The sequence below is a fragment of the Fervidicoccus sp. SLHALR4 genome (genome assembly GCF_058692745.1).
The window spans coordinates 517879-573648 of record NZ_CP182483.1 but is presented as its reverse complement, the minus strand read 5'-3'; the positions used below and the strand labels follow the sequence as shown (position 1 = coordinate 573648).

59 protein-coding genes and 3 tRNA genes are annotated in these 55770 nt (G+C 50.8%); 26 read left to right on the top strand and 36 right to left on the bottom strand.

All coding sequences use genetic code 11. The features are described 5' to 3' along the window. Positions 1 to 161 precede the first annotated feature (161 nt). A complete protein-coding gene (locus tag ACLGLO_RS03025; protein ID WP_492128920.1) occupies positions 162 to 617 on the top strand; it encodes an archaellin/type IV pilin N-terminal domain-containing protein in 456 nt (151 codons plus the stop codon). Between the two features lie 114 nt (positions 618 to 731). Here ACLGLO_RS03025 and ACLGLO_RS03020 read toward each other — a convergent pair whose 3' ends face one another. Together ACLGLO_RS03020 and ACLGLO_RS03015 are read right to left on the bottom strand one after the other, a co-directional pair. Then, positions 732 to 1919, bottom strand: coding sequence for an RNA-guided endonuclease TnpB family protein (locus tag ACLGLO_RS03020; RefSeq protein WP_492128919.1), 1188 nt, complete (start codon positions 1917 to 1919; stop codon positions 732 to 734). A gap of 165 nt (positions 1920 to 2084) precedes the next feature. Then, positions 2085 to 2378 carry a hypothetical protein gene (locus tag ACLGLO_RS03015; RefSeq protein ID WP_492128918.1) on the bottom strand — a complete coding sequence of 98 codons (294 nt, stop codon included), beginning with the start codon at positions 2376 to 2378 and terminating at the stop codon, positions 2085 to 2087. A gap of 224 nt (positions 2379 to 2602) precedes the next feature. Between ACLGLO_RS03015 and ACLGLO_RS03010 the strand changes: the two genes are divergently transcribed. From ACLGLO_RS03010 to ACLGLO_RS03000, 3 genes are read left to right on the top strand one after another with little or no spacing between them, the layout of a single operon-like run. Next, positions 2603 to 4033, top strand: a complete 1431-nt coding sequence (locus ACLGLO_RS03010) for an ABC transporter ATP-binding protein (RefSeq protein WP_492128917.1) — start codon at positions 2603 to 2605, stop codon at positions 4031 to 4033. Continuing rightward, positions 4033 to 4743, top strand: a complete 711-nt coding sequence (locus ACLGLO_RS03005) for an energy-coupling factor transporter transmembrane component T (protein WP_492128916.1) — start codon at positions 4033 to 4035, stop codon at positions 4741 to 4743. The genes ACLGLO_RS03010 and ACLGLO_RS03005 overlap by 1 nt, the downstream gene beginning before the upstream one ends. A 59-nt stretch (positions 4744 to 4802) precedes the next feature. Beyond that, entirely contained in the window at positions 4803 to 5345 is a 543-nt protein-coding gene (locus tag ACLGLO_RS03000; RefSeq protein ID WP_492128915.1) for an ECF transporter S component, read from the top strand. 28 nt (positions 5346 to 5373) lie between these two features. On the opposite strand, the gene ACLGLO_RS02995 is transcribed toward ACLGLO_RS03000, so the two are convergent. Together ACLGLO_RS02995 and ACLGLO_RS02990 are read right to left on the bottom strand one after the other, a co-directional pair. Then, entirely contained in the window at positions 5374 to 6108 is a 735-nt protein-coding gene (locus tag ACLGLO_RS02995; RefSeq protein ID WP_492128914.1) for a hypothetical protein, read from the bottom strand. 78 nt (positions 6109 to 6186) lie between these two features. After that, positions 6187 to 6261: transfer RNA gene (locus tag ACLGLO_RS02990), tRNA-Val, on the bottom strand. A 101-nt stretch (positions 6262 to 6362) separates the two neighbouring features. On the opposite strand from ACLGLO_RS02990, the gene ACLGLO_RS02985 reads away from it, so the two are divergent. The 3 genes from ACLGLO_RS02985 (at position 6363) to ACLGLO_RS02975 (ending at position 8280) form a co-directional block, all read left to right on the top strand. Continuing rightward, the gene (locus tag ACLGLO_RS02985; RefSeq protein WP_492128913.1) at positions 6363 to 7124 is read left to right on the top strand and encodes an RAD55 family ATPase; all 762 of its coding nucleotides are present in this window, start codon (positions 6363 to 6365) and stop codon (positions 7122 to 7124) included. A 76-nt stretch (positions 7125 to 7200) separates the two neighbouring features. Further along, positions 7201 to 7770, top strand: coding sequence for a stage II sporulation protein M (locus ACLGLO_RS02980; protein WP_492128912.1), 570 nt, complete (start codon positions 7201 to 7203; stop codon positions 7768 to 7770). A 249-nt stretch (positions 7771 to 8019) separates the two neighbouring features. Then, complete coding sequence (locus tag ACLGLO_RS02975; protein ID WP_492128911.1) at positions 8020 to 8280, top strand: hypothetical protein; 261 nt, start codon at positions 8020 to 8022, stop codon at positions 8278 to 8280. A 48-nt stretch (positions 8281 to 8328) separates the two neighbouring features. Here the strand turns inward: ACLGLO_RS02975 and ACLGLO_RS02970 are convergent, their stop codons facing one another. The 5 genes from ACLGLO_RS02970 to rpiA form a co-directional block, all read right to left on the bottom strand. Continuing rightward, entirely contained in the window at positions 8329 to 8700 is a 372-nt protein-coding gene (locus ACLGLO_RS02970; RefSeq protein ID WP_492128910.1) for a hypothetical protein, read from the bottom strand. A gap of 662 nt (positions 8701 to 9362) precedes the next feature. Further along, positions 9363 to 10097, bottom strand: coding sequence for a phosphoglycerol geranylgeranyltransferase (locus ACLGLO_RS02965; protein WP_492128909.1), 735 nt, complete (start codon positions 10095 to 10097; stop codon positions 9363 to 9365). After that, positions 10084 to 10422 (bottom strand): hypothetical protein, encoded by a 339-nt coding sequence (locus tag ACLGLO_RS02960; protein ID WP_492128908.1) that lies wholly within the window; start codon positions 10420 to 10422, stop codon positions 10084 to 10086. Before ACLGLO_RS02960 ends, ACLGLO_RS02965 begins: the two co-directional genes overlap by 14 nt. Beyond that, the gene (locus tag ACLGLO_RS02955) at positions 10388 to 10846 is read right to left on the bottom strand and encodes a hypothetical protein (protein WP_492128907.1); all 459 of its coding nucleotides are present in this window, start codon (positions 10844 to 10846) and stop codon (positions 10388 to 10390) included. The genes ACLGLO_RS02960 and ACLGLO_RS02955 overlap by 35 nt, the downstream gene beginning before the upstream one ends. After that, positions 10812 to 11513 carry a ribose-5-phosphate isomerase RpiA gene (gene rpiA, locus ACLGLO_RS02950; RefSeq protein WP_492128906.1) on the bottom strand — a complete coding sequence of 234 codons (702 nt, stop codon included), beginning with the start codon at positions 11511 to 11513 and terminating at the stop codon, positions 10812 to 10814. Before rpiA ends, ACLGLO_RS02955 begins: the two co-directional genes overlap by 35 nt. A 98-nt stretch (positions 11514 to 11611) precedes the next feature. On the opposite strand from rpiA, the gene ACLGLO_RS02945 reads away from it, so the two are divergent. Further along, complete coding sequence (locus tag ACLGLO_RS02945) at positions 11612 to 11863, top strand: hypothetical protein (protein ID WP_492128905.1); 252 nt, start codon at positions 11612 to 11614, stop codon at positions 11861 to 11863. Here ACLGLO_RS02945 and ACLGLO_RS02940 read toward each other — a convergent pair. Then, a complete protein-coding gene (locus ACLGLO_RS02940) occupies positions 11850 to 13112 on the bottom strand; it encodes an MBL fold metallo-hydrolase (RefSeq protein WP_492128904.1) in 1263 nt (420 codons plus the stop codon). The genes ACLGLO_RS02945 and ACLGLO_RS02940 overlap by 14 nt on opposite strands. 123 nt (positions 13113 to 13235) lie before the next feature. On the opposite strand from ACLGLO_RS02940, the gene ACLGLO_RS02935 reads away from it, so the two are divergent. Beyond that, positions 13236 to 13601, top strand: a complete 366-nt coding sequence (locus ACLGLO_RS02935; protein ID WP_492129124.1) for a nascent polypeptide-associated complex protein — start codon at positions 13236 to 13238, stop codon at positions 13599 to 13601. Positions 13602 to 13627: 26 nt separating this feature from the next. On the opposite strand, the gene ACLGLO_RS02930 is transcribed toward ACLGLO_RS02935, so the two are convergent. Next, entirely contained in the window at positions 13628 to 14338 is a 711-nt protein-coding gene (locus tag ACLGLO_RS02930) for a helix-turn-helix domain-containing protein (RefSeq protein ID WP_492128903.1), read from the bottom strand. Positions 14339 to 14462: 124 nt separating this feature from the next. Here ACLGLO_RS02930 and ACLGLO_RS02925 point away from each other — a divergent pair. From ACLGLO_RS02925 to ACLGLO_RS02915, 3 genes are all read left to right on the top strand, one after another. Next, positions 14463 to 14583: transfer RNA gene (locus tag ACLGLO_RS02925), tRNA-Pro, on the top strand. A gap of 165 nt (positions 14584 to 14748) precedes the next feature. Then, positions 14749 to 15294, top strand: a complete 546-nt coding sequence (locus tag ACLGLO_RS02920) for a PUA domain-containing protein (RefSeq protein ID WP_492128902.1) — start codon at positions 14749 to 14751, stop codon at positions 15292 to 15294. After that, positions 15260 to 15985 carry a proteasome assembly chaperone family protein gene (locus ACLGLO_RS02915; protein WP_492128901.1) on the top strand — a complete coding sequence of 242 codons (726 nt, stop codon included), beginning with the start codon at positions 15260 to 15262 and terminating at the stop codon, positions 15983 to 15985. The genes ACLGLO_RS02920 and ACLGLO_RS02915 overlap by 35 nt, the downstream gene beginning before the upstream one ends. A gap of 216 nt (positions 15986 to 16201) precedes the next feature. Here ACLGLO_RS02915 and ACLGLO_RS02910 read toward each other — a convergent pair whose 3' ends face one another. After that, the gene (locus ACLGLO_RS02910; RefSeq protein ID WP_492128900.1) at positions 16202 to 17092 is read right to left on the bottom strand and encodes a CBS domain-containing protein; all 891 of its coding nucleotides are present in this window, start codon (positions 17090 to 17092) and stop codon (positions 16202 to 16204) included. A 243-nt stretch (positions 17093 to 17335) separates the two neighbouring features. On the opposite strand from ACLGLO_RS02910, the gene thsB reads away from it, so the two are divergent. Continuing rightward, entirely contained in the window at positions 17336 to 18991 is a 1656-nt protein-coding gene (gene thsB / locus ACLGLO_RS02905; protein ID WP_492128899.1) for a thermosome subunit beta, read from the top strand. 44 nt (positions 18992 to 19035) lie between these two features. Here the strand turns inward: thsB and ACLGLO_RS02900 are convergent, their stop codons facing one another. Continuing rightward, the gene (locus ACLGLO_RS02900; RefSeq protein ID WP_492128898.1) at positions 19036 to 19542 is read right to left on the bottom strand and encodes an AAA family ATPase; all 507 of its coding nucleotides are present in this window, start codon (positions 19540 to 19542) and stop codon (positions 19036 to 19038) included. 89 nt (positions 19543 to 19631) lie between these two features. Here ACLGLO_RS02900 and ACLGLO_RS02895 point away from each other — a divergent pair, with 89 nt between their 5' ends. The 3 genes from ACLGLO_RS02895 (at position 19632) to ACLGLO_RS02885 (ending at position 24470) form a co-directional block, all read left to right on the top strand. Further along, on the top strand, positions 19632 to 21458 hold the full coding sequence (locus ACLGLO_RS02895; protein WP_492128897.1) for an aldehyde ferredoxin oxidoreductase family protein: 1827 nt from the start codon (positions 19632 to 19634) through the stop codon (positions 21456 to 21458). A gap of 161 nt (positions 21459 to 21619) precedes the next feature. Then, the gene (locus ACLGLO_RS02890) at positions 21620 to 23323 is read left to right on the top strand and encodes a B12-binding domain-containing radical SAM protein (protein ID WP_492128896.1); all 1704 of its coding nucleotides are present in this window, start codon (positions 21620 to 21622) and stop codon (positions 23321 to 23323) included. Between the two features lie 52 nt (positions 23324 to 23375). Next, positions 23376 to 24470 carry a mannosyltransferase family protein gene (locus ACLGLO_RS02885; protein WP_492128895.1) on the top strand — a complete coding sequence of 365 codons (1095 nt, stop codon included), beginning with the start codon at positions 23376 to 23378 and terminating at the stop codon, positions 24468 to 24470. Positions 24471 to 24582: 112 nt separating this feature from the next. On the opposite strand, the gene ACLGLO_RS02880 is transcribed toward ACLGLO_RS02885, so the two are convergent. The 5 genes from ACLGLO_RS02880 to ahcY all read right to left on the bottom strand — a co-directional run bounded on the left by ACLGLO_RS02880 (position 24583) and on the right by ahcY (position 28213). Next, positions 24583 to 25395: a flavin reductase family protein gene (locus ACLGLO_RS02880; RefSeq protein WP_492128894.1), complete on the bottom strand. Its 813-nt coding sequence runs from the start codon at positions 25393 to 25395 to the stop codon at positions 24583 to 24585. A 112-nt stretch (positions 25396 to 25507) separates the two neighbouring features. Next, positions 25508 to 25582 (bottom strand) — tRNA-Ile (locus ACLGLO_RS02875). Positions 25583 to 25608: 26 nt separating this feature from the next. Beyond that, positions 25609 to 26346 carry a DNA/RNA nuclease SfsA gene (gene sfsA / locus ACLGLO_RS02870; RefSeq protein WP_492128893.1) on the bottom strand — a complete coding sequence of 246 codons (738 nt, stop codon included), beginning with the start codon at positions 26344 to 26346 and terminating at the stop codon, positions 25609 to 25611. Next, positions 26343 to 26978 carry a haloacid dehalogenase gene (locus ACLGLO_RS02865; protein WP_492128892.1) on the bottom strand — a complete coding sequence of 212 codons (636 nt, stop codon included), beginning with the start codon at positions 26976 to 26978 and terminating at the stop codon, positions 26343 to 26345. Before ACLGLO_RS02865 ends, sfsA begins: the two co-directional genes overlap by 4 nt. Then, positions 26966 to 28213 carry an adenosylhomocysteinase gene (gene ahcY / locus ACLGLO_RS02860; RefSeq protein WP_492128891.1) on the bottom strand — a complete coding sequence of 416 codons (1248 nt, stop codon included), beginning with the start codon at positions 28211 to 28213 and terminating at the stop codon, positions 26966 to 26968. Before ahcY ends, ACLGLO_RS02865 begins: the two co-directional genes overlap by 13 nt. A gap of 68 nt (positions 28214 to 28281) precedes the next feature. Here ahcY and ACLGLO_RS02855 point away from each other — a divergent pair, with 68 nt between their 5' ends. After that, positions 28282 to 28932, top strand: a complete 651-nt coding sequence (locus ACLGLO_RS02855; protein WP_492129123.1) for a RibD family protein — start codon at positions 28282 to 28284, stop codon at positions 28930 to 28932. On the opposite strand, the gene ACLGLO_RS02850 is transcribed toward ACLGLO_RS02855, so the two are convergent. Both ACLGLO_RS02850 and ACLGLO_RS02845 read right to left on the bottom strand, forming a co-directional pair. Then, entirely contained in the window at positions 28919 to 29107 is a 189-nt protein-coding gene (locus tag ACLGLO_RS02850) for a 50S ribosomal protein L37e (RefSeq protein WP_492128890.1), read from the bottom strand. The two genes, ACLGLO_RS02855 and ACLGLO_RS02850, sit on opposite strands and share 14 nt — an antisense overlap. A gap of 14 nt (positions 29108 to 29121) precedes the next feature. Then, entirely contained in the window at positions 29122 to 29352 is a 231-nt protein-coding gene (locus tag ACLGLO_RS02845; RefSeq protein ID WP_492128889.1) for an LSM domain-containing protein, read from the bottom strand. 100 nt (positions 29353 to 29452) lie between these two features. Between ACLGLO_RS02845 and ACLGLO_RS02840 the strand changes: the two genes are divergently transcribed. Continuing rightward, entirely contained in the window at positions 29453 to 29929 is a 477-nt protein-coding gene (locus ACLGLO_RS02840; protein WP_492128888.1) for a DUF1947 domain-containing protein, read from the top strand. Between the two features lie 43 nt (positions 29930 to 29972). Here ACLGLO_RS02840 and ACLGLO_RS02835 read toward each other — a convergent pair whose 3' ends face one another. Next, positions 29973 to 31913, bottom strand: coding sequence for a beta-CASP ribonuclease aCPSF1 (locus ACLGLO_RS02835; protein ID WP_492128887.1), 1941 nt, complete (start codon positions 31911 to 31913; stop codon positions 29973 to 29975). Between the two features lie 486 nt (positions 31914 to 32399). Between ACLGLO_RS02835 and ACLGLO_RS02830 the strand changes: the two genes are divergently transcribed. From ACLGLO_RS02830 to ACLGLO_RS02815, 4 genes are all read left to right on the top strand, one after another. Next, on the top strand, positions 32400 to 32546 hold the full coding sequence (locus ACLGLO_RS02830; RefSeq protein WP_492128886.1) for a hypothetical protein: 147 nt from the start codon (positions 32400 to 32402) through the stop codon (positions 32544 to 32546). Between the two features lie 125 nt (positions 32547 to 32671). Next, on the top strand, positions 32672 to 34174 hold the full coding sequence (locus ACLGLO_RS02825) for a gamma-glutamyltransferase family protein (protein ID WP_492128885.1): 1503 nt from the start codon (positions 32672 to 32674) through the stop codon (positions 34172 to 34174). A 66-nt stretch (positions 34175 to 34240) separates the two neighbouring features. Next, positions 34241 to 36094, top strand: a complete 1854-nt coding sequence (gene asnB / locus ACLGLO_RS02820) for an asparagine synthase (glutamine-hydrolyzing) (RefSeq protein WP_492128884.1) — start codon at positions 34241 to 34243, stop codon at positions 36092 to 36094. A gap of 46 nt (positions 36095 to 36140) precedes the next feature. Continuing rightward, complete coding sequence (locus tag ACLGLO_RS02815; protein WP_492128883.1) at positions 36141 to 36836, top strand: sulfite exporter TauE/SafE family protein; 696 nt, start codon at positions 36141 to 36143, stop codon at positions 36834 to 36836. Between the two features lie 130 nt (positions 36837 to 36966). Here ACLGLO_RS02815 and ACLGLO_RS02810 read toward each other — a convergent pair whose 3' ends face one another. Further along, the gene (locus ACLGLO_RS02810) at positions 36967 to 37440 is read right to left on the bottom strand and encodes a DNA-directed RNA polymerase subunit G (protein ID WP_492128882.1); all 474 of its coding nucleotides are present in this window, start codon (positions 37438 to 37440) and stop codon (positions 36967 to 36969) included. Positions 37441 to 37597: 157 nt separating this feature from the next. Between ACLGLO_RS02810 and ACLGLO_RS02805 the strand changes: the two genes are divergently transcribed. Together ACLGLO_RS02805 and tgtA are read left to right on the top strand one after the other, a co-directional pair. After that, the gene (locus ACLGLO_RS02805; protein ID WP_492128881.1) at positions 37598 to 38053 is read left to right on the top strand and encodes an Lsm family RNA-binding protein; all 456 of its coding nucleotides are present in this window, start codon (positions 37598 to 37600) and stop codon (positions 38051 to 38053) included. 19 nt (positions 38054 to 38072) lie between these two features. After that, on the top strand, positions 38073 to 39635 hold the full coding sequence (tgtA, locus tag ACLGLO_RS02800; protein WP_492128880.1) for a tRNA guanosine(15) transglycosylase TgtA: 1563 nt from the start codon (positions 38073 to 38075) through the stop codon (positions 39633 to 39635). Here the strand turns inward: tgtA and ACLGLO_RS02795 are convergent. The 3 genes from ACLGLO_RS02795 to ACLGLO_RS02785 all read right to left on the bottom strand — a co-directional run bounded on the left by ACLGLO_RS02795 (position 39568) and on the right by ACLGLO_RS02785 (position 42365). Beyond that, on the bottom strand, positions 39568 to 40152 hold the full coding sequence (locus tag ACLGLO_RS02795; protein ID WP_492128879.1) for a TFIIB-type zinc ribbon-containing protein: 585 nt from the start codon (positions 40150 to 40152) through the stop codon (positions 39568 to 39570). The two genes, tgtA and ACLGLO_RS02795, sit on opposite strands and share 68 nt — an antisense overlap. A 157-nt stretch (positions 40153 to 40309) precedes the next feature. After that, on the bottom strand, positions 40310 to 41719 hold the full coding sequence (locus tag ACLGLO_RS02790; RefSeq protein WP_492129122.1) for an RNA-guided endonuclease InsQ/TnpB family protein: 1410 nt from the start codon (positions 41717 to 41719) through the stop codon (positions 40310 to 40312). A gap of 1 nt (position 41720) precedes the next feature. After that, positions 41721 to 42365: an IS607 family transposase gene (locus tag ACLGLO_RS02785; RefSeq protein ID WP_492128878.1), complete on the bottom strand. Its 645-nt coding sequence runs from the start codon at positions 42363 to 42365 to the stop codon at positions 41721 to 41723. Between the two features lie 59 nt (positions 42366 to 42424). Here ACLGLO_RS02785 and ACLGLO_RS02780 point away from each other — a divergent pair, with 59 nt between their 5' ends. Further along, complete coding sequence (locus tag ACLGLO_RS02780; protein ID WP_492129121.1) at positions 42425 to 42661, top strand: GNAT family N-acetyltransferase; 237 nt, start codon at positions 42425 to 42427, stop codon at positions 42659 to 42661. 113 nt (positions 42662 to 42774) lie between these two features. After that, positions 42775 to 43737 carry a carbamate kinase gene (arcC, locus tag ACLGLO_RS02775; RefSeq protein WP_492128877.1) on the top strand — a complete coding sequence of 321 codons (963 nt, stop codon included), beginning with the start codon at positions 42775 to 42777 and terminating at the stop codon, positions 43735 to 43737. Between the two features lie 39 nt (positions 43738 to 43776). Here the strand turns inward: arcC and ACLGLO_RS02770 are convergent, their stop codons facing one another. The 11 genes from ACLGLO_RS02770 to ACLGLO_RS02720 all read right to left on the bottom strand — a co-directional run bounded on the left by ACLGLO_RS02770 (position 43777) and on the right by ACLGLO_RS02720 (position 55726). Further along, positions 43777 to 44493 (bottom strand): ABC transporter ATP-binding protein, encoded by a 717-nt coding sequence (locus ACLGLO_RS02770; protein ID WP_492128876.1) that lies wholly within the window; start codon positions 44491 to 44493, stop codon positions 43777 to 43779. A gap of 10 nt (positions 44494 to 44503) precedes the next feature. Beyond that, a complete protein-coding gene (locus ACLGLO_RS02765) occupies positions 44504 to 45238 on the bottom strand; it encodes an ABC transporter ATP-binding protein (RefSeq protein WP_492128875.1) in 735 nt (244 codons plus the stop codon). 7 nt (positions 45239 to 45245) lie between these two features. Further along, positions 45246 to 46205, bottom strand: coding sequence for a branched-chain amino acid ABC transporter permease (locus ACLGLO_RS02760; protein WP_492128874.1), 960 nt, complete (start codon positions 46203 to 46205; stop codon positions 45246 to 45248). A gap of 5 nt (positions 46206 to 46210) precedes the next feature. Continuing rightward, the gene (locus ACLGLO_RS02755; protein WP_492128873.1) at positions 46211 to 47080 is read right to left on the bottom strand and encodes a branched-chain amino acid ABC transporter permease; all 870 of its coding nucleotides are present in this window, start codon (positions 47078 to 47080) and stop codon (positions 46211 to 46213) included. A gap of 32 nt (positions 47081 to 47112) precedes the next feature. After that, a complete protein-coding gene (locus tag ACLGLO_RS02750) occupies positions 47113 to 48465 on the bottom strand; it encodes an ABC transporter substrate-binding protein (RefSeq protein WP_492128872.1) in 1353 nt (450 codons plus the stop codon). Positions 48466 to 48967: 502 nt separating this feature from the next. Further along, complete coding sequence (locus tag ACLGLO_RS02745) at positions 48968 to 50239, bottom strand: metal-dependent hydrolase family protein (RefSeq protein ID WP_492128871.1); 1272 nt, start codon at positions 50237 to 50239, stop codon at positions 48968 to 48970. A gap of 15 nt (positions 50240 to 50254) precedes the next feature. Then, a complete protein-coding gene (locus ACLGLO_RS02740) occupies positions 50255 to 51211 on the bottom strand; it encodes an oligopeptide/dipeptide ABC transporter ATP-binding protein (protein ID WP_492128870.1) in 957 nt (318 codons plus the stop codon). Beyond that, a complete protein-coding gene (locus ACLGLO_RS02735; protein WP_492128869.1) occupies positions 51201 to 52181 on the bottom strand; it encodes an ABC transporter ATP-binding protein in 981 nt (326 codons plus the stop codon). The genes ACLGLO_RS02740 and ACLGLO_RS02735 overlap by 11 nt, the downstream gene beginning before the upstream one ends. Then, the gene (locus tag ACLGLO_RS02730) at positions 52178 to 53056 is read right to left on the bottom strand and encodes an ABC transporter permease (RefSeq protein ID WP_492128868.1); all 879 of its coding nucleotides are present in this window, start codon (positions 53054 to 53056) and stop codon (positions 52178 to 52180) included. The genes ACLGLO_RS02735 and ACLGLO_RS02730 overlap by 4 nt, the downstream gene beginning before the upstream one ends. After that, positions 53056 to 53991: an ABC transporter permease gene (locus ACLGLO_RS02725; RefSeq protein ID WP_492128867.1), complete on the bottom strand. Its 936-nt coding sequence runs from the start codon at positions 53989 to 53991 to the stop codon at positions 53056 to 53058. Before ACLGLO_RS02725 ends, ACLGLO_RS02730 begins: the two co-directional genes overlap by 1 nt. A 10-nt stretch (positions 53992 to 54001) precedes the next feature. Beyond that, positions 54002 to 55726, bottom strand: a complete 1725-nt coding sequence (locus tag ACLGLO_RS02720; protein WP_492128866.1) for an ABC transporter substrate-binding protein — start codon at positions 55724 to 55726, stop codon at positions 54002 to 54004. Positions 55727 to 55770 lie beyond the last annotated feature (44 nt).

The window sequence follows — 55770 nt, the reverse complement described above, 5'->3', positions numbered from 1 at the left end:
AAATTGGGAAAGGCCTCTCCTCTTTAGGGTGGGAAGAAGGCCGGTGAGAATAAAACGAGTGGGATCGTATTATTTTCTCCTCCTAAAACTTGCTGTTTTTTAAGGATCACATTTATTTTGTAATCAGTAGTAAAACTCTAATTGTCAGTATGGTGGTTTAGTTGGGAGCTAAGAGGAAGCTGTTCAAGAGGGGGGTTTCCCCGATAGTTGCGACTCTCTTACTCATACTGATAGCAATAGCGGCGGCGGCAGTCCTGTACGTGTGGGTCAACAGCCTCTCTTCTTCAGCGACTCAATACAACAGCGGGAACGTGGCATCAGCAATATCAATTGACGCTGCTGATCTCAGCACCACGACAGTTACTGCATACGTGAGGAATGTCGGCGGGAGCGCAATTAATGGAAACTTCAACGTGTATGTCTACAACCAGACCGGTGCGCTGGTTGCCTCTGGAACGACAGGGTCTGTCTCCCTACAGCCGGGACAGGTGCGGGAGGTTTCTGCTTTACTCACTTCCAATAATGGACAATCTGTACAAGCAGGACAGGTTTATAACATAAAAATAGTGGCGCCGAGCGGAGCCAGCGCAGTCATCTCTGTTACAGCTCATTCTTGAGCCTCTTCAATCCTAATCAATTTTTATTCCTATCTCTCTAGCTATTTCTTTATAGCTTTCTTTCAGCGGATGCCTTGCTGACCTCCTCTTCGCCCTGAAGAGCAAAGGTTCCCTTCAGGGGCTCGCAGGTTCCCCGCATCTGTTCGGGTCTACATCTGTCACCTGCGGGGCAGTCGGGGTGGCCAGAGATCCCCCCATCTCTATTAGGGCTTTCTTTTCAATATTCAAAACTGCTACTACATCTCTATCAGCTTCAAATCCACATGCTGAGCACTTCATTTTTCTGTAGCCAGATTCAACCATTCTTGAACCGCAAATTGGACATTCAGAAGATGTGTATGCTGGGTCTACAATGATTGCTCCAACTCCATGCTTCTGCGCCTGCCAGTCTATCCAATAATCCAATCTTCTGTAGGACAGCATCATCATCCTAATCTTGTGGTCTTTAGGCAGCTTCCTCAAGGATTCTATCAGTCCGTTCAAGTCTTCTCTGGCAACAGCATAGCTGTTCTGCTCAGCTCTTCTAACAATCTCTAGAGAAGCCTTCTTTGCCCAGTCCTCGATGATGCTCCATGACTCCCTTTGGAAATACCTTATCCTGCCCAGAATGCCTTTCCTCCTTAGCCAAGCTTTATTCTTTGCTGAGGAGTATTTCCTCTGGAGATTTTCAGCTAACTTCCTGTAGTGGACTGCTCTATCGATAGGCGTTGCAACTCTATCGACATTCAATCTATTTCCATAGTAGATGTGCTTCTCGTTGATATCTACAGCTATGATTCCTTTAGGCTTGGCTGTCTCGGGCATGGGAATTCTCTTACTTATCATTAAGAACATTTTATCATTTCTGTAAACAAGCCTCGCTTCTCTGCTCTCAAATGCATCATACCTCCTATCCCAGCCTATAACCTTCAATTCATAGCCTCCGAGGACCTCTACGTAACATTTCCTTATCCTGTAGCTTAGGTTTGGAGTCAGCCACATCCTCAATGTCTTAACCTTGGGGATCCTTCCGTTAGCACCGTTGCCTAGATAGGACTTTGCTATTGAATGTGCTTCTCTATAACAATCTAAAGCTATTCTCGATGGGAGCCCATAAGCTTTCAGCTTATCATAAAGAGCTTCATGTGTCTTCGATATTGAGGGAACTCTATACCCTTTCTCAGTCTTAACAGCATTCTCAACAACCCATTTTATGGCATAATTGAGAGCATCCCTGTACCTTTTTAGCAACTCAATTGCTTCGGGCTCGGGGCTAACCCTCATCCTCACCGAGAGGGTTAGGAATCCCTCACTGCCCGACATGCTCGCTCGACTCGGTACTTCGATATACTCATAGAAATTCATAAACTTTCCATCCCAGCCATAAAAGGCGAGGCTTTCTGTTGTAATAATGATCCTCTGACACATTGATATATATAATGCTTGAGATCTCTCAGAGGTTTGGGAACCGCTTCCTGAGGTTCTTCTTCATGATTGAGATGCTTTCCTGGGAATATCCAACCTCAATTTAGCAATAGCCGCTTCTCTCTCCAAATCTATCCTATAGCTTTCAATTTGAGCTTTCACGTTTAGGTCCTCGAGAACGAACCTGAAGTCGTCTATCCAATCATCGACTCCGCAGGTCCAGCAGAAGCTCCCTTCTATCTTTATTAGCGCCTCCTTTTTCTCTTCGTTGATTTCCAGTATTTCCAGCTTTGCTTCTGGCGCGCGGAATCTGTTGTACTGCTCTTTTGCTTTATTGAGAACTTCACCGAGATTCATATTCTCACCGGATTTTTCAAAGAAGCATATATCGATGCATTATAAAGCTTTCTAAGCCTTTAATTGCTTTCTCCATATTCGACGCTTTCATGAAGCTGTTTTGGAGGTGCGCCTAGACCTTTGAGCAGCAATGCTGATCTGCATCCTCCTCTGACAGCTAATGTTACTTCGGTTATTGATAATTTATTAACGCATTTATAAAGTGATTATAACTCGGATCCGGAATGCTTTCAGTGCTCATCGAATCTGCTGGATACGGCGAAGGCAGAGATATCTTGAGGAATTTGAATTTCACAGCTAAAGAGGGAGAGCTCGTTCTGATTGGAGGGCGGTCTGGTTCGGGAAAGACGACGGTCCTTTTCGCAATGACGGGGATCCTCTCAACCCTGCTAAAAGGATATGTGAAGGGAAAAGTTACCTTCAATGATAGGAATATTCTGGAGGCGGAAGATCCCGTTTCGAGTGCTGGGAGGCTGTACGGCTTCGTCCTGCAGGACCCGGACAGGCAGCTCCTCATGCCGACCCCATTCGACGAAGTGATGTTCACGCTGGAAAACTTCGGCTACGAAGAGAGCGAAGCCGCAGCCAGGACAGAATCTCTCCTCGAGCGCTTTGGCCTGAAGGAAAAGAAGCTGGAGCACGTTGAGAACCTCTCAGGAGGGGAAAAGAGGCGCCTCTCTCTGGCTTCAGCTGTGGCTCACGATCCCCCAGTCCTCCTCTTCGATGAGCCTACTGCTTCACTTGATCCATGGGGGATAAGGGAGCTGAAGTCATTCATCAGAGAACAGCTCGAGAGCGGAAAGGCGGTGATAGTTGTGGAGCACAAAGCGAAGTACTTCCTCGATCTCTCGAGCGAAGTTCTTGTTCTTCGAGGCGACGGTGGCTCCGAAAGCTTCGGGAGCGTTCGATTATCTAATTCGCTGATAGAAAAGCTGGAGGCCTTCGGAGTGGATTCCTCCCCGGCTGCCGGGAGGAAGAGGGCTCCCGCTGCATCGACGGAGAAGGTGCTTGAAGCGAATGGGCTGAGGTGCTGGTATGATGAAAGAAGCCCTGTGATAGAAAGCGCCGACCTTGAAGTGAGGAAGGGGGAGGCAGTTGCCCTAGTGGGGCCCAATGGTTCAGGAAAAACCACGCTCCTGAAGTCGATTGCCGGCTTTCATAAAAAGTGCGAGGGAGAGTTGAAGTTTTACGGTGGGAAGAGGAGGCCTTTCTACGTCCCCCAGGTTCCCGAATACCTGTTCATCAAGAACACGCTTTCAGAAGAGGTAAAACTGCTCTCAAAGTCCACTGGCAAAAGGGAGGAGGAAATAGCAGAGCTGCTGGGCTTCTATAGCGGCATGAAGGATCTGTCTCCATACGCCCTAAGCCTAGGACAGAGGAGGTGGCTCTCCACTGTAATAGCTTGGAGCTACGACCCTCCAGTCATCCTTTTCGATGAGCCAACAGTTGGGCTAGACAAGTTCCTCCTTCGAGGGCTCTTCAGGAGAATAGCTTCCATGAAGGAGAGGGGGGTCTCCTTCCTCATATCCACGCATGACCCCAGGGTCTTGGCTGAGATAGCCGACAGAGCATATGCCCTGAAGGACAGGAAGCTGGAAGAAGTGGATCCCTCGGAGAAAGCTCGAGAGCTGGAAGAAGTGGCAGGTGCTGCATAATGAAGGGAAAGCCGAAGCCCTCCTTCCTCTTCATCTATGCAGTCATCGTCTCAGCGATGGCATTCGTATTCGACTCTTCGAGATCGCTTCTCCTTCCAGCTTCTCTCAACGCTCTCTTAGGATTCTCCTTGGGAAGGAAATCTCTTCCAATGAAGCTCGTCCTCGCGATACTTCTGCTGAACGGGTGGGGTGCTGCTCTGAACGGGATCTACTTCCACAACACAGGCTATGTTATACTGAGCTTCGGAGCCCTCACAATAAAGAGCGGCGCTTTTCAGTCCTTCGCCGTCCTGAACCTCAGGTTCCTCCTCATTATAGGCTCAACTCTCTTCATGCTGGGCATGAGCGGCGGATCCAGAGAGCTGGTGAAGTCACTGGAGAGAGATCTCAGGATGCCCTCATGGATGGCCTTTTCCATTTCCCACTCGTTCCGGCTCTTTCCGCTGATCTCGAGAGACTACGGAGAGCTCATAATAGCAAGAAAGGAGAGGGGTGTCGGTTCAAATGTACTGAACCCTGCAGTCCTGAAGGAAGTCCTCTTCTCCATCATGAATGTAGGCTACGAGCGCGCCATCTGGAGCGGCATCTCAGCTGAGCTGAGGGGAGTGAGGCTGAGGAAGGCTGGGAGAAGAGAGCCCCTCAGCACATATGATGTTGCGCTGCTTGTGCTGGCGGCTGCAGAGTGGTTTTCGGCTGCCTATTTATTATAAATTGGTTATCATAAAATTTATATCCATGTTATAGAATCACTAGAAGTAGTGGTGGGAAGATGGCTGAAGAAAAGAGGAAAGCAACGAGGAGATACAACGGGATAGATCTGGCTGTCCTGGCACTGGTAGGCGTAGTCACGGGGATAGTGTTTTCATCGGCATGGTCCCTCTACTATGCGGTTGAAGCGGTAGGAGGTCCAGTTGGGGCCAGGCTGGCCTCCTACGGCTTGTGGTTCATTGCTGCCCCACTAGCTGCTACCATGATAAGGAAGCCTCTCTCAGCCTTCCTGGGAGAGACTTTGGGAGCGTTCGTTGAAACCCTCATAGCTCCAGCTGGAGGCATAACGAACGTAATATATGGAGTCCTGCAGGGGGCAGCCTCTGAGCTCGTCTACTTCGCCTTCAGATACAGGAAGTGGGATCTCTTGACGGGCTCAATCTCGGGCCTCGCGGCTGGGCCTGTCGCAGTAGCACTGGATGCACTCCTCTTCGGTACAATAGGAAGCATGTTCGAGATGACGCTTTGGGCTTTAGCTGCGATGCTCAGCGGGGCGGTTTATGGGTTCGTTGCCGCATACGTAGCTAAAAGCATAAGGAGATGAAAGTAGTTTCGATTTTTAAAAATTTTGTTCAAGAGGAACTGACCCAGAAGGACCTCGAGTCCAAGTATCTGCCATCGCCTAGGCTTACTGTTCTGGCTTTGTAGCCTGGGTACCAGGAACCTGCTTTTATGGCCAGAGTGCCTTGAGGGGAAGGAGGCAATGTGACTCCCAGCGAGATGTTTGCTCTGGGGAGTGCTACATATACACTGAAGACATACGTGCTGCCTCCCTTAATCGGATATATACTTCCATGATTTTGCAGTGTGTCGCTATATACTACTCCGCTCACCGGCTGGCCGTCCCAGCTGTAACTCAAATATCTATCATCACCGGGGTCTGTGGAGGTGTCAACTGCGTATACCGCCTCTATAACTCCAGGGCCGCTTCCAACGATATACGAGTGCTGGTATTTGAATTGGAACTGCACTTCTGTAATCCGCGGGCCGCTGATGTAGTCAGGTATCCCAATTCCATAGTCGAGAGTTATTTCTGTATAGCCAGCATCGTACCACCCTGCTTCCGGGTATCCGGGCATCGTCCACTTTGTCTGTATCCTTATCTTGGAGCCTATTGGATAGTCATACTGGGCAGATATGTTGTAGTTTGTTGAGAACCTCAGCACTGGGGTGTACTGGTACCGCTCGTCCAGAACTATTGTGGAAGAAGGAGAGAAGCTGAGATAGCCCGAAAACAGGGGGATGAAGAATGCTGTAAGGGTGAGGGCGATGACGATCATGGAGGGTGGGGGAGGATAATCTGTCATAATTCTACCCTACATTATTACAGTCTTGCGATGATATAAAGATAGTGGAAGCCAATTGAGCTGATCTATGCATTAAAGTGGGCCCGCTGGGAATCGAACCCAGGGCCTCCGCCTTGTAAGGGCGGCGTCCTAACCAGGCTAGACGACGGGCCCACAGGAATTATTGGGAAGGGTGGGAAGATTATTAAGCTTTTCATGGTATGAACCGCAATCCTAATTACTTGTTGATTGCTATAATCATCATGGTAATAAAATTGAGCGATGAGATTTTCTTTCCATTGGTCTCACAACTTGTAGAGGGCTCTCTTCCCGATGGGATCTACATATTAGCTGGGCCCCCAGGAGTTGGAAAAAGCGTTTTTGTGAAGCGCCTGCTTGCGGACCATGTAAAGACTACGCCCGTTCTCTACGTCTCCGTGGATTCCAGCACCAAGGATGTTGAAGATTTTCTGGAAAAAATGAATCTGAAAGAATATAAGGAAAACATAGTATTGCTCGATGGCTTTTCCCTGAGCATAACTGGGATCAGGCAGAGCTCTCAGCATGAGAAGATAAACCTCGACAGTCCATCGGACTCCCTATTCGCTATTTACTCGAAGCTTTCACAGATGCCCGGACGGAAGATACTCGTCATAGACAGCATAACAGAGATGATGATAGGAACGGATCCGGGGAGCGTGATAGAATTCATAAAAGGTCTGAAGCAGATAGCTGAATACACAAGAACACTGAGCATCCTCACGATACACACGGGCCCCGAAAGCCTCCAAGAAATTCTCTGGGCCCTTGAGTACCTGTCGGATGGATATGTAGAGCTTGGATACGAGCCAAACCTTGAATCGGTTGGCCTGCTGATAAGAAGGATAAGGATCAAGAAAATGAGGGGAATGCGCCACGACACGAACTGGTATCCATTCAAAATTGGAAAGAACTACGCTCTGCAGTTCTACACCCCTCAAGAGCTGAAAGCTATAATGGACGCTATAACAGGAAAGGGCGCTCAGCAGGGCGGGTGAGCACCGAGGCATATATTCGAAGACCCTGCGGAGGCACAAATGGTGAGGTAGCGATGCCGAAGGATTTAGGCGGATAATGGAGAGGATGAAAATGAGGATTAAAAAACTAGCCCTTCTGATGTTCGCGATTTTCCTGCTGGGAGGCATCCTTGGTTTTGCGGCGGCTGAGATCGCTCCATCGGGCATAGCGCAGGAAGTGATGAGCTCCTTTGGAAACAAGGTCAGGACGATAAATTTCACGCCGTTCTCCCTGAGATCAGTCTTTCTCGTATTCTTAAACAACTTCACTGTAGCTCTGCTGATGTATATTTTGGGAATAACGGTCGTTCTTCCCTCGGTGATTGTATTTTTGAACGGGGCTGTCGCCGGAGTGGTGCTGGCTTTCGCTGAAGCAAGGGGGATAAGCCTACCTCTGGCGGTTCTAGCCATGGTGCCTCACGGTATTTTCGAGCTCACAGCTTTCTTCATATCGGCTTCCTTCGGCACCCTTCTGGGAATATCCTTTTGGAAGGCAATTCTCAGGAAAAACGGGGATCTACTATCCATTGTCCTGAAGATGCCCTTATACATCATCACAACAGCTGCACTGCTGGCCGTTGCTGCTTTCATAGAAGTATTTATTTCACCTCTCGTTTTGTCCCTCTAAGCTTTTTACTATCTTCCTGGTCCCAGATATTTTGGTTCACTGCTCCACAGCATCTGCTGTTAAGAGACTATTTACATATAGGAGTGTTTGGACATCTGCAAAAGTTTTGAAAGGGAAAGGTTTTTGTTTAAAGAGATTGCAGCCAGAGAAAATCAGTTTCAAAAGGTTAGACTCCTGCATTTTCATGGGGGCTTTTTGGCAAAAAGTTTATTAATTATTTTGAACTATATTTCAAAATGGTGATCGGATATGGGATGGTGGGGAAGAGGACCCTACCCTGGAAAAGGACCTTGGAGCTACCTGCCGCCCTGGGAGAGGCCTGGGTGGAAGTACGGCAGAGGATGGTGCTGGTGGTACCTGGGAACCCCCGCTCCTGGCACCTATGCACCTCCTCCATGGATTGACAGAAGCTCTGAGCTGAAATACCTCGAAGACTTTAAGAATTATTTAGAGGACTTCAAAAAGCAGGTAGAAGCAAGGATAGAAGAGCTCAAAAGGAGCGAAAAGTAGAAGAAGGCTTTACAGCAGAGGTTTTTTCTCCAAGAAGCTGTGACTTTTTTATTCTTCCAAGATTTTCTTGAGCTCTGCAGTGGCCTCTTCCATTTCCTTGAGAGCTACGCGGAGTATTTCTGCATTCTTGGCTTTTCCAGCACTTTCCCTTATCAGGTGAGAAAATTCCTCGGCGAATGAGGCGAGGTCCTCAGCAATTATCAATATGATTTTTTCCCTTTCCTCGCCTTCCGCGATCTCTATGGCCTTCTCTATGAGGGCGTCTCTCGGGTGCGTCTTGCCGCTCAGAAACTTGCTCAGAGCAGCTTTTGAAACATCCAACAGCTCGGCCACTTCTCTCTCCCCCCTCTCACTCACAAGGACCTCGATGATTTTCCTCCTCCCTTCCTTGCTGAGCATATGGGCAATCCTTCCGCTCAATCCGCATCCCAACTATATATGCTATTTTCATAAGATTTTGATATCTCTACCCCTTAAAGCTGGCGGCTCATGACTTGAGCAGAGAAGCTTTAGGTGGTTATAAAGGCTCTCTTGGGAAGCTAGCTGGCCCCCATCATCTGTTAAGAACCGCAGGCTTCACATGCTTAGGTTCGAGAGTTGATTCCGTTCGATTCTATTAGTGGAAAAACTCTAACCATCTAGTTCAACATATCTCTTTTCTCTTTTCATTAACAGAGAGCAGCGCCTTCCTGTTTTTAAATAATACCAGACTTTGAAACAGCAGAAAATGCATAAAGGTAAATAAGTTTTTGGTATTACCTGCCTCAACATGAATATAGCTATTTTTAAATCTAATCAGTTTTTTGTTCGGGGATTATTTCATATATCTGGCTTCTCCTTAAATAGAAGATAAACATGCAATCTCTAGGTGAAGGAAGAAAATGGCAGAGAAGGGGAAGAAGAAGGAGAAGAAGGAACAGAAGAAGCAGTGAGCTGGATTTTCCGCACTCTATATAGCCCAATTAAAAATAACAGTTTTTTTCCAGACGCTCTCTTTTCCTTGAAAACAGGAAACATATGCAATTGCTCTCTGCCTCCCATTTGCTGGTTTTTCTCTATTGAGAGCAGTTTTTGAGGAAGCCTTATCTTCTTCCTTTGATGCTCTTAATTATTTCCTCAGCAGCATCTATGCTTTTTTCGAGAATGTTACCAGTAACTATGGCGTCTGCACCAGCTTCCACAAGCTCCTTAGCAGCTTCTCCGCTCCTTACCCCACCTCCTACAATCAGAAAAGCCTCGTTGAGGCTCCGTTTAACAACCCTCACAATTTCCGGAGGAACGTGCTGCGGGCTGCCTGAGCCGGCTTCGAGATATATATATCTCATCCCGAGCATCTCCGCTGCCATCGCGTAAGCAGCTGCTATATAGGGCTGGTCGAAGGGTATTGGCCTCGCTTTTCCAATGTATCCCGCCGCTCCTCCATATCCTATTATCAGGTATCCTGTAGGAAGCGGTTCCAGCTGAAACTTTCTGACTAGGAGCGCCCCCTGAACCTGGGCGCCGATGATGTGGTACACGCTGTCGCTGTTCAGAAGGCTCATGAAAAGTATTGCATCTGCTCCCCTGACTACGTTGTTCACATCGCCAGGAAATATTATCACTGGAAGGCCCGAGCGGCGAAGCTCCCGCACTACTTCTTCCGCTTCCCTTGGCTCCACTCCAATGCTGCCCCCAACAAGGAAGGCATCGGTTCCCATCCTCTTGAGCTCTGCAGCTATGCTTCCTGCTTCACCGGCTCCCGTCTTGTGAGGATCTATCAGCGCGAAGTGCAGAGCCCCCTCTTTTCTCCTCTCTCTGAGGTATTCACTGACTTTCATTCTCTCGAGCTACCTCCCGGCTTCCATCCAGCTCTCCAATGCACTTTCCCGCCTTTATTTCCTCCTCGATGTTCCCCTGGAACGAGTTGTATATGTCTATCAGTTTAGCATAGGCATCAACAGGCTGAAAGAGCTTGGGAACTCTGAATCTGGCGCAGAATCCGCACTCTCCGCAGACTGCCTCAGCGGAAGCCTGCTCGTCCCCCGGCTTAGAGCTTACAGTTACTCTGAGAGACTGTTTGCTGCAGTGCGGGCAAACGAAGACCTTTGGTATCTTCCTCACTATTCTCTTAGGTTGAATTCTCTTCTTCTTTCTTCTCCCCAAGGAAAGCATCTCCCCTGTTCTTTAATTCCTTAGAACTCTCCCTCGTATATATCGATTTTCTAACTGTCTCAGCCCTCCCCCCAATCAGGACCTCCCTGAGGACCGTTGCGAGCTCAAGAGGATCTCTCACTATATACTTTCTCATCGTTCCCCTTTCTCTGGAAATGCATGCGGAAAGGAGGTGGTAGCAGGAAGCTCTCCTCCTCCTTATAATCACGTTCAGGGAAAAATCCTTGCAGCTGCAATATATGGGGGGAATGGAGATGTAATCTTCATCCTTTCCGAGGAAAACCGCTATCTCCGGATCCTCCGATATCAAAACGATCCTCCCCTCTCTCGCCGCCTTCTCCGCCTTTTCTCTGCTCTTCGTGCTCAAACCCTCAGAGAGGTCAGAGCACTGACTTTCTCCCTTGCTTTGTGACAACTGAACTTTCTCCCCCCACAATTATCAAGTCGGCCATCCCTATAAACAGCCCAGTCTCAATGATGCCTGCTATCTTCTTCAGCTCGGATTCCAGCTCTTCGATTTTTCCCTTCCATGACCAGGGCTTCAGGTCAACGATTATTCCAGAGCTGTCGCTCACCACGGGTCCGTACTTCCCCCCTCCCGACTCCCTGACGGATGCGTCTATGCCCTTCTCCCTAAGCCTCCTCAGAACATAAGATAGGGCGAAGGGGTTCACCTCTATGGGTATCGGCCTGCTCCTCAGATCGCTGACAAGCTTTCCTTCATCCACTATAACGGCGAAGAAGTTGCTCATTGAGGCGAGAACTTTTTCCCTGAACAGCGCAGCCCCTCCTCCCTTCACCAAGTTTCCCTCGGGATCCACGGCGTCTGCTCCGTCTATGTAGATGTCCACCTCATCCAGGGCAGATGCATCGAGAACCGTTGCACCCCTCTTTTTCAGGAGCAGAGCGGTCTCAATGCTGGAGGCTGCGAACTTCTTCCGCTTTAAATCCTCCTCCGGAATAGCAGATATCAGGTGGGCTACAGTCCTTCCGGTTCCTATGCCTACGACCTCCGCCTTCTCGAATTCCTCCAGCTTCAGTGCAGCTTCAGCTGCTCTCATCTTCCCAACATCCGTTTCCAAGATGTTGAACCTCCACCGAGGAAAAGTTATAATATCCTCTGGTATATTTCCTTAAATGATTCGGTTCAAGCATCGAAGCTCAATCGAGGGTGAAGATTTTGCCGCATGAAATACTGTTCTCAAATGTAGACGAGGCAGAGAAGAAAGTTAGGGAAATAGGTGCGCAGATACAGGAGTGCAGGTTGAAAGTAGGCAAAGAAGAGGTCAAGCTCAAGCTCAGAACGAAGAGAACACTCTACACTCTCGTTTTGAAGAGGGAAAATACGGGCGCTGGAAGCATAGAAGATCTGAAGAAGGTCGCCACAGAGCTGGCAACTAGGCTGGGCTGCCCTTCCGTTAAGGAGATTTGATCTCCAGTGTTTCTCCGGTCGAGGGGATCAGGGGCTCTATCCCCATCGTTTCTTTGATTGTCGAGGCGAATTCCCTCTGCACGGATTCCTCTCCGTGAACCAGTACTACTCTCTCGACTCCCTTCACCATCTTCAGCACCTCTATCAGCCCGCTCCTTCCAGCATGACTGGAAAAATCCATCCACTCAACCCTTGCCCTGACCTGGGGTGCTCCTTCTTCGAACATACCCTTCTCAATGAGCATCCTGCCAGGAGTCCCTCTTCCCTGATAGCTCACTAGAAAGACGGCGTTTCTGGGGTTATCATGTATCTTCCTCAGGAAGTACCTTGAGGGGCCTCCTTTGAGCATCCCAGAGCTGGAAACGATCACTCCGCCTCTCTTCCACGCATATCTCCTGTCCTGCCAGCTTCCGAGGAATGTTTGGTTCTCCCTCGCCCTCCTGAGGAGGGAGGGATCCTTCAGGAACTCGCCGTTTTCGAGCATCATCTCCGTAGCACTCCTTACCATCCCATCAACATAGACCGGAGATATCTCATTCTCCTCAAGTATTGCCATAACCTCCTGACCTCTTCCCACGCTGAACACGGGAACAAGCACCGTGCCCCCGGAAGATAGCACTTCCTTCACAGAGTCGATGAACCTCTTTTCCACGTCTTCCCTCCTGGGGTGATCTGCGTTTCCATAGGTGCTCTCTATTACTACGGTCTCGGCTTCAACCCCTTCCAGCCGAGCACCAGAAACAAGCTTGGTAGTTATGGTATTGATGTCCGAGGTGTAGAGAATGCTGCCGTCTGGGGTAACGACCCTCGTAGCTACGCTTCCGGGTATGTGTCCGCTGTGGAAGAATTCTATCTCGAACTCTCCCGCCTTGACCCTATCTCCATGCTTCACATCCTCGATCTGAGACAGCAACCTATTCACTTCGTTTATCTCGAAATCGAGATAGTACCCGGAGAGCTTCAGAAAGTCCTCGAGCATGAGTCTGGATAGATGCCTCGTCAGCCTGGTAGAAAAGGCCCTGGGCTGAACTGATGAGTACAGCAGCGGTGCTGCTCCGATGTGGTCCAGGTGCACATGGCTGAGCACCAGGGCATCCAGCCTGTTTGGAGGGTAGCTGAGCGGCATCACTGGGTTGTCGTTCTCATCAAAGTTAACACCATAGTCCAGCAGCACTGCCCTGCCGTCGTATTCGACAGCAATTGCGGCCCTGCCGACTTCTCTTCCGCTCCCAAGAATTTTCAGTTTCATCGTTGTTCCTTCTCCTCATGCAAAAAATCTCTGAAGATATACAAAGATTTTTCCCTATTTTAGCTTTAAAGACATTTTATATTTGTCGGTTTAACAATAATATGCTGGAGGTTGAGGCTTATCATGTTCAGAATGAATCCCGCGGAAATGAAGCGGATGCTTAAGAGGATGGGAATTTCAGCAGATATCGAGGAAATAAACGATGCAGAAAGGGTTCTGATAGAGAGGGAGGGGGAGAGCAATATAGTTGTTGAAGATCCAGTAATTACACTGTTGAAGATGAAGGGGGAAACGGTGCTGTATATATATGGACAGGTCAAGGAGGTGAAGAAGGAGCAGAAGCAACCGCAGGGTCCCCGGATACCGGATGAAGATGTACAGCTAGTTGCAAGTGAAGCAGGGGTAAGCCTCGAAGAAGCGAGGAGGGCTCTCGAAGCTACAAATGGCGACATAGCACAGGCTATAATGCTCCTCCAGAGCAGGAAATGAGGAGCCGGCGATCGATTTTTCTCTCATCACTTTCTGAGGAGCCCTCTCAGACTGTTCAGGAGCGTCTGCACGTCTGGGGCCTGAGAAAGGATGAGAGGGATTCCGTCGCTTTCCGCCAGCTTTATGGCAAGGGGATCAACGGCTTTTGGGCCGTGGATTACGACGGCGCCGGGCTTCAAGAAGGACACCCTGACAGCAACCATTGGAGATCTCCCCGTCCCAACATTCGTGAATACCAGAGCTCTCTCGGTTGTCAGTCCCATTATGCTCAGGAATTCCTGTCCTGTCATGCTCTCTATGGCAGCGATGCTGTCCAGCACTGTGTACCCATAGATCTGCTTATCGAGCTTTTCATTCCCGTAAAGAACAACTCCCTTCACTGCCTCCACAATTTCCCTCAGCAACACTTTTTGGGGGAACTCCCTCATATCGAGAAGGGCTGAGGGTGGAAGCTTTTGCCCTCTGGCAAGCTCCTTCACCACAGAATATCCCCTCTCCCTATCGATTTCAATCAGGGTCCTGACGAATTTCCTCACGAATCCGCTTCCCGGAGTCCTCCTCCCCTTCTCATAGTCGCTCAAGACGCTGGAGGAGATCCCCATTCTCTTCGAAAGCACGAGCTGGGTAGCGCCGAATATCTCTCTCCACTTTCTCATGGACTTTCCGGGGGAGTCGCTCCAAACTATGTCCCCAGCTATCTCCTTTGCTATCCTCTCCACCACTACCTCGGAGGCCATGCAATGACACCGATGCACTGAACTCTTGAATTATTTTTCATAGGAGAAATAATATGCATTTCGACTATTATCGAATTTTGGAAGGAAAAACATTAATTAATTCTCTGACAATAATCGATTTTCGGGGCCCGTAGTCTAGCCTGGCAGGATGCGAGGTACGGCTCTTCCCGAATCGGGAGGCCGCTCGACTCGGGACCTTGTAGCGAAAGTCCTCGTGGTCGGGGGTTCAAATCCCCCCGGGCCCACTTTCTCAAAATATTATTTCTTCTCTTCCTTCTTCTCCTTCTTCTTTCCCTTGCATCCCATGATGCTACACCTGCCTCGATTTCATCCGGTGAGGGGTGGTTTATAGACCTTAGTATATTCAGGAATCATTTATTAGACATTGAGCAAAGAAAGCAGTGCAGTGAATGTACGCAGTGGTCATAAAAATGGCAGTCTCTCTCAGCTCATCCTACAGGGCGAGCAAGCAGGAAATCGCCCAGATCTACGGAGTGCTCTATTATCAATTTGGCCGGGAAGCCGCTGGAGCTTTCTTTGAAAGGAAGGAAGAGCTGAGGGTGAGGAGGTATTCGAGCGGCATCATAAGAGAGGTGATCTTGGGGGGATCCCCCGTTCTGTTCCACAATCCGACAACTGGCTTATTCACACTGAGCTGGGAGGCGGCGGAAATCATATTCCCAAGGATCCCATCAGGGAAGATGAGGATATTTGCGAAAAGGGACATTTTTGAGAAATATACTAAGAAGGTGCTGCTGAGGCCGGCTGTTCTGGAAGCTACAGAAGATATAAGGCCAGGAGACGAGGTCTTCATCGTGGATGAGCGCGGTGAGCTTCTGGCTCTGGGAAAAGCTTTAATGAGTGCCGAAGAGATAAAAAGGCTCACCAAAGGAAAGGTAGCACTTGTGAGGAGGAGCAGAAGTGAGCTACAGGAGAGTAAGCATTTACCTGTCTAGCAGCAGAGCTCTGAAACAGGGGTACAGGGTCTTATCGGGGTTCAAGGGCTTCGGGGCGGTCGGGATAATCACTGTCCTCCACTTCGTCAGCAACCTCAATATGGAGAAGGCCGGCATAATAGTCACGAAATACCATCCAGAATATGTGTACAGAGAGGGAGAAGATCTCGTCTATCCCTTTGAAATTTACGTGAGCCACGAACATAAGTTAGTTGCTCTCGTTTCGAGGGAGCTTCCCGATGAGAGGATCAGGAATGAGTATGTCTATGAGCTGACGAGGCTTGTTGCTAAAAAGAAGCTATCTCCACTGCTGTTGGTGGGAGGGCTGGATCAGAGGTTCAAGGAGAGAGATGAGGACAGGATGAGGTGGCTCAAGAACAGGGCTTACAGAGGTCCAGTTCCAAGCGAGCCAATGCTGGAAAGGGGGCTGCTCGTTGTAGGCCCTCTTGCCCTTCAGCTGATGTATTCGGAGCTGATGGGCGTTCCGGCTCTGGCGCTACTCCCCTATGCATCTGCTGAGACTCCTGACCCAGCTGCAGCAGCAGTTGCAGTGGAGGAGCTGAATAGGATACTTGGCACGAGCGTTCCAACCGACAAGCTTATCGAGGAGGGGATGAGGATACAGGAAGAGCTGAGGCGCCTGGAGGAGCTGTCGCTGAGAAAGCCGGGTGGAAGAGAGCCCTATATGTAACAGCTTTCGTTCTTTTCCGTGATGAAAGAACCCGGGCCTGGCTTATGCCTATGGAGCGCTGTGCGCGATGAAGAGAGGCCTGCGGCTGACGATGAAAAACATTTAGCGTAGAATCTCCGGCCGCTTCTCCTCTCAGGAAGGGCGAGAATTTCGGTTGCAAGAATCTTAAACGAAAGGTAAAAACCTGAAGTTTGCTGGATCGCTTTCAGCAGGTGATTACGCAGTTATTGCGCTTATCCTCTTCAGAATATCTGTTCTGGTGACTATCCCCCTCGGCTCTCCCACAGCATTGACGACGATGAGCCTTCCAACTCCGTGGAGCTCCATGAGCCTCACTGCATCCATTATGTCCTCGTCCTCCCTGATGGTCACCACGTGCTTCCTCATGTAGTCCTCGACCTTGGCCTTCATGTTGCCTTCGCTGAAGGCCTTCGCTATGTCCGTGGTGGTGATGATCCCGACTATCCTCTCACCTTCGATCACTGGAGCCCCCCTGATCTTCTCTTTGAAGAGCAGTCCTGCTGCTTCCTTGAGGGACATCTGCGGGGAAAGCGTTATGAGGTTTTTGGTTGCTACATCTCCTACGCTCTCCTTCGGTATGCTCACCAGCCTCTTTATGAGAATGGCTATCTGACCCATTGCCCTGTCTATATGCTGCACTTCCCCGTCAATGAGTATCCTGTTGTAGCTGGTCGGTCCTATCCTTATGGTCTCTCCTTCTTTTATCTCATCGAAATTGCCGCTAGCCTTGATGATTGCCCTGCCTCCTGCCGGATTGAGTATATCCAGAATTTCAACAGAGAAGGCTGTTATGTTGGTTTCTCTTCCCTCCTTCTTTATCTTCAGAGAGCCGTACGAAGCAATGCCCGTGCTCTTGATGAGCTCTCTGGCCTTCAGCGTGGGGACATACCCTCCCATTGGGCCGGTCTTGCTCTCGAGAAGGCCGAGGCTTCTGAGGCTGGATATAACGTTTCTCACAGTGCCCTCGTCCTTCCCGATCATTTCGGCAATTTCTATGCTCTTCACGAGCCTCTTGTTCTTTTCATACAGGGTGATGAGTGCCATGAGCACTTCTCTCTGGGTCTGGGTGAGCTCGTACATGTACATTTTTTCTGTTCCTCGCGAGCAGGTTGTTATATTTTAATATTCTTTGGCAAAAAGAATACATTATAATTTTCAATTATTATGGAAGTTATCACCCTATTTAAATTTATCGATTTTTCAGTTTTTAGAGCCTTCAGAGAGAGGAGGAAGTAGCGAGAGAAAAGTTTATATAGAAGTGGTTATAATGATTCCATTGACGCTCGGAATTATCTGAAACACTCATAGAAAGCTTGTGAGGTGCTTAATATGTCTGTTGAGCCTACAGGAATACCTGTTCTTATTTTGAAAGAGGGGACGCAGAGAACTGCTGGGAGAGATGCCCTCAGAAACAACATCATGGCAGTTAAAGCCATAAGCGAGACCCTCAGGACCACTTACGGTCCGAAAGGAATGGATAAAATGCTGGTGGACAGCCTAGGAGATATCACTATAACCAACGACGGTGCGACCATTCTCGACAAAATGGACATACAACATCCTGGAGCCAAAATGATGGTGCAGATAGCCAAAGGCCAAGACGAGGAGGTTGGCGATGGAACAAAAACCGCAGTGATCCTCGCAGGCGAGCTTCTCAGACAGGCGGAAGACCTGCTGGATAAGGAAATACACCCGACTATAATTGTGAGCGGATACAAGAGGGCCATGGAAGAGGCTGTGAAAGTAATCGAAGAGATCAGTATTCCCATAGATGTCAACGATAAGGAGCTGCTCAAGAAAATAGCTGTTACAAGCCTATACAGCAAGGCGGTACAAGGGGCAAGGGATAAGCTGGCAGAAATATCGGTAGAGGCTATAACGAAGGTTGCCGAGAAGAGGGGAGACAGGTACTACGTAGACCTCGACAACATACAGATAGTCAAGAAGCATGGAGGAAGCCTGCTGGACACCGCCCTCATAGATGGAGTGGTCATAGACAAGGAAGTCGTGCATCCAGGCATGCCGAAGAGGGTTAAGAATGCTAAAATTGCCCTCCTCGATGCCCCCCTGGAGATAGAGAAGCCAGAAATAGATGCGGAGATAAGGATTAGCGACCCGCTCCAGATGAGGAAGTTCCTGCAAGAGGAGGAGGAGATACTGAAGAAGATGGTTGACAAGATTGCTGAAGTAGGAGCAAATGTCGTGATATGCCAGAAGGGAATAGATGATGTTGCGCAGCACTTCCTCGCCAAGAGAGGAATACTGGCCGTGAGGAGGGTGAAGAGGAGCGATATGGAGAAGCTAGCTAGGGCCACTGGAGGAAGGATCGTTTCCAACATCGAGGATCTCCAGCCAAGCGACCTGGGAGAAGCTGGCCTCGTAGAGGAGAGGAAGGTAGGAGAAGACAAGATGGTCTTCATTGAGGGCGCGAAGAATGCTAAGAGCGTTACCGTACTGATAAGGGGAGGCTTTGAGAGGCTCATAGCAGAAGGTGAAAGAGCCCTGAGAGATTCGCTCAGTGCTGTAGCTGATGCAGTCAAGTACGGAAAGATCGTGGGAGGAGGAGGCGCCGTTGAGGTTGAAGTTGCAAAGAGGCTGAGGGAGGTTGCTCCTAAGGTTGGAGGAAAGCAGCAACTTGCCATCGAAGCATTTGCAAAGGCGCTCGAGTCGCTCCCATCAACCCTCGCAGAGAACGCTGGTCTTGATGCCCTTGAGATTATAATGAAGCTCAGAGCGGCTCACTCGGATTCAAATGGAAAGTTCATGGGGATAAATGTCTTCAATGGAAACATAGAAGACATGGTCAGCCTCGGAGTAATCGAACCTGCTGCTATAAAGCTGAACGCCATCAAAGCCGCTACAGAGGCAGCAACGATGATATTGAGAATAGACGACTTCATAGCTGCCAGTAAGGCAGGCGCTGGAAAGGAGGGCGCTACTGGAAAGAAGGAAGAGAAGGAAGAGGAAGAGAAGAAGGAGGATTGAAGCTTTTTTCAAATTTCTCTCCAGTTTACTGAGGGCGCATTCCATCAAATCTCAATTTTTAATTCTTTCAGTATTTTTTCCGCTGTAATCTGAGGGGATTCTCCGGAAGTATCGATGACCTTCACCTTTTCTCGGCCGTAGCAGTCCTCAGCTTCGCCTTCTAGCTCCCCCATCTCCATCGCTTCGAGGTTCTCCCTTATCTTTCCCTCTTCCCACTCCCTTTCCCTCAATCTCCTTTCAACCACTTCCGGTTCGCTCTTGAGCACAAAGACCTGAGAGACAAATTCCCTGGGGAGGAGGCAGGGAAAGATGGAAAATATGAAGAGGAGCTCGCTTTTCGCTGCTTCGTTCACTAGCCACTTCTCCAAATACTCAGTGTCATATACATGGGATCTTCTCCTGGCATCGTAAGCCCAAAACCAGCCGTTCTTCTTCGCCTCCTCGTCAACCTCGATTATCTTCGCCCTGCTCTTGAGCATCCTCTCGAGAGCTCTTGCCAGAGAAGTTTTTCCTGTTCCTGGATATCCGGCTATTATTATAGCTTTTCCCATATGCAGGTCTCCAGCTGCAGCGCTGTTTCAACTGTGGAGTGCGGAAAAAATAAATCTTTGATACGCTTCATGAAAATATCGTGATCTTTATGCATGGCTGGTGGGGAAAGACCCTCATTGTCGACCTAGGGAGGAGGAAGACTTCTGAGCTCAAGCTCGATGCTGACACATATACATCGTTTTTGGGAGGGAGGGGGCTCGCTGTTAAGCTACTGTGGGATCTAGCTCCTCTGGGGGTAGATCCTCTTTCTCCTTACAATCCTCTCATAATTGCCTCCGGCCCTCTATCGGGCCTTCCGCTTCCGAGCAGCGGCAAGCTCGTCGTAGCATCCAAGAGCCCATTGACTGGGGGATACGGGGATGGAAACATCGGCACAATGGCCAGCCACCATCTGAGGAGGAGCGGCTACGATGCTATTGTCGTAACGGGATCTTCCAGAAAACCGACCTACCTCTATATTGAGGATGGTAAGGTTGAGTTTCTGGACGCCGAAGGTATATGGGGAGAGGACAGCTTCAGGGCAGAGGACAAGCTCAGGGAGGCTCACGGAAAGGATGCAGGGATCCTCCTGATAGGTCTCGCAGGAGAGAAATTGGTCAGATATGCAACGATCGTTTCGCAGAAGGGGAGGAGCGGGGGGAGGCCCGGAATGGGGGCCGTGATGGGGAGCAAGAAGCTGAAGGCAGTTGTAATTAGGGGAAGCAGGGAACCGCCCATATATGATAGAAAGGGGCTCGCGGAGAGCTCGAAGGAAGCGTATCAGTCTATCCTGAACAGCAAAGGCTACAAAGCGTGGATAGCGCAGGGAACAATGGCAACAGTTGCCTGGAGCAATGCAGCAGAAGTTCTCCCAACGATGAACTTCAGGGAAGGAAAGTGGTCGGAGAGCGAATCGATAGGAGGAGACCTGATGGAGAAGCTCAAGGTAGACAGGAGAGGTTGCCCATACTGCAACATGCAGTGCGGTAATGTAATAGAGGACCTTTCTTCCATGGAAAGTGAGCTGGATTATGAGAATGTTGCAATGCTGGGGAGCAACGTGCTACTCGACGATCTAAGGAAGGTTGCCGAGCTGAACAGGATGGCCGATGAGCAGGGAATCGATACTATAAGCTTGGGGAACTCACTCGCCTATTACATGGAGGCCAGCGAGAAAGGACTTGTGGAGGAGAAGCTGGAGTGGGGAGACTTCAGGGGGATGAAGTATTTGACTGCGGAGATAGCTGAGAGAGAGGGGCTTGGGAGCTTCTTGGCTGATGGTGTGATGAGAATGTCTGCATCCCTCGGCGAAGAGGGGAGAGAGTTTGCGATGCATGTCAAGGGGCTGGAGGTCTCGGCGTATGACTGCCACGCTGCCCCAGGGATGGCTCTCGCCTATGCAACTTCACCCATCGGAGCCCACCACAAGGATGCGTGGATAATAAGCTATGAAGTCAGCACCGACCGGTTCTCCTATTCAAAGGAAAAGGTGGAAAAGGTGGTCTTTCTGCAGAACGTGAGGGGCGGACTCTTTGAATCCCTCACCGTCTGCAGGCTTCCCTGGGTTGAGCTGGGCCTGGATCTGAGCTACTATCTGAAGATGCTGAAGAGCGCAACAGGAATGGATTGGAGCTTGGATGATGTCTCGAAAGTTTCGCAGAGGATCTACGCTTTAATGAGGGCTTACTGGATAAGGGAGAGGGATGGCTGGGAGAGAGCGTTGGATTACCCCCCAATTCGGTGGTTCAAGCACCCTCTCACCAAGGGATCCCTAGCAGGCAGGAAGCTTGATCTCAGAAAATACGATGAGATGCTGTCTCTCTACTATCAAGCCAGAGGGTGGGATGAGAGGGGGGTTCCTAGGAAGGATACGTTGATCTCTCTTGGTCTGGATTTCGCTGTCGAGCAGCTGGAGAAGACCGTAGGGCTGAGCTAGATAACTGCACTTCAGAATTTTTTGAACTTTCGTGTTGCTTTTTGGGCTCTTGCTCTTACTCCTCGATCCTCGTCTCATCTGCATAGTTATCGAATAATCTGTTCTGCTTCTTCTACGAATCGCGGAGAGCTCTGTGCAATGCTGCTCGCCCTCGAAGAAGCATGCTCTATTCTATGGGAAAACTTAATTTTTATGATATCCAAAATAACTTATATAAGTCAAACAGCCCCCTTTGTGAGGGAATATCTTCGGCAGTAAAAGGTGACTTTTCCACGAGGGTCGCTCTAATTTTTGCAGGAGAAGGAAAATCGGGCTATGAGAGCAGCTTTGGAGCGAGGTTTCCCCCTCTGGCGGCAGCATACCTTGCAGCCGCGGCAGCGGAGCAGGGCTGGGAAGTGAAGTTCTTCGATTCGATAGCTTTAAATGCAAGTAGAGATCAGCTAGCTTCTCATATTCTGTCATTCGATCCTGAGGTCTCAGCATTCATCATGAATGCATCGAGCACGGCTAACTCAAGCATGAAGCTTGCTGGAGAGCTGAAAAGACAAGGGGGAATTATAGCAGCAGGAGGGCACCACGCCACATTCACATATTCCTCCCTCCTGAAAAGAGGATTCGATGTGATATTTCTGGGAGAAGGAGAGAGGACCTTCGGAGAGTTCCTGAGGAGGCTGAAAGAGGGGGATGAGTGGAGGAGCATTAGGGGGATTGCCTACAGGGATGGGGAAAAGGTCGCCAGCACGGGGATGCCGGAGCCGGTTGATAAGCTCGACGAGCTTCCCATGCCTATGTTTGAAGTTTATGATAGAGAGAGCTATAAAATGGGGCTTCTGGATCCGGAGGGATCCACTGTTACCGTTGAGACCTCCAGGGGGTGTCCCTACAACTGCGAATACTGCTCTGTAACTAAAATGTGGGGGGCAACCTGGAGGTTCAAAAGCGTAAAAAGAGTATTGGAGGAGCTTAAGAAGGTTAAGGATCTCGGCTACAAATGGGTCTTCTTCGTTGACGACAACTTCATTGTTCCCGTGAAGAGCTTCATCCAGGAGAAGGTCGAAATTCTTCAGGAGATCATTAAGAGCGGTCTAAACTCCCTCCGCTACATAGTGCAACTCAGGGCCGACTTCGTTGCGAGAAACGAGTGGCTCCCCCCTCTCCTCTACGAGGCAGGCGTCAGAATAGCATTCCTAGGAATAGAGTCCGGAAACCCCGAGACTCTCAGGCATATGAGAAAGAACCTGAACCTCAATGAATCGGCCAAGGCAGTGCAGATGCTCTCCCAGAACGGCATAATAGTACACGGGGGGTTCATCCTCGGAGCGCCCTATGAAGATCTGAAGTCCATGAAGAGGACGGTTAAGTTTGCCACTTCGCTGCTCGACTACGGTCTGGATTCCGCCCAGTTCTCGATATACACCCCTCTGCCCGGAACAGATGCTTTCAAGAGGGCGGTCGCCGAAAACTCGTTGCTCACCCTAGACTGGAACATGTATGACGTCCTTCATCCAGTCATGAGCACTAAGGTTTCCCCGGTAAGGGTTTTTCTCGAGCAGAGGCTTGCGCACTATCGCTTCTTCTTCATTAAGGGTGTTAAGAGCTTCAAATCCGGAAGGCTCTTTTCCAAACCGATAACTGAGAAGCAGAAGATGCTCTCTAACGGAGCCAAGTTTATTGCAAAGAGGATCCCCCTCTACCTGCTCGGATTATTGAGGCTTCCGTTTTCTGCTCTCCTTATTTCTCTCAGGCTGAGGAAGAGGATTGGTGAGAGAGAAGCTGAGGAGCTCAAAGAAATCCTTGAGGCCCAACGGAACATTGAGCTTGAATGGAGCAGAGAGAGAACGAAGGCGTTATTGAAGCCAAGCTGAGAAGATCATAGATATATTTCCCCCCTCTCTTGCATTTCTGTGGAAGTTCAAAATGGGGGAAGATGGCAGGAATCGCCCACAAAAGCTGGGTCCAGAGCCTGGAGGAAGAGCTCCGGTGAAAGGTGAAGAAGAGAAGCCGGGAGCTCTGAGGCTGATCGCTTTCTTCACGGTTGCTAAGCTTGTTCTGCTGGTCTTTTCAGCTGCGCTGTCTGGCTGGTCAATAGAGAGAGCTATGACAAGGTGGGATGCTCAGCACTACATAAACATCGCATTGAACGGCTACTCCTCGCCGCAAGAATATGCCTTTTCCCCTCTCTTCCCCCTTCTGATAAGGCTGGTCAACAGGTTCTTGGGGATCCCTTGGCTCTCGGCGGCACTTGTTTCGAACTTGTTCAGCTATGCAGCCGTTCTGCTGGTTTACAGGCTGTATGGTGAAAGAGCAGCGTGGATTCTGGCTTTCTTTCCAACGTTCCTCGTCTACACACTCTTTCCGTACAGTGAAGCTGTCAGCCTTACTTTCATAGCGCTGGCCCTCCTCTTCTCAAAAAGCGGTAAAAACACCTTTACCTCTATGGTATCCTTCTCTCTTTCAGTCCTCACATCATACTCAACAGCAATAGCCCTTCCTTCGTTCCTCCTCCTCAAGAGGAAGAAGCTCATCCTGATTCCAATAGCCGTTGGAATAGCTATATTTGCCTTTTTCTATGTTGAGACGGGAGACCCCTTCTACTACTTCTATGTTGAGGGCAGGTACTGGGGGAGCGATGTAGCAACGCCGTGGGGGCAGGCTATCTGGATCCTCCACGGCTGGTTCACAGCCCAGCCGTGGAGATTGGGTCCAATAGAGCTCACCCCTGCATACTGGCTCGCGAGGAACATAGCGTTCGAAGCATTCTTCATAGCCTCCCTGATCCCTCTCATCAGGAGGGATAGGATGGAGCTCGCTTTTTCTCTGCTCATAATTATTCAGCTCCTCTTCATCACGGGTGTTCCAGCTATTTCAATACCAAGGCTTCTGCTGAGAGCTCTCCCCTCCTTCCGTGGCGCTTCTCTTCTACTGAAGAAGCGGTTGAATTTGTACTGCTCTGCTTCCTTTCTCACATCATTGTTTGTAACGGCACAGCACGTCCACTCTTTCTTCGCTTAAAAGCTGAGACGGCAGGAAGCGCACTTTCCCCGTTTTCAAGGCTGCCTCTTTCTGAAAGCTTCTCAATTACGAGTGAGCAAAAAAGGAGAATGGAAAGTGATGCGTGGAAAAATCACCTTCCCCCGATGATTCTGGTGATTTTCAAAAACTCCTCTCTGCTGACTGCTCCATCCCTTGCAGCATCCTCAACCAGGAGGGACAGATCTTCTGCTTCCAAGCCATATCTTCTTCCGAGAGAAATCAACGCCTCCCCCTTATCCTCTGGAGTGCCGCTTCCTTCCAGAATCTTCCTGACCTCGTTGTTGACTTCCATCCTCCTCTCAAAGTATGGTTTCAGCTCTCCTCCAGCAAGCTCAAGCGATCTCATGTGAACGGAGGCAAATCCCAGGTAGAACCTTTGCACCTTTTCCGGTCTTCTTGTCCTTCCGAGATAGAAGATTGGAGAGAAGCCCTTCAGCTTCCAGATGCCTCCTTCGAAGTCCTCTATTGCATAGGCAGCTTCCACCTCTCCTATGAAGAGGTCGTGGTCTCCCACCTCAATGACCTTTCGCTTAGCAAGCTCGAGGGCAGCTGAAGCTTCCGATATAAGCGGTGCCCCAAGCTTCTGACCCCTGACTATGTTGAACCCGGCTTTCTTCAGCTTGTCCCTCATGTACCTCTCTGAGACGTCTCCGAGGAAAGGCATTTTCTCAACATATTTGAAGTCGAGAAAGTTCAGTCCGAATACCTCCGAGCTGGATAGAAGCTTGTATGTGAACCTCTCAGGAGCGATCGCCACTCCCACAAGGAAGGGGGAGAAGGATAGCTGCGTCCACCACGCAGCAAGCATTCCTCCCACTCTGCCCCCAGCTTCAGCGGTGACGATAACCGGTTTGACTGGGTAGAGGAGCCTCTCCACATCTCTGAGCTCAACGTTCTTCCACATGGAATCAACCACCTCAAGAATTGAAAAAACAACTGAATTTTTCCCGGGATAAGAGCTCGTATATACAGCTCCACTGGAGAGATAGTGCAGGAGAAGTCAGGGGTCTGTTGAGTGGGCCCGGAGGGATTTGAACCCTCGACCACCCGGTTATGAGCCGGGCGCTCTGACCGGGCTGAGCTACGGGCCCGCTGGGAATATTTTTGAAAAAACTCCTTATATTTGTTTTTCCCGCTGTTCTATATGTACTGGGATCGATGGGGAGGAGAGGAAGATCTCAGCTCTACCCAGAGAGTATTCCAGACCTATGCTGAACGATGAGAGCCTCACGCCGACTCTTGAAGCCTCTGCGACCCTTTCTCCCATCTCCCGATCTACTTCCCAAGCGATTTCGAAGCTTCTCGCCCAATCGAACGGAGCTATGAAGACCAGATGCGCTTCGAATCCTTCCTTGAAGAGCTCCACCAGCTCCTCTACATGCTTCTTTCCCCTCTCGCTGGGAGCATCGGGATACGATGCCACCCCGTCTTTTTCTGCTGCCGCGCTCTTCAGCTCGACAACAGTTCTCCTTCCGGAACATTCGAGGCAGTAGTCCAGGATGCTCCGCTCTGCTATGAAACCTTTCTCAAGCAACCTGCAGCCCTGGAATGGCGGGAGGAGGCCGAGCTCAACCGCCTTCTCGAATGAGAGCTCGTGAATCTTCGTGTCTAGGACTACTGCCCCTCTTCCGCTCTTCCCGTAGGAAGCTATCAGTCTTTTTCTCGTCTTGCCTCCGCTGTGGCTGGTGCAGAGCCCCAGAGCGCCTCGAAATATGAGATCCTTCAGCCTTCCGCTGTTGCTCAGCCATGCCCTCTCCGTCCCGCTATCTGTTTGGACCTTTACGGAGAATCTGTTCTCCCTTTCTATTATAACGCACTCCTCAACTCCTTCCAGTTCGAATAGCTTTTTCCTCAACCGCGCTTCTCACCGCACTCCTTAAGGGCTCTCTCTAACCTGAGCCTGCTCTCCATATCTAAAAGAAAATACTTGGTGTCGTCGATAAGCCTCCTATCGACATCTACCTTGTGCCTCAAGCCTGGAATTATTGCATCGGGATAGTCCAGTGGAGACAGCTGCGCAAAGATTTCTTCCATTTTATTGAGGAGCTCCCAAGCCCTCGATATGCTCCCCTTCTTGACCTCTTCCAGCGCTGTTCTTCTGAGCTCCCCTATGAGGTCTGCCATCCCAAGAAGGTAGGGGACTGGATCTACCATCAAGTCGCCTGGTCCCGGCAGTTTCTCTCCCCTGATCACTCTATAGAGGAGCTCAGCCTCGACAAACTCCCCCAGAGCGTTCCAGGAGGCTGGGGAGTGAAGAAGCTCGGGGTGATTCTGCAGAGAAGCTATCATCTCTTCCTTAACTTTCCTCATCCTCTCCAAGTCTTCCAGAGCTACTTCCATATCACCGGAAACCATCTTGGATATCGCATTGCCTGAGAGCCTCGTTATCTCCCTGCTCCTGCTGAGCATGACCTCCCTCGCTGCATCTCTCTCATCGAGGCTGGCTTTAAGCTCCTCGAAGATCTTCTCCATTCTCAGAGCCTCCATGACTGAAGATAATTCCTCTGCTCTTCGCTCAAAGAGTCGATCTTGATCCCCATGGATTCCAGTTTCATTGATGCTATTTCGTAGTCGATTTCTTTAGGCACTCGAAGAACTCTCGGCTCAGTTTTTTCGGATTCTGCTATAAGCTTGACTGCCAGCGCTTGATTGGCAAAGCTCATATCCATGACCTCGCTTGGGTGTCCCTCAGCCGCAACTAGGTTCATCAGCCTGCCTTCACCGACGAGATAGAGGACCTTCCCGCCCTTGAGCCTGTACTCTCTGAGATTCCTGCGTATCTCTCTCCAGCTCTCAGCCTTCTCTTCCAGATCTTTGACGCTGACTTCCACATTGAAGTGGCCGCTGTTGCCCAGTATTGCTCCATCCTTCATCTTCTTCATGTGCTCCCACGTTATCACATCCTTGTTTCCAGTCGCCGTTATGAAGACGTCCCCTATTTCCGCAGCTTCATCCATTGGCATGACTTCGTAGCCGTCCATAACCGCCTCGAGAGCTCTCACTGGATCTACTTCCGTGACTATGACTCTCGCTCCCATTCCCCTCATTCTCGATGCTATTCCCTTCCCAACCCATCCGTACCCTGCCACAACGACGGTCTTCCCAGCAATGAGGATGTTTGTTGCCCTGAGCAGGCCGTCAACTGTGCTCTGCCCGGTTCCGTACCTGTTGTCGAAGAGGTGCTTCGTATAGGCATCATTGACAGCATACACGGGGTACATTAGGCTGCCCTCCTTCTCGAGGGCCCTCAGCCTCAGCACTCCAGTCGTGGTCTCCTCCGTTCCCCCCTTCACATTTCTGGCCTTCTCCCTCGCCTTCTCATGAAGGTAAGCATGCAGGTCTGCGCCGTCATCTATAACTATGTCTGGCCCCTTCTCCGCAAGGATCCTTATCGCATTGAAGTACTCCTCAGTGCTCTCTCCCCTCTTAGCAAAGACGTTCGCTCCTTCATCCACGAGAGCTGCAGCTATTTCATCCTGCGTTGAGAGAGGATTGCTCGCAGCCAGGTAGACCTCTGCTCCCCAGGATATCAGAGTCTTCACGAGAACCGCCGTTTCCTTTGTTACATGAAGGCAGGCAGAAATCTTGAGGTTCCGCAGGGGCTGGCTGCTCGAATACTTTTTCCTCAGATTCACAAGAACCGGCATGTTCCTCTCTGCCCACTCTATCTGAAGCTTCCCCTCGTCCTTCTTGCTCAAATCAGCTATCCAGAACTCTGGCAAAACGACCTCACCAAGGTTAACTTATTTTTCTTCGAATAATAAAGAGTGCTGTGGTGCCTTCCTTGATTGTGAGGATCTCCATGGCGATGAGCGCGGATGGGAAGACTGCAGATGAAGAAGGGGAGTGGTATCCCCTGTGCCCATATGAGAGGGAGAGATTGTATTCCCACATGAGGTGGGCCGATGCTGTCGTCGTGGGAGCGGAGACTGTGATCAATACTGATATATCATTCATGCCTCCAGGCTCCAGGGACAGGCCTCTCAGGGTGGTCGTGGATCCCTCCCTGAGAACAGATGCCAGGAAGAGAGTATATTCTTCGAAGAAGGGGCCGGTTCTGGTAATTGCTTCCAAAAGTTCGGCCGAAGAGAAGGCAGGAAGGGTTGAGGAGCTGCGGCAGGCGGGTGCTGAAGTTGTTGCCCTGGAGGAGGGCGATGAGGGGGTAAGCGCGAGAGACGTGCTGGAGGTCTTGAGGGGAAGGGGGGCTGAAAAGATCCTCGTACTGGGTGGGGGGAGAACAAATTACCACTTCTTCAAGGAAGGGTTGGTGGACGAGTTCTACATCACGGTTGTTCCGAGAATTCTGGGTGCTTCAAAGTATTCTCCAGTTTCCGGAGGAAGCTTCCCGTTCCCGGGGATAGAACTGAGGCTTTCGGAGTGGAAAATATGCGAGTGTGGAAACGAGGTTGTCCTCAAGTACTCGCCGGTCAGACGAGTCTGACCCCGTTGACTTTCTTGCTCTGCCACGAATACCTCCTGATCCTCTTCGACCGACCGAAGCCACAGGCAGCGCAGTAGCCCTTGGCTACATTGTAGCTGTTTCTTCCGCACCTTCTGCACCTTATGTGGGTATATCCCCTCGAGTGCTTTCCCATCGAAGTAGTTCCTTTGACCATTTGGAATCACCGCTTTACAGTCCGGAAGCTGGAGAGACTATTATCACGTTGTCCCCTCTTATTATGATGGTTCCCAGCTTCCTCGGCTGGCCGTCTGGGAAAAGCTCTTCTGCATCCTCGAGAACTATGTTGAGGTGGTGGTCGTAGCTCTTCAGCCTCCCCCTAACCTCTTTGTTTCCCTTCAGCTTCACCAGCACAATTTGCCCCACGGAGTTCGACAGTATCTTGTGTGCAGTATCGCTCATTCAGCTCACCATATTAAGCAGGTATGCATGAAGCTCAAGGATTTTAATCGCTCATAACGAATTAATAAACATTAGCTCATCGCATGGAGATGTTATTAAATTGAAAAGGTACACGCTTTCGAAGAAGGACAGGGAGAGCTTGAAGAAAGAGCTGAAGGAAAAGCTTGGAATATCGTCGATCCCGGATAACGTGGAAATAGCTGAAGATGATAAGAGAAAGTGCTACATCTTTGATGGAACTCCAGCCATCTGCGAAGTGGAGGGAAATTTGATACCTCTCATAAAATGGATGCTGAAGGAGAGAGATGCCTGGTCTGAAATCCCGAGAATTGTGGTTAACAGGGGGGCAGTGAAGCCTATTTCCAGCGGCGCTAACCTAATGGCGCCCGGAATTGTTTCCATAGAGGGGTCTTTTTCGAAGGGCTCGGTGGTTGTTGTGGTGGAAGAGGAGAGAAAGATACCAATAGCGGTCATGAAGGCTCTCTACTCTTCAGATGAAGTGAAAGAGATGAAGAGGGGGAAGGTTGCAGAGAACCTGCACCATATAGGAGACAAGCTCTTCTCTGCTCCCATTTGAGGTCTTGTCATTCTTCAATTCAGAAGCCCAGCAACCTCTCGAATCATTGGAGGAGTATAGAGTCAAGGTTGGATGGTGTGTATATTCTAGCATCGCTGAGCCACCTCAGGAAGTGCCTCTTCTTTTCTATGGCTGAAGCGAGCTGGGCGATGGCTGAGGGCTCTCCGTGGTTTAAGATTATGTTTCGGGGCTTTGGATCGATGTTCTCGAGGAAGTGGAGGAGCTCGTTCCTATCACTGTGGCCGCTGAATCCCTCTACAGAGTGAATCTCCATGTTTATCTTCACGGGGATCAGCTTTCCATCGGAGTCCATGAGGGTGAGCTCCCTCTGGCCGTCCTTGATCTTCCTGCCGAGCGTACCTTCAACCTGGAAGCTCACGAAGACTAGGGAGTTCCTCTGGTCCTCCGCCAGAAGTTTCAGGTATTCAACGCTCGGCCCGCCGTTGAGCATCCCGCTCGTTGCCAGTATGACTGCAGGTTCCCCCTCAGCTATCTCCGACCTCTTGTTCCTGTCCTGAACGACGATGAAGTTCTCGTTGTAGAACGGGTTCTCCCCCGAGTGAATGGCCCTCTCCACTGCCGGGGACATCAGCTCAGGGTAGTGAGTGTGGATTGCCGTCACCTCCGTCACCATTCCTTCTATATAGACCGGCATCTTGGGAAGCGATCCCGTCTTGAGCGCCTCCGATAAGATCAGCATGATCTCCTGACCTCTCCCCACTGACATTATTGGAATGAGGACTTTCCCTCCCCTCTCGGTCGTCCTCTTTATGATGGAGAGCAGGTTTGCCTCTGCCTCAGCCCTCGAAGGAAGCTTCGTTTCCCCATAGGTGCTCTCCATTATCAGGGTCTCCACCCTTGGGAACTTGTCATTAGCTTTGCTCAGCAACCTCGTGTGAGCATACTTGAAGTCGCCCGTATATACGATGTTATGCAGCCCGTTTCCTATGTGGAGGTGAACCATGGCTGAACCCAATATGTGGCCTGCATCGTAGAGGGTCAGCCTGATGTCGGGAGCAATATCGGTCACTTCTCCATACTCAACAGTTATCGTGTGCAGTATCTCCTTCTTCACCTCCCGCTGGGTGTATGGGGGGATCCTCCCCTCCTTCGTCATGATGTCCAGGTAGTCCAGCTGCGTGAGAACCATTATGTCCCTCGTTGCCTTGGTTGTGTAGACCGGGCCGCTGTACCCATATTTGAACAGCAAGGGGAGCATGCCAACGTGGTCCAGGTGGGCGTGGGATATGACCACAGCATCGAGCTCTTCGAGCCTCAGTTGCTCAGCATCGAACCTAGGTGCCATGTCGGGAAAGCTCGAGGCCCCCGGTCCAGCCCCCGCGTCGAGAAGCACTCTGCTCTCTTCCGTCTCCACAAGGATGGCGGATCTTCCTACCTCCTGAAATCCTCCCAGTGCTGTTATCCTGACCCCCCTCGTTTTGAACAAGGGATCTCTGTGGATCCTCTCACCTATGTTCCTCAGGAAGGCTCTCCTGTAGCTGCTCTCTCCAATCAGCTGCGAGAGTATGCCGTCGAGGATTTTGGATGAGGAAGGGGGAGCCCTTATGATGACGGGCCTCCACCCAGTCTTCACTATTATGTCTCTCCTGATGTTTCCTCCCTTCCCTATGACCAGGCCCGGCTTCTCCGCTTTGATTATCACATCTCCAAGTATGTCATCGAACTCAACTGCTTTTATCTCAGCCTCCTTCGGCACGAGCTCCATTATTACCCTCTTCGCCTCTTCCTTGGGCTTCCTTATCTCCGGGTCCGTCCTTATGACAACCCTCTTCCTGATGGTCTTCGCAATTTCCCTTATGATCCCCATCTGCTCGAGAAGAATCCCAGGATTCTTCACGTAAATAGCAATCTCCGGCCCTTCGAATTCGATGGATGTCATCATTGCTTCCTGCGGAACCAGCGATATTATGGAATTCCTGAGCTTAGCTATTGAGCTCGCCTTTTTGGATGCATTCGAATTCATAACTCGACACTCTCTGTTTATAATTCGCTTCGAAGCCTGTCGGCCAGAAGTTCGAAGGCCGCAGGCCAGCTAGGGATTCACCGTCGGTTCTATTAAATCCCGTTGTAACGATAGAGCTTTTATCCGTTCTCCTTATTTAATCTTTTTCCATTGTTCCTCTCGCGGGAATAAGCAGTCCCTTATGCTATCTTAGACAAAATAGATACTTGAAACAGAACCGAGGTTTCGCTCGAAGCTGAGGGCAACACTGCATTCTCAATGAAGTATGTTTGCATGCCCGCAACTGAAAATTCTGCGTGAGGGTCAAAATTTCAATTTCTATTTCTATCATTTTCGAAGGAAGCTTCTCTACTTCTCATTAGAAAAATTCGCCTTTTGTGAACATTGCTAGCCTTGAAGATTACATCTGGAGACCTCGCCGTTTATTGCAGGAATGGAAGCTTATAGAAAGTCTACGAATATATCGAAGTACAGAGCCAAGCGAGCATGCCGGGGTATGAAGGTTTCCTAAACCTTGCAATAAGGATGAGAGTTAGCCCTGAGCCTATGGAAAAAATACTGCTGACCTTCTCGGCTACAGCGCAGATGGCAGATGCAAACACGAACAGATGCGGGGAACTGGTGAACCCCTGAAGGGATCTTTCCCCTTTAGAGCGGAGAGGAAGTCAGTTTGTTGAAAATGGTCTACAAGCTTGAGGCAGCTATGCGATAAAGCTTAAATGATAGTTCTAGCCCTTCTTAAGCATGTTGAAGTTTGATTGGGTGAAAAGATGAAAATTGCTTATGGAAGAGCCGGCGTGGCGGCTGATCATCCCATTTCCGTGAAGATCGGGCTGGAGGTTCTTGAAAGCGGCGGAAATGCTTTCGATGCTGCAATCGCGGTGAGCGCGTCGCTTTCTGTCCTACAGCCTCAGAGTGGAGGGCCAGGCGGAGACGCGTTCATGCTCTTCATGAGGGATGGGGAGGTCAGAGCATTCGCTTCGAATGGAAGGTCTTTTTCGGGATTCGATGCTGAGCGCTTCATAGAAGAAGCACCGAGGAGAGGCCCTTTAACTGCCACCGTCCCTGGACTGGTTGCTCTGTGGGGAAAGATCCACGAGGAGTTCGGGAGCATGCCGTTCGATTCTCTCCTTCAGCCAGCAGTGAGCATGGCTCAGAATGGTTTCACCGCTGGATACATGCTCTCCTCTTCATCTGCTTCTGCCGAGAAGGAGCTCGCTGGATACAAGTGGGCCAGGTACTTCAAGGGCATAAAGCCTGGGGATATCGTGAAGAATGCAGAGATGGCCAGGACGCTGAAGCTGATAGCCAAGAAGGGGTGGGATGAATTCTACGAGGGCAGGCTTGCCAACGAGATAGTAGAGGAGTTGAGGGAGCAGGGAGTTGGAGCTGAAGAGGATGACTTGAGGAAGCACGTTGCGCATGAAGTTGATCCTCTGAAGCTCGACATCGATGGGAAGACTCTATACGAGTTTCCTCCGAGCACGCATGGAATCACCACGCTTCACCTGATATCCGCCCTGTATGAGCTGGAGCTGAACAAGTTCAGCTTCAGCGATCCGAAGAGGATCGATGCCTGGAGAGAGCCGATAAGGGTTGCCTATGAATTCAGAGACAGGTTCATAGGAGATCCCGAGCATATGAACCCTGAGCACATGAGGCTTCTCAGATACTCTGATATCTCGGGAATGAGTTTCGAAGAAGAGATCCCGAAGAGGGAAAACGGAAGCGACACGACTTTCTTCATAGTTGCCGATGGGGAATACGTGGTTGCTTTCATACAGAGCCTATTCAATCCCTTCGGCTCAGGTCTCGTGATAGGGGGCTTTCCGCTCCAGAACAGAGGCCTCGGATTCGCCAAGAGGAGGGGGATCCCCAACAGTCCAGCTCCAAGGAAGAAACCCCTCCACACATTGTCTATTCTGGGAATCGAGGAGGGGAGAGAGAAGAGGATAATTGGTTGCGTTGGAGGAGACATCAGGCCGCAGCTACACTTGAGGACGTATGAGAACATTTATTTATATGGAATGGAGGCTCACAGAGCTCTCTCAGCCCCGAGATTCATCTTCACCTCCTATTCCAGAGAGCCGGTAGTTGAAGTTGAAGAGGGCATTGCCATGCCCGATGCGAAGGGCATGAAGGTCGCGAGGGTGCCGCTCTTCGGGACGCATGGCTACATGCATGTAGCGAAGATCGACAGCAGGGGAGTTCTGGAGCTGGCAAGCGATCCGAGAACCGAAGGCATATCGGTAGCAATCTGATTTCCAAACTTTTTTAAATATAAGCAAGGACATTTTTATCATATTCGAGCGGAGGCTGCTGAGGGCTTGTGCGGAATAGCGGGGGCCATATCGCAAAATGAGAGCATAGATGCTACTTCTTTCAAGAAAATGCTGGATCTGATGAAGCACAGGGGACCAGACGACGAGGGAATCTTTCTGGAAGGCAAAGTCGCGCTTGGGAACAGAAGGCTTTCCATACTTGACACGAGCGAGCTGGGCCACCAGCCAATGCGGCACGAGGAATTCGCTATAGTGCTGAACGGTGAGATATATAACTACAGAGAGATGAGGATGGTGCTGAAGCAGAAGGGGTACTCGTTCAGCGGAGACAGCGACACGGAGGTGGCTCTCAAAGCCATTGCGGAGCACGGCCTCGAGAACGCGCTTAAGATGTTCACTGGAATGTTTGCTCTTCTAGTTTACGACGGAAAGAGGAGGGTTCTCTGCGGAGCCAGAGACAGGTTTGGGATAAAGCCTCTCCACTACATGAGAAAAGGAGAGACGATGTACTTTTCTTCCGAAATAAAGGCTTTCTCTGCAATTACAGAGCTGAAGCCGAATCTGAAGAGGGTTGCGGAGTATCTTTCATTCACCAGACCAGCTTCAAGCGAGACCTTCTTCGAAGGTGTGTTCTCCGTGCCACCGGCATCGATGTTCTGCACAGATGGTGAAAAGATCGAGTTCAGCAGGTATTGGGAGCTGAAGGTCGAGGAGAAGGAGTGGAGAGTTGAAAGAGCAATTGAGGAATGGAGGAGAGCCTTCGAGGAGAGCGTGAAGCTCCATCTGAGGACGGATGTCCCCCTTGCCGTTGCACTGAGCGGGGGTGTTGATTCGTCTTCTCTCCTCGCGTTCATAAAAAATCTGCTGGATGAGGGGTTGAGGGAGAAGGGGTTCGATGAGAGGAGCCTCAGAATATTCACAGTCTCTGTTGATGACGAAAACATAGATGAGCTGGAGAGGTCGAAGAGGGTTGCTGAGAGCCTCGGCTTGGAGGAAAACCTCGAGGTGGTTAAGGTCTCCAGCGCTGATATCAAAAGAGAGGAGTTGGAAAAGATGATCTACTACCTCGAGGAGCCCCCCGAGGGGCCCAGCTCCATACTGCATTGGATGATGATGAGGAGGGTTAGGGAAAGCTCGAAGGAGCTGAAGGTCCTCCTCAATGGGCAGGGAGGGGATGAGCTGCTCGGCGGATACCACGCATACATACCAATATATCTGAAAGAGGTTCTGAAAGAGAGAGGGCTTTTGAGAGCTGCGGCTGAAGCCTGGAAACTCAGGGACTACATTCTGGAAAAGCTCTCGCTTGGATTGAGAGTCTATTTGGGGCTCAGGAAAAGAGCTGTTGAGAGGTTGCTCAGTGAGGATGCATTGAGAATGCTGGAAAGCAGCAGGAATGGGAAGGAAAGAGCCGAGCGGCTCAATGAGGTGCTGAGGAGGGATTTGACAAGCGGGAGGCTCCTGGAGATCCTGAGAACAGAGGACAGGAGCAGCATGGCTCACAGCATAGAGATAAGGGTCCCCTATGTTAACCACGTCCTAGCCGAACTTTCGCTATCCATGCCGAGCAGCATGAAGATAAGGGACGGCTACACAAAGTGGATCCACAGGAAGGCTGCCAGCGGAATGCTCCCCAATGACATTCTGTGGAGCAGGAAAAAGATCGGGTTCCAAGCCCCAGAGAAGAGGTGGCTGCTTGAGCTCAGGAGCCTGTTCTCATCATTAATGGAGAGCTCAAAATTGGTCGAAGCAGGGGTGCTGAGGGAGAGCGCTGCTGAAGAGCTTAAGGACAGAGTTGAGGGGGGGAAGGTGAGCGGTGACTACGCGAGGCTCTTCTGGAGAGTCCTGTTCGCGGAGCTGTGGATGAGGGTTTACTTCGAGAATGGTTCTGGAAAGCATTAAAAAGGATTTAAACAGATTGTTTCGCTGCTTGAAGAGGCGCAGTTCAGTGGATGGGTTGAGTGCTGTTCAGATGGTGCTCTCGGTTTTTTCAGGATCCATAGTGGGCTTCTCCCTTGGACTCATAGGTGGAGGTGGTTCCATACTTGCTATTCCGCTCCTCATATACTTGGTTGGCTTCAACCAACCTCACATGGCAATAGGAACTACAGCCCTCTCTGTCTCGATCAACGCTTTTCTGAACATAATACCATATGCGAGGAAAAGAGCTTTCGATTTGAAGATAGGGATCCTCTTCAGTATCGTAGGCATAGCAGGGGTGCTCTTGGGAAGTCAGCTGGGCCTCATGACTTCCGGAGAGAAGCTGTTGTTTCTCTTCGGATTTCTGATTATATTCGTTGCCATCTACATGTTGAAGAGGCCTCAAGCTTCTACAGGGAAGCTGTCATATGCAAAGCTCTCCCTCTTCTCCTTAGCGGTTGGATTTGCTTCCGGCTACTTCGGAATAGGTGGAGGCTTCCTCATAGCTCCGACCCTAATGTACGTTGGAGGACTCGATATTTCAAGGGCCATAGGAACCTCGCTGCTTTCCGTCGGGACATTCGGTCTTGTTACAGCGATAAGGTACTACATCAGCGGGCAGCTGAATATCTTCATCTCCCTGCTGTTCATTTTGGGGGGAATAGCTGGAGGATGGGGGGGGAGCAAAGCTCTCGATGAGCCTGCCGAAGAGAACTCTAACTAAAATATTCGCGCTGGTTTTGATTGCTGTCGGCCTTTATGTTATATACAGGTCTTACTGAGGAGCGGAAGCTTCGCTTCTCAAGGCAAGTGCGAATGTTTTTTAGATATGCACTATGGGCTTTTCTGGAAGTTCATTTCAGCTCAGGCTTATCGATGCAGAAATAGTAGTCATCGGATATTTCGAGGCCGCTGAGCTGTTCTGGAGAGGAAATCCTCAGTATCAGCCCGCCCGCGGAGAAGAGATACACCAGCTTTCCGTCCTTCTGCTTGACGCTGTAGAGGGTAGCTTTCCCGCAGAGGCTCGTTGACTGCGATGGCTCAATTTTTTCCGTTGATATCCTCAGGAGTATTTCCTCTCCAATGCTATAGCTCAGATCCATTTCCTCGTGATATTCAAATATGAGTTCTGTACCGCTTGGAGACGAAGCTTTCACATCGAAGATTGATGGTATAATCGAAGGCTGAGTGCTTGATACCTTGAGCTCACCGATTTTCAGCGATGCCATCCTGATCACCCTCAGGTGGGACTTCTGCGGAAGCTGATGGCCCCCTGGAAACTTGAACCTCAGATTGAGTTCTACATAAGCTGTTAAATAGTTTTGCACCTAGCATGTTATGAGATGAAAACAAAAGCCCACATCTGCTAAACTGCTCCAAAAATACCTCTCCGCTCATTGTGCAGAGGAGAGGTGAGTTTTATTAAGTTCAAAGCACGTCTGAAAAATATAAACGTTTGAGACAGAAAGCTAGAGGGTGTTGAAAATGAGCGTTTCAACTGCGAGCAGGAGGATGATCAGCGAGCTCAACAGCTTACTGGACAGGCAGGTTGTCGTGAGGCTGAAAAACGGAAAGACTGTGAAAGGAGTTCTCTATGGCTTCGATGAGAGGCTCAACTTGCTGCTTAAGGGGGCGAGCGAAGACGGTGAGTCCATTCACCCGGTTTTGCTGATAATGGCCGACAGCGTGGAGGTTCTCGCTGCTGTAGAGTCTCCCCTCTTCAATCCTGAAGAGTTCGGGAGGATAGTCGTGAGTAGGCTGAACATAAGGGAGGCGGATGTGAAGGCCTATCCTGAAGCGGGGATCCTCGTTGTTCTTAACACCATAAGGGTCTCGGAAAAGGGTGTTGAGGGGAGCGGACCGCTAGCCCACAAGATATACGGCCTCTTCACAGAATACATGGAAGGAAAGAAGAAGGAATCGGTGCAGCCGAAGGCCTAGGGCTCAGAAGGGTTGCCTCTTGCTGAAGATTGTGGAGAGGGACCTCGCTGGAAGGATCGGAGAGCTGAAGACAAGGGGGGGCTCCATTGAGACCCCCTACCTTTTTCCAGTAGTCGACCCCACGAGGCAGGAGCTCTCCCTGGAGGAAATGAGGCGCCTCGGCTTCACTGCTGTCATAACCAATGCTTATTTAGCTTACAAGAGAGGATGGAGGGGGAGAATACACGATCTCCTCGGATCAAGGGACTTCATAGTTATGACCGACTCGGGAGCTTACCAGCTTCTGCAGTATGGAGAGGTCGAGGTGAGCAACAGGGAGATCATAGAGATAGAGAAGATGCTGGATCCTGATATAGCAGTTATACTGGATGTCCCGACCGGCGATTCCCTTTCTCGGGAGCACGCGGAGTGGACTGTGGAGGAGACTCTCAGGAGGGCCAGGGAAGCGGAGGAGGTCATAGACAGGGACAGAAGGCTGTGGGTGCTTCCAATACAGGGAGGGATATTCACCGATCTCGTGGAAAAGAGCGCGAGGGAGTCCGCTGGGATGAGCTTCGATATATATGCGCTGGGGAGCCCTACCAAGTTCATGGAAAGATACCGCTACGAAGTAGTTGCAGACATGATAAAGGCCGCGAGGTCCCAGCTGCCCTGGGACAGACCTCTCCACCTGTTCGGCGCAGGCCACCCCATGATAATACCGTTCGCTGTTGCTTTGGGTGTGGATCTGTTCGACTCCGCCTCATACATCCTCTTTGCCAGAGACGGAAGGTACATGACCGAGCACGGGACAGCGAAGATAGAAAGGATAGAGCACTTCCCCTGCTCTTGCCCAGTGTGCTCGAGATACACGCCGAAGGAGCTGAGGGAAATGGATGCAGGAGAGAGAACTGCTCTCCTCGCTGAGCACAACCTCCACGTCGTTAGGAAGATAATTGCGGAAACGAAGCAGGCTATAAGGGAGGGGAGACTGTGGGAGCTCCTGGTCTCTATGTCCAGGGGGCATCCGAGCCTGCTCTCTCTGTTGAGAAAGATCGAGAAGGATCATTCGTCTTGGATTGAGCTCTTCTCTCCTAGGGTGAAGGGCGGGGCGAGGGGCTCTCTGATGTTCGAAGAGGACAGCAACTACAATCCGAGAATCTTCAGATTGAAGAGGTTCATCGAGTTCGAGTACACTCCTCCTCCCCTGTTCGGGAAAGCTTCGGTGCTCCCGATATATTTCAGGGTACCCGATGCGAAGAGCAGAGATGAGGGTTCCCACGTCCTCTACTATGCTCCAGTGCTCGGCTTAGTGCCCTCCGAGCTCTCCGGCATCTCCCCTGCGGGACAGGGGGTGTACCAGAGATATCTGGGGGATGAGGAGCAGGACAGAATAGCTCGTGCCATTTTCAACTATTTCAAAAAATTCGGCCACATGTACGAGAGAGTTGAGCTGACAGTCTGCAGGGAGCACGCCCGCCTCATGGAAGCACTGAAAAACATGCTCGCTGAGGCTCTAAACAGCAGCTTCGAAATCAGGGATCTCTCCTGCGGCTCCGCTGAGCTTCCTCTGAAGGAGGCCGAGGAAGGAGGAGAGCAGTGATTCTGTAGAGGTGCCACTTTCCGAGCCCCGTAAGTCTCGATATCTCTCCGAGACCCCTCTTCACCTCCTTCTCTCCCCCGTGCCTGTAGGATCTGATTATCATCGCAGCCGCAACCTTAGCCCTCATGGTCCTCCCCGAAAATGCGTGGCTCCTCTCGATTTTTCTGAATATCATGCTTAGTTCCTCATCCGAGCTCAGAATCCTTCTCAGCTCCTGGTTTATGGGGTGCTCCAGAACCCCCACGTGCTTCCCGGTCTTCAGGAAGCTCTGAAAGCTGTCATTGTTTATTGTGAGCTTCCTTCCGCTGCTCATTCTCCTATATACTGAACGGAACATGCGGTAGGTTTTGGGTGCTGTTGAAGCGTTTCTCCCAATGCGAACCACCCTTTCCTCTGCTTGATTTGCTTTCTCCTCGACATATATTCTGTCGACAACTGCCCCGCAGGAGCTGCATATTACATCCCCAGTCCTGTAGTCCCAGACGAGCTCTCCTCCGCACATCTCGCATCTGAGCATGTTTCATCGTCCTTCTGAATGTTGCTGCATTATATTTTTCGGATGCGGGGGGCTTTGTGAGCGGTGACTGAGATCCTCGAAATTTCCTGCGCGATATTTATGGAAACGATATTATTCTTGGAGATGAACTGAATTCAGGTGCCGATTATGGAGGAGGTCAGGCTGGAGGACTCGACTTTCTACATTGAGCTCCCCGGCAGCAAGAGGGCTCTGCTCCAGTTCGAGCTGCTGAGAGAGCTGAATGCGATGAGGCTCCTTCATACTTACACACGTTTCTCCCTAGATGCTCATTCCAATCACATGTTTTCATGGTCACATCTAGGGAGTTCCACCTCGCCCACAGAGACTTATCTATCCCTATGGGGTCATGGGCGGCCGTCGAGCCCAACGGCACGGGGCTCCCATCTAGAGTTGGGGCACCACCTAGGCTTGGAGCACTGCTCCCATCGCCCTGCATAGCTTTAAACAGAAGGTTCCATACAGCCACAACATCTCTGTGCCACAGCTCTCCGCCTTTTGAGCACCTCCCGATTCTAGAGCCGTTTCTGTAAATTATTCTTGAGTTATGTACTGGACAGGTTCTCGATGTATTCCTAGGATCCACATAGAGCACTGGAACGCCGTACTCCTTTGCCTTCTCCGCTATGGCTTCCTGAACTCCTCTGAAGGATGCTTGAAATATCCTGTGCCTGAGCTGCTCGTCTTTGATTTTCTTAATCATTCCTTCAGTAGGGTTCTCCCCCAGCTCTTCTAGCACTATAGCATACCGCTTCCTATAGGCATTTCTAACAATTATGTTCGCTATTTTCCACCTGGCATCATTCTTCCTGTGCTTCTCGTTGAGCTTCCTCAGAACCTTCCTCCTAGTCCTCGAATTAGTTCCATATGCTTTATCATACTTCTCCTGAACCTTCTTTTTTCGGTAGTAGTATCCTAAGACAAGATCCTTGGTGTTTGTCTCAAGCAGATATGCAGCACCATTGTCCAGTATTGCCACGTTATTCTCATTGACATCTACAGAGATGAATCCTTTTGGCTCGTACTCTTCAACATCTCTAACAAAGGTCCAGTATATTATTAGCTGTCTGCTCCTCCTGTCGAGCTTTACCTTGACTTCACTAGCTAGTCTCCAACCCCTATTTACATATTTCCAGAATTGCTTGTGAGGCTCAACTTCAACGGGTATCCATCCCTTGTGAGTAGCAATTTCTATAGAAGTATAGCCATTTGGCTTCCACAGGTGGTCGTCTAACCATATTGATACCCTTCTAACTTTTGGGACTTCACTCTTAGCAAGGCCCTCCTCTTTCAGTTTGAGGAAGCTCTTAGCCCTAGCAGCAGCATCCTGGCATGCCGTGTAAGCGTAGTGAGATGGCAAATGAGGGTAGATACTCCTCATCTCGCGGTACTTCAATGCTTTAAGCCTGATGAAGCTGCTTATATCATTTCTAGCAGCATAGACTGCTAGTTGTTCAACCATGTTTCTGTACATACCTTCAAGCTCAACAAAGAATCTGAACGTTTTTCTCGGAAGTTTAATGCTCTTGACAACAACAGTCCTGGTTATTCTAATCACTCTTTTCAACCTCTTCTAGGAGCTTCCTGAAGCCTTCGATGAGATTCTTCTTCCTGTGGCTCCTCATTCCATAGAGCTTCCCTGCAAAAAGTGTTACTATTGCTATCAAGTCTTCTGTAAGTTCTTGATAGGCATCCTTAGGCTCCTCACCAAGGACAAACTCTATCCTCACACCATGTTGCTTGAAGAAGTACTCTAGATACTCGAAGCCGAACCTTGTGAGCCTATCCTTATATGCAACAACTACAACATCCACTTGCCTGTTGACTGCATAGTCGAACAGCTTCAGCAAACCTCTCCGCTCTGTGCTCAACCCGCTTGCAACATCGCTTAGAACATCAACTACTCTGTATCCTTTAGCTGAGCAGTACTGTGTGAGGTACTGTACCTGTCTCTCAAGGTCTGTTTTTTGATCTGAAGAGCTGACGCGAGCGTAGATGATGGCCCTAACTTCCTTGCCTTTTACTCCGCTCAACAACCTCTTCACTTCACTTTCAGGAATGCGGTACTTACCACCAACTGTTTGAATAGCTCTAATCCTACCCTCCTTAATCCATCTGCGAAGAGTAGGATAGCTAACGCCAAAGATTCGACAAACTTCTTTAGGCCTCAGCAGATGTTCGCTTGTATCGCTCATATTAATCTATCTGAACATATCTGAATATCAATACTTATAAATTTTTCTTCTAATAATCAATACATTACACCCCTCGCGATTTCAGAGGAAGGGGGATCGCTGAAAAGCTGCTCAAAGCTGCTGTTGACAAGGCGAGGAGAGAAGGGCTCAAGATAGAGCCCGTGTGCAGCTACTCCATCTACTACTTCCTCTCCCACCCCGAAGACAGGGACGTTTTGGTTGAATGGTTCAGGAGCAAGAGCGACAGTGAAATGAAGTCTCTCTACGAATATTACCATGCTCTCGAGAGGGGATGAGAGCTTTCAGTAATTAATAGATTTGTTAGTAGAAAAATTAAAAAACTTAGGAAGGAATTGCTTTTTTAATCGAACATTTGAAAACGGATTATCGGATTTGGTGGTGTCGAGATTTGGATGGAAAGGGACAGTTGGTTGTAATAGCCCTTGGAGGAAACGCTTTCCTGCAGAAGAATGAGAAGGGAACAGTGGAAGAGCAGTGGAAGAACGTCTATGCTGCTGCTAGACAGATAGTTGACCTGGTTAAGAGCGGATACAAGGTTGTTGTTACTCACGGGAACGGGCCGCAGGTTGGAAATGTGCTCGAGTGGATGGAGGCTCTCAAGGAAAGGATACCTCCCCTCACTATGGATATAGCTGGAGCCATGACGCAGGGGTGGATTGGATACATGCTGCAGCAGGCCATACAGAACGTTCTCATTGAGGAAAACCTGGACCACAGGTACAGAGTGGTGACCCTCGTCAACCAAGTCGAGGTCAGGAAGGACGATCCGGCCTGGAACAATCCTACAAAATATGTTGGGCCATACTACTACGATGAGGCTGAGGTTAAAAAGCTTGCGGAGGAAAAGGGGTGGGTCATAAAGCCGGATCCCAGAGGAGGCTTCAGGAGGGTTGTACCATCTCCTGATGTTGTTGACAACATTGAAAAGGAGGCCATAAAGCTGCTCTACGAGAACAACTTCATTGTTATAGCGAGCGGAGGAGGAGGAATACCTGTAGTGAAGGATGAGAAGGGAAGGGTCTACGGCAGGGAGGCCGTCATAGATAAGGATTTGGGAGGCCAGCTCCTTGCTTCAGTAGTCGGGGCCGATGTATTCATCATCCTGACGGATGTCGAAGGGGCTTATCTGAACTTTGGAAAGCCCGATCAGAAGCTGCTCAGAGAGCTGAAGGCCAGTGAAGCGAAGAAGCTCCTGGAGCAGGGCGTCTTCGGCTCTGGCAGCATGGGGCCGAAGGTGAAGGCAGCTATCAGGTTCGCAGAGAGGACAGGAAAGCCCGCGTATATAGGGCATCTGTACAAGCTGAAGGAAATATTGGAAGGCAAGAGCGGGACCAAGATCGTTCCCGGCTGATCTTTTTTTCTTTATTTGGAAAAAGCTGTGAAAAAACCTTCAGTAAACAAGGTAGGCCTTTTTCAGTGATGGGTCGGAGAGCAGGTCTGGGCCCCGCCCTTCTCTGACTATGCTTCCCTGCTCAATTACATAGGCCGTCTCCGCCAGCTCGAGAGATTCCTTAACATGCTGTTCGACAAGAAGCACAGTTATGCCGAGCTCTCTGTTGAGCCTTTCTATCGCCTGGAAGAGCTCAATTACAACAACTGGGGCCAGTCCCTGGCTCGGCTCATCGAGCAACAGGATCTCCGGCCTGCTCATGAGGCCTCTTGCAATGGCGAGCATCTGGGCTTCTCCCCCCGAAAGAGTTCCCGCTCTCTGCTCAAGCCTCTGCTTTAACTTCGGGAAGAGAGAGAAGACTATCTCCATTGATTCCTGGATCCTTTCTCTAGCTCTCTTTGTATATGCTCCTATAGCTAGATTCTCCCTCACCGTTAAGCTCGGAAAGAGTCCCCTCCCCTCTGGAACAAGCGTTATACCGAGCTCTACCCTCCTGTGAGTGGGGAGCATAGATATATCTTCTCCTCCAAGCTCAATTTTCCCCTCTCTCAGCCTAGTCATACCCATTATCGTCTTGAGCATTGTCGTCTTCCCAGCACCATTGGGGCCGATCAATGCAGTTATTTTCTTCTCGGGAACCCTGAGGCTAACTGAGTGCAATATTATGAATTCTCCGTATCCCGCCGTTACATTCGAAAGAACCAGCTCCCCTCCCATTTAGTTCGCCTCACACAGGCCTGATGCCTAAGTAAGCCTGGACTACTTGCGGATCGCTCGAGACTTCCTCAGGCTTCCCCTCCGCTATCACTCTTCCCTCATGCATCACAATGATTTTTTCGCTTATCCCCATGACCAGCCTCATTATGTGCTCGACAACTACTAACGTTATCCCCTTCTCCCTGTTTATCCTGCGCAACACCTCCATCATAGCATTCAGCTCGCTCGGCCTCAGTCCGGCCCCAACCTCATCTATCAGGAGCAACTTCGGCTCTGTAGCCAGGGCCCTCGCCAGGTCAACGAGCTTGTGCTGCATTAGGGTTATTTCTTCCCCCCTTCTATTCAGAATGTCTTCGGGGATGCCCAGGAACGCAGCGCTCTCTCGGGCCATCTCTCTTGCCTCATCTATTCTGCTTCTCCTCAGTAGGGCTCCGGTCGTCACAGCATCAATGACGGTCATCTTCTTGAAAGGCCTCACTACCTGCCAAGTTCTCGCTATGCCGAGCTTGGCTATTCTGTGAGAGGGAAGGCCGGTTATGTCCTTCCCCTCGAAGAATATCTTGCCTTCATTTGGGGGGTAGGTTCCTGTTATGCAGTTGAACAGCGTTGTCTTTCCAGCACCGTTCGGGCCTATCAGCCCAACAATTTTTCCTCTTTCAACTGTTATGCTTACCCCGTCAACGGCCCTTATACCTCCGAATCTCTTAACTATCCCTTTCGTTTCTAATATGACTGCTTCTCCCACTCAAGCTTCACCTCCTCTTCGCAATTCTGTTGATTATGCTGCTGAGACCCTCAGGCTGGAATATGCCGACAGCTATTAGAATTGTCCCGTAGAGCAAGAGATCAAGACCGGGGAGAACGGCGCCGAAGGAGCTTCTGAAGTACTCTCCGAGGGATCTCAGTATCACAGCTGAAATTATCCCTCCCTCCGCGCTTCCGAGCCCTCCTATTATTCCCATAATCGCTATGCTAAGGGAGGCAGAGCTGTCGAATATCCTGTAGGAAAAGCTCGCTGCCAGGACTATGTACACGTACCCCATCATCCCGAGGAGGAAGGAGTAAATCAGGAGGGCGTACAGCTTGTACCTCCTCGTATCTATCCCGATCATCTCCGCTGCCAGCTCGTCCTCTCTTATGGCCTTGAGGTAGTAACCCATCTTGCTTCTCTCGACTGCGAAGTTGATGATTGTAGCAAGCACAAGAAATGCTGCAGCTACAACATACATTGAAGTGTAGCTGGTGAACTTCAGGTAAAGTGCCCCTGTTTTGGCAGGAAGGTAGTAGTCGAAGGGCCCCATTATGAGTCTGGAAATGTTTCCGAATATCACGACCAGCGCGGCTGTCAGGAGGGCGTACCAAACTTCCTTTATCCCGAATCTGAATGTTGGAATTCCTATGATAGTTGCTATCAGTGCGGAGGAGGCTCCTCCTGCAAATATGCCGAGGATTGGGGGGATCCCTGCCTTCATCCAGAGTTCTGCCGTGATGATCCCTCCAATTCCCATGTAGGCATAAGCTCCAAGATCGAGTTGTCCTGCAAATCCCCCTATTATGTTCCATGTAGCTACCATTGAGGAAAAGAGGACGACGGTTGCGGCCAGGAGCTGGTAATAGGCGTTTTGCCTCAGCGCAATGGGGACTGCTGCCAGTGCTACCAACATCACAACAATTTCCAGAGTTCGGCCGCCAATGCTCTTCTTCTGAGCCAAATTCGTCACCTCTTCCCGAACAGCCCCCTCGGCCTGAACCAGAGTATCAGGAAGAAGACTATGTATACAACCGCCATTCTCGCCGAGGGGGTGAGGAAGAGCCCTCCCAGAGATTCAGCCAGCCCAACTATTATTCCCGAATATAGGACACCGGATATTCCTCCGAGGCCAGCCATCGCGACTATGACCCAAGATACCAGGCTGAACGATGTTCCCAGGTAGGGCTGCACCTGGCCGAAGGTCATCCAGAGGGAGGCAGAGAGCGCTATCAAGGCCGTTCCCAGGCCAAATGTCAGTCCATAGAGCGCTTTCGTGTTTATGCCCATCAGCTGCGCCACCTCCCTGTTCTCAGCCGTCGACTTCATAGCCAGACCCAAATAGGTCCTGTTCAGAAAGAGATTCAGTGCAAAGAGCGTGAGGATGCTGAGCGCTGCGATGAACAGCTTCGAAGTATAGAGAGTTAAAGGCCCGAGGGAGTAGCTGAAGTTGAAAATGGAGTGGGGGACTGCCTTCGGCTCCGCCTTGAATATGGCCAGAGCTATGTTCTGCAGTATGAGACCCAACCCCACCGTTACGGCTATTTGTATGAGGGGTTCCTTCCCGAGCACGGGTTGAATCATGCTGTAGTGTATTCCCAATCCTAGAAGGAAAAAGAGGGGAACCAGGAGAAGGGCTGTGAAAGATGGGTCTACTGAGAGGTCTGTTGAAAACAGCCATGCGAAGTACGCTGCCAGCATAAGGAGGTCTCCATGAGCGAAGTTTATTATGTCCATGACGCCGAATATTAGGGCCAGACCCATGGCAACAAGCGAATAGAAGAGGCCGAGAAATACTCCGTCAACCACGTTCTGAAGCACTAGCGTCGGAGAGATCATTTCGAGACCCCTCTTCTTTTTTAAAAAAAAAATTACTTTGTTGGAGCCCAGCCCGGTCTGGGAAACACTGGAGAGAACCCAGGTTGCGCTTCCGGCCAGACAACCACCGGGGTCAGGTTTCCATTGACGAGCTGAACCTGCAGTATAGCTGTCTGAGGATAGAGGTTGTCCCCGTCTGGTCCGAACTTTATGTGCCCTGAAGGATATAGCTGAGCCGCTATGCTGTTCGCGTCATTCAGATCCAGGCTGAGAAATGCTGCCCTCAAGTGGTCTGGATTGAGGGGGTCGCTGGGAAACATCTTTCCCGCCTGCTCCAGTGCCTCATAGACGGTCATCAGGGAGTAGAAGATTATGCCGGCTCCTTCTGTGGGAAGCTTGCCGTATCTCTGCTCAAACATGGAAACAACTTTCTGGTTCCACTGGGTTGGGCGGGCTGGGTTGTAGCTGTAGGTGTTGGTGTAGTAGAGGACGGCGTTGCCTGCGGCCTTTATGGAGTCGGGGTCCGTGTATCCACACGCTCCAGCTCCTGCTATGAATGCGAACTTGAGGCCGGCTGCCTGTATAGCCTTAGCGAGGAGCACTCCATCGTTGAAGTACGGCACAGATATGAGGATGTCGGCATTGAGCTGCTTTATCTGATTTATTATTGGGGTGACATCCGAGATGTCATATGGATATGTTATGTGTGAGGATATCTCGATGCCGTTTGAGACGAGCTCGAGGACAGCTCCATTGGCAACGGACGTTCCGAATATGGAGTCTTCGTTGAGGACGACCGCTGTTTTTATCGTTGTGTTCGTCTTCTTTGCCATGTCCAGAACGAAGTCCGCAGCAGCCTTTCCGTGCGAACTCGCCTTCGGCGCTACTCTAAATATGTACTGCCATCCCTGCTGTGTTAGGGAGTCGACAAGGGCATCGGTTACCAGAATCACTTTATTCTGCTCGGTGACTGTACCTATGGCTAGTGTGAATCTGGAGACATAGGCTCCGAGAATAATGGGGACGTGGTATGTCGATATAAGCTTCTGAGCCGCCAGCCTTGCGCTGTCTGGACTGCCTCCAGCATCTTCTGTAACTAGAACAAGCTTCGCTCCTCCCATCGACTTGACTCCGCCAAGCTCGTTGTTGATTATATCAACTATGAGCTGAGCTGCCTGCTGCGCTTCCTGACCGAACACTGCATAGCTTCCAGTCAGCGGCTCTACGAGGCCTATATATATCTGCGCTGGATATGCTGTTGTGTTCGTCTTCGTGACGGGAGATGTGGTGGGGGATGGCGATGTTGCGGGTGGGGTAGTTGTGCTTGGTGCTCCTCCTCTTGTAGACAAATAAATTCCGACAGCAGCAACAGCCAAGATGATGACAACGATAGCTACTATAACCAAAGAAGAGACAGCTCTATTTTTTCCCATAAGTATTTTCACCCACTCTTATAGGATACAACTATCAAATCATGTTTTCTGCCTCCACTTATTTAAAAATTTTATTTCTATTTATCTCGATAAATTTTTTAAAATTAATAATCAGCATTGGAAGGGCTCGTGTTTGATTTTCTTTTCTTCGATTGAAACTGCGCTAAATGTTTCTTAAATGGAGGCGAAGGAGTACTGGAACGACTCTTGAGTCTTTCATTAGGCTTCCAAAAATTACAGCTGAAAGCCTCGCTATTTATGAGGGGATGGAAAGCTCATAAGCTTGTCTAGCATTTAGCTAGCAATGAAAGGGCGATGAGGTTTTCCTAACAGATGTTAGCCTCAACAGATGAGGGAAATCTGTGAACTCCTGTAGGGCGAAGGTTCCCTTCAGAGCAGGGAGGAGGTCAGAGGAATCTATTCCCGTTTTTTAAAAAGAGCTTTCGGTTATGATATGAAAGTCTACTGACTCGGCTCACTGTGGGAGGGTATTCTTCACTATCTCCCCTTCCTTCATCACCATTTCAATGTTCTCAGCTCTGAGCAGAGAATCTATGCTGAGGAGGGGGTTTTCTCTGACCAGAATAATGTCCGCTATCATTCCACTCTCGAGCCTCCCCAGCTCTCCCTTCATTCCAGCTACCTCCGCAGCTGTCTCAGTTGCAGCTCTGATCGCCTCTGAGGGGCTCATCCCCAACTTATCGACGAACAGCTTGAGCTCCATAGCGTTTTCACCGTGGGGGAAGAACCCTCCGAGGAAGTCTGTTCCTGTAGCAAGCTTGACTCCGAGATTTCTGGCCCTCCTGGCGTTTTCAACGTGATCCTTGAACACTTCTTCGGACTTCCTCAGCCCCCACTCTGGTATCCCAGCCCTCTCCCCGACTTCGAGTATCTTGTGAACAATCGAGAGGGTTGGAACCACTACAGCATCTTTTTCTTTTGCCAGCTGAGCTGCTTCCTCATCCATGTATATGGCGTGAGCGATCACCTTGACTCCAGCGTTCAGCGCATTCATAATCCCTTCCTTTCCCTGAGCGTGCGCGTGAACGAACCTTCTCGCAGCTCTGGCCTCATCGACGATCACCTTCAGTTCCTCGAGAGTGAACTGTCTGTACTCCGGCCTGTCCCTCTGGGAGAGTACTCCTCCGGTCGCCATCACCTTTATGAAGTCCGCTCCTTCCCTTAGCGAATACCTAGCCGCCTTCCTGCACTCGGGCTCCCCATCGCAAATGAGGCCTTTGAGGGGCTTCATGAACTTAGAGGTCCTCGCATCCACATATTCGATGGGGAGGTAATGAACATCACCATGGCCGAAAGTTGGGGAGAGCGCGTAGCCTGCGGCGTAAATTCTGGGACCCGCAATTGTCCCTTCCCTCACTGCCTCCCTGAGGTGGAGGGCAACTATCCCTCCCGCATCAACTACTGTGGTGAAGCCTGCGTTGATCAGCTTCTCGAGATCCTTCACCCCCCTGGCAAAGAAGACTCCCATCGGCGTCAGCAGTGGTTCCTTGACGTTGTCGCCCGTCTTCATTCCGGTTATGTGGAGGTGTGCATCTATCAGGCCAGGAAGGGCTACTCTCCCCATCCCGTCTACAACTCGAGCGTCGGGCGGGATATCGACGCTTCCTCTGGTTCCTGCTGAGACTATTCTGCTTCCCTCGACCACTATCCTTCCATTCTCAACTAGATCTGTTCTGTCTGGAGAAAAAATTCTCACGTTTTCCAGCACGACCTTCTTCCCGTTCATTTCTCACGCACCTGTTCAGTTTTTCGAATAGAGATGACAAAAAACGAGATGATCCTTCCCCTCCGCAAGCGCCGGGGGCTCCTCCCTGAAGCACCTCTCGGTTGCGAAGGGACATATTCTCTGGAGCTTGCACCCCCTCTCGGGAGGAGGCCCCTGAAGCTCCTTCAGCCTGAGCTTCTTTCCTTCTGCGCCCGACCCCCTCAAGTATATGGAGGGGAGCGAGCTGAGAAGGTGCTTCGTGTATGGATGCAGAGGCCTTTCTGTGAGCTCCTCCGGGCTGAGAACTTCCAGGATCTTCCCCATATACATCACAACAATTCTATCGCTTATCGCCCTGGTTATTGGTAGGTCGTGGCTGATGAAGAGGAGAGTGAAGCCGAACTCCTTCTGCAGCTCCTTTATCAGGGAGAGGATCTGAACCTTGACCGTCGCGTCGAGAGCGGAAACTATTTCATCCCCAACTATGAGCCTCGGCCTGACGGATAGGGCCCTCGCTATCGCAACCCTCTGCTTCTGACCTCCCGAGAGCTGGTGGGGGTAGTATTCCGAGTATCTGGCTTCCAGCCCTACCATCTCGAGCAGCTCCTCCACTTCCTCCCTGCTTCCCTCCCTCCCCCCAGCTGCGAGCGCCTCCCTAAGTATGTCCCTCACCTTCATTCTCGGATTCAGGGAGGTGTCGGGGTTCTGAAAGACCATCTGGACGCCCCTTCTGTTCCTCTTGAGGAAGGACTCAGCGCTCTCCCCGAAGAGGAAGACTTTCCCAGAGGAAGGCCTCTCAATGCCTGCGAGGATCTTTCCCAGAGTTGTTTTCCCGGATCCGCTCTCCCCCAGGATCCCGAGGATCTCCCCCTCGTATGCCTTGAGGTCTATGCCGTCTATCGCTCTTATTTCTACAGCACCCGCCAGGGACCCTCCTGCCCTGTATATCTTCCTCAGGCCTTCAACAGAAGCGGCTTCGAGGCTACCCCGCACTCCTCACCACCTCAGCGCCGAGCCTCCAGCATGAGACTTCCCTCCCGCCGACCGAGAAGGCTTCCGGAGGCTCTCTGGAGCACCTCTCCTCAGCTATGGGGCACTTCGCGAAGAAGGGGCAGCCCGAATGCCGCGATCCGTTCGGTCCTCCCATCTTCCTGCCTTCAAATGAAAGAGGGTTCATCTTGAAGCCGCTCGTGGGTATGGATGATATCAGGTACTTTGTATACGGATGCATGGGGCTGTTCACGACATCTTCGGTCCTCCCCACCTCCATGATCTTTCCGCCGTACATCACAGCTATCCTGTCCGATGCATCGTATGCAACCCCTATGTCGTGGGTTATCAAGATGAGGGATGTGCCGTATTCTCTCGTCAGGCTGTTGAGGAGCTCTATTATCTGAGTCTGAGTCGATACATCCAGGGCGCTCGTCGGCTCATCGGCAACAATGAGCTTCGGCCTGAGGGCTACCGCGATCGCTATCGCAACCCTCTGCTTCTGACCTCCCGAGAGCTGGTGGGGGTAGGAGCTGTACCTCTCCTCCGGGTTAGGTATGCCGACGCTCCTCAGCAGCTCTATGGCTTCCCTCTTCGCTTCATCCTTTCCATAGCCGTTTTCTCTGAGGGCCTCGGCTATCTGCTCTCCGACCGGATAGAGAGGGTTCAGCGAGCTCGACGGGTTCTGAAAGACCGCAGATATCCCCCTCCCCCTCACCTTCTCCAGCTGCTCCTCGCTGGCGGTGGTGAGATCTATTCCATCGAACAGCACCCTGCCCTCCTCTATCACGAGGTTGTCCGGCTCAAGCCTGAGCAGTATGGATGCGAGGGTGCTCTTCCCCGAACCGCTCTCCCCGACTACGGCGAGCCTCTCCCCGCCGTCTAGGCTGAAGCTTATCCTCTTCAGAACTCTCTCTTTCCTCCTCCCGATCTGGTAGGAGGCGCTGAGCCCCTTCACTTCAAGCAGCTTCACTTCATCCTCACCCCAGACGAGGGATCGAGGGCATCCCTGAGCATGTTCCCGAGCAGGTTGAAGCCGAGAGCCAGGAGGAGCAGGACCATGCCCGGAAAGAGTATCAGGTATGGGGCTATGCCTATGTAGTTCTTGGCGGTCCCTATCATCGTCCCCAGCTCTGGGTAGGGAGGCTGTATCCCCAGCCCCAGAAAGCCCAAACCGGATGCCATGAGTATTGCTCCTCCAAGGTCAAGAGTAAATTGGGATATTGTTATATATGATATATTTGGTAGTATGTGCCTGAACATTATCCTGGCACTGCTCAGCCCGAGCAGCTTGGCGGCGATGACATACTCCATGCTCTTCACCTGCACCACCACCCCCCTCGTGAGCCTCATGTACGCGGGAATCAGGCCGAAGGCTATGGCTATTATTATGTTCGTCATTCCCGGCCCCAAAGTAGCTACGAGGGCTATCGCTATCAATATTGAAGGTATCGAGAGGAGGGCGTCCGAGATCCTCATGAGGATGTAGTCTGCCGCTCCCCCGAGATAGCCTGCGAGCAGACCGAGCAGCGTCCCTATCCCAGCGCCGAGCCCTGCTCCCAGGAAGGAGATTATGAGGGATGTCCTCGCCCCGTAGAATGTCCTCGTGAAGAGATCTCTCCCCAGCTCGTCTGTCCCAAATATGTGGGTGAGCGATGGCGGCCTCAGGGCATCAGCCAGGCTGCCCTTTATGGGGTTGTAGGGGCTTATGAGGCCCACCACCAGCGAGAGGAGAACTATGGAGGAGAGGGATGCAATACCGAGGAGGCCAGTCCTCGTTTTGACTATGGCGTAGAGGGGCTCGCTGAGGATGCCGAGCTTCCTTATCCGTTCGAAATTGAGCTCCATCACGCTCCACCTCCGAGCCTTATCCTGGGATCCACTGCTGCGTAGAGGGAGTCAACGGCCAGATTTATGAAAGCGTAGATGAGGGCGAGCACGAAGATGGCGCCCTGGACCATTGGATAGTCCCTCGCAAATATCGAGTCCACGACCAGCCTTCCGACTCCGGGCCACGCGAAGACCGTCTCCGTTATAACTGCTCCCCTCATGAGGTTCCCAAGCTGCAGGCCTATCACCGTTATGACAGGGATCATTGCGTTCTTGAGAACATGCTTGAATATTACTGTCCTCCTCCTGAGGCCCTTCGCCTTGGCAAGCTTCACGAAGTCCTCCTTGAGCACTTCCAGGAAGGCGAACCTGGTCGTCTTCACTATAGGAGCCATCACGGGAAGGGAGAGGGTGAGCGAGGGGAGCAGAATGCTACTGGGGCTCTCTGCCCCGCCCGCTGGGAGGATCTTGAGCTGAACAGCGAAGAGCAGTATAAGCATGAGGCCCAGCCAGAAGGTCGGCATTGCCGTCCCCAGAGAGGTCAGCGCAGTTGCAATGTAGTCGGGGAGGGAGTCCTTCTTCAGGGCAGCATATATTCCAAGGGGAACGCCTGTAGCAACGGCTATGAGGAGGCTCGCCGCCGAGAGGTATATCGTGTACGGGAGCCTCGAAGCTATTTCGCTCAGGACTGGACTGTCCGTCCTTATCGAGGTCCCCAGGTTGAATGTGAGGAGGTTTTCCAGGTACTTGAGCAGCTGGACTAGGAGGGGATCGCTCAGGCCGTACCTCTCCCTGATCTGCTCAACAACCTGAGGCGGGGCATCGAATCCGGCGAGCAGCCTTGCCGGATCTCCGGGCACAGACCTCAGCAGCAAAAACATGAATATGCTTACTGAGAGGACGACCACCGCCACCCCTATCAGCCTCTTGACAAAAAACTTCGCTATGGACATTCTCCAGGCATCACCCCATCTTTATGCTCGCGAAATCGACCATTTCGTATGGGAACAGAACCACATTGCTCAGCGAGCTCCTGTATGCCACGACGAACGCTTGGTAGTACAGGAATATCATGGGTGCGTCGTTCCAGACGATCCTGCTCAGGTTGGTGTATATCTGGGCCCTCAGCTGAGGATCCGCGGTCGTCATCCCGAGCTCCAGCAGCCTGTCTGCTTCGCTGTTGTTGTAGAAGAAGTTGTTGAATCCGTTGGGAGGGAACTGGGATGTGTGGAAGAGCTGGAATGTGTAGAAGTACGGATCTGGGACGCTCGGCGACCATCCTAGCAGGAACAGCTGGAGCTGCGTGCTGTTCAGCGGTGCCAGGATTGTTGAAACGTATGTTGGCCAGTCGTAAGTCCTGACTGTTACCTGGAGGCCTATGTCCCTCAGGTACTGCGCAACTGCCTCAGCAACCTGGCTGTCGAAGAGGTATCTCCCGTTGGGGGTTATCAGCGTAACGGGGAAGCCGTTGGGGTATCCTGCCTGCGCGAGGAGCTGCTTGGCCTTCTGCGGGTCGTACGGGTATGGGCCCAGGGAGATGTGTCCGAGGGAGAACGAGGGCAGTATTGAGTCCTCGGGAGATCCCAGCCCGAAGAGGACGTTCTTGATGAGTGCTTCTTTGTCTACAGCGTAGTTGAGGGCCTGCCTAACCCTCACATCGGAGAGGGGACCGTATTGCGTGTTTATTCCTATGTACATCTCCCTCGTAGAGACAACGTACTGAACTTTTACATCGCTCCTCGAGCTCAGCGATGCAACATCGCTTGCCGGGGGCTGTGTTATGAGATCGAGCTGTCCCGAGAGCAGCATCGCCTCTCTTGTGCTAGCGTCGGGAACTATCTTGAACACTATCTGGCTGAAGTTTGGTGTCCCGTTCCAGTAGTTCGGATTAGCTACTAGGGTTATGTGGTCGCCCTTCACCCACTCCTTAAACATGTATGGACCCGTCCCTATACCAACTGGCGAAGTAGATATCTTGTCTCCCAGCTGCTTCGTTGCGTTCGGAGCCACGATGTATGCAGATGCAAGGACTCCGAGGAATGGCGCGAAGGGCTTCTTCAGGTATATCCTCACAGTCGTCTCGTTCACAGCTTCAACGTGGTCTATGAGCAGGTAGTTCCCCCTCTGGGGAACCTTGACGCTGGGATCGAGGATCCTCTCGAGCGTGAACTTAACCGCTTCTGCGTTGAAGGGCTCTCCGTCCTGGAACTTTATCCCCTTCTTCAGGTAGATGGTGTACACGGTCCCGTTGTCGGAGATGGTGTAGGAATCTGCCAGCACGGGGATCAGAGTTCCGTTCGGCGCAGTTATGAAGAGCGGCTCCGCTATGAGCCTTATTATATTGCTTATCGCTGTGGTGGTCTGACCAGCCGGATCCAGGGTATCAGCATCAACCCCTATCCCCACTCTCAGGGTTTTTCCCGCGGTCGTCTGCGCCGTTGTCTGGGATGTTGTTGATGAAGTAGTTGTTTTCTGGGCCGTCGACGTCTGAGGTGCCTGCGCTGTGGAAGTCGTTGATGAAGATGTAGGCGAAGTTGCACTAGTTTGAGATGGGGGTGATCCGCCTCGCGTGAGCAGCAGCGCCGCGGCTGCTGCAATCACAATTATAACAACTATAGCCAGAACCGAACTCGTGCTTACAGACCTGCGGTAACCTTTACCTCGCGAATATTCCTTCTGAGAGAGCATGATCTCTTCCTCCTTAGGGTCTTTCAGGGAAGAAAAAAGGTTAG

Excerpts from the sequence above, each read along its gene's own strand:
- ACLGLO_RS02720 (WP_492128866.1), bottom strand. The coding sequence starts at position 55,726 with ATGCTCTCTCAGAAGGAATATTCGCGAGGTAAAGGTTACCGCAGGTCT.
- ACLGLO_RS02935 (WP_492129124.1), top strand. The coding sequence starts at position 13,236 with ATGTTCAGAATGAATCCCGCGGAAATGAAGCGGATGCTTAAGAGGATG.
- ACLGLO_RS03020 (WP_492128919.1), bottom strand. The coding sequence starts at position 1,919 with ATGTCGGGCAGTGAGGGATTCCTAACCCTCTCGGTGAGGATGAGGGTT.
- ACLGLO_RS03010 (WP_492128917.1), top strand. The coding sequence starts at position 2,603 with ATGCTTTCAGTGCTCATCGAATCTGCTGGATACGGCGAAGGCAGAGAT.
- ACLGLO_RS02880 (WP_492128894.1), bottom strand. The coding sequence starts at position 25,395 with ATGTGGAAGAACGTTGAGCTCAGAGATGTGGAGAGGCTCCTCTACCCA.
- ACLGLO_RS02895 (WP_492128897.1), top strand. The coding sequence starts at position 19,632 with ATGCATGGCTGGTGGGGAAAGACCCTCATTGTCGACCTAGGGAGGAGG.
- thsB (WP_492128899.1), top strand. The coding sequence starts at position 17,336 with ATGTCTGTTGAGCCTACAGGAATACCTGTTCTTATTTTGAAAGAGGGG.
- ACLGLO_RS02805 (WP_492128881.1), top strand. The coding sequence starts at position 37,598 with ATGAGCGTTTCAACTGCGAGCAGGAGGATGATCAGCGAGCTCAACAGC.
- ACLGLO_RS02890 (WP_492128896.1), top strand. The coding sequence starts at position 21,620 with ATGCTCTATTCTATGGGAAAACTTAATTTTTATGATATCCAAAATAAC.
- ACLGLO_RS02745 (WP_492128871.1), bottom strand. The coding sequence starts at position 50,239 with ATGAACGGGAAGAAGGTCGTGCTGGAAAACGTGAGAATTTTTTCTCCA.
- ACLGLO_RS02900 (WP_492128898.1), bottom strand. The coding sequence starts at position 19,542 with ATGGGAAAAGCTATAATAATAGCCGGATATCCAGGAACAGGAAAAACT.
- ACLGLO_RS02795 (WP_492128879.1), bottom strand. The coding sequence starts at position 40,152 with ATGCTCAGATGCGAGATGTGCGGAGGAGAGCTCGTCTGGGACTACAGG.
- ACLGLO_RS02830 (WP_492128886.1), top strand. The coding sequence starts at position 32,400 with ATGCCGGGGTATGAAGGTTTCCTAAACCTTGCAATAAGGATGAGAGTT.
- ACLGLO_RS02920 (WP_492128902.1), top strand. The coding sequence starts at position 14,749 with ATGTACGCAGTGGTCATAAAAATGGCAGTCTCTCTCAGCTCATCCTAC.
- ACLGLO_RS02995 (WP_492128914.1), bottom strand. The coding sequence starts at position 6,108 with ATGACAGATTATCCTCCCCCACCCTCCATGATCGTCATCGCCCTCACC.
- ACLGLO_RS02850 (WP_492128890.1), bottom strand. The coding sequence starts at position 29,107 with ATGGTCAAAGGAACTACTTCGATGGGAAAGCACTCGAGGGGATATACC.
- ACLGLO_RS02730 (WP_492128868.1), bottom strand. The coding sequence starts at position 53,056 with ATGGAGCTCAATTTCGAACGGATAAGGAAGCTCGGCATCCTCAGCGAG.
- ACLGLO_RS02835 (WP_492128887.1), bottom strand. The coding sequence starts at position 31,913 with ATGAATTCGAATGCATCCAAAAAGGCGAGCTCAATAGCTAAGCTCAGG.
- ACLGLO_RS02980 (WP_492128912.1), top strand. The coding sequence starts at position 7,201 with ATGGAGAGGATGAAAATGAGGATTAAAAAACTAGCCCTTCTGATGTTC.
- ACLGLO_RS02940 (WP_492128904.1), bottom strand. The coding sequence starts at position 13,112 with ATGAAACTGAAAATTCTTGGGAGCGGAAGAGAAGTCGGCAGGGCCGCA.
- ACLGLO_RS02975 (WP_492128911.1), top strand. The coding sequence starts at position 8,020 with ATGGGATGGTGGGGAAGAGGACCCTACCCTGGAAAAGGACCTTGGAGC.
- ACLGLO_RS02755 (WP_492128873.1), bottom strand. The coding sequence starts at position 47,080 with ATGATCTCTCCGACGCTAGTGCTTCAGAACGTGGTTGACGGAGTATTT.
- ACLGLO_RS02725 (WP_492128867.1), bottom strand. The coding sequence starts at position 53,991 with ATGTCCATAGCGAAGTTTTTTGTCAAGAGGCTGATAGGGGTGGCGGTG.
- ACLGLO_RS02785 (WP_492128878.1), bottom strand. The coding sequence starts at position 42,365 with ATGAGCGATACAAGCGAACATCTGCTGAGGCCTAAAGAAGTTTGTCGA.
- ACLGLO_RS02885 (WP_492128895.1), top strand. The coding sequence starts at position 23,376 with ATGGGGGAAGATGGCAGGAATCGCCCACAAAAGCTGGGTCCAGAGCCT.
- ACLGLO_RS02930 (WP_492128903.1), bottom strand. The coding sequence starts at position 14,338 with ATGGCCTCCGAGGTAGTGGTGGAGAGGATAGCAAAGGAGATAGCTGGG.
- ACLGLO_RS03005 (WP_492128916.1), top strand. The coding sequence starts at position 4,033 with ATGAAGGGAAAGCCGAAGCCCTCCTTCCTCTTCATCTATGCAGTCATC.
- ACLGLO_RS02845 (WP_492128889.1), bottom strand. The coding sequence starts at position 29,352 with ATGAGCGATACTGCACACAAGATACTGTCGAACTCCGTGGGGCAAATT.
- ACLGLO_RS03015 (WP_492128918.1), bottom strand. The coding sequence starts at position 2,378 with ATGAATCTCGGTGAAGTTCTCAATAAAGCAAAAGAGCAGTACAACAGA.
- ACLGLO_RS02910 (WP_492128900.1), bottom strand. The coding sequence starts at position 17,092 with ATGTACATGTACGAGCTCACCCAGACCCAGAGAGAAGTGCTCATGGCA.
- ACLGLO_RS02865 (WP_492128892.1), bottom strand. The coding sequence starts at position 26,978 with ATGGAGGCTCTGAGAATGGAGAAGATCTTCGAGGAGCTTAAAGCCAGC.
- ACLGLO_RS02965 (WP_492128909.1), bottom strand. The coding sequence starts at position 10,097 with ATGAAAGTCAGTGAATACCTCAGAGAGAGGAGAAAAGAGGGGGCTCTG.
- ACLGLO_RS02770 (WP_492128876.1), bottom strand. The coding sequence starts at position 44,493 with ATGGGAGGGGAGCTGGTTCTTTCGAATGTAACGGCGGGATACGGAGAA.
- ACLGLO_RS03000 (WP_492128915.1), top strand. The coding sequence starts at position 4,803 with ATGGCTGAAGAAAAGAGGAAAGCAACGAGGAGATACAACGGGATAGAT.